We start from the raw sequence: 56986 nt of genomic DNA, 5'->3' as shown, positions 1-56986 counted from the left end.
TCGGCGATCGCGACGCTGTTCCTGTCGATGGTCAAGCCGGGCGACACGATCGTCCATTCGGGCCCGCTCTACGCCGCGACCGAAACGCTGATCGCGCGCATTCTTGGTCGCTTCGGCGTGCATTGGCTCGATTTTCCGGCGGGCGCGACGCGCGCGGAGATCGATGCGGTGATGAGCAAGGCGGCGACCGGCAATGTCGCGTTGATCTATCTCGAAAGCCCCGCCAACCCGACCAACGCGCTGGTCGATATTCAGGCAGTGGCTGCGAGCCGCGACGCGATCTTCAAGGGTGCAAAGCCGCCGATCGCGATCGACAATACCTTCCTCGGCCCGCTCTGGCTCAAGCCGCTCGAACATGGTGCCGACATCGTCGTCTATTCGCTGACCAAATATGCCGGCGGGCATAGCGATCTCGTCGCGGGCGGTGTGCTTGGCTCCAAGGAGCACATCAACACGATCCGGCTGATGCGCAACACGATCGGCACCATCTGCGATCCGAACACTGCCTGGATGCTGATGCGCAGTCTCGAAACGCTCGAATTGCGCATGAGCCGCGCGGGCGAAAATGCGGTCAAGGTGTGCGCCTTCCTGCGCGACCACCCCAAGGTGGAACGGGTCGGCTATCTCGGCTTCCTCGACAGCACGCCGGGGATGGAGCGCCAGGCGGATATTTATGCGCGGCATTGCACCGGCGCGGGATCGACCTTCTCGCTGATCCTGAAGGGCGGCGAGAAGGAGGCGTTCGCCTTCCTCGACGCGTTGAAAATCGCCAAGCTCGCGGTGTCGCTCGGCGGCACCGAAACACTCGCCTCGCATCCGGCGGCGATGACGCATCTGTCGGTGCCCGATGCGCGCAAGCAGGCGCTCGGCATTACCGACAATCTCGTGCGCATCTCGATCGGGGTCGAGGATGCCGACGATTTGATTGCCGATTTCGAACAGGCGCTGGCGGCGATTTGAGCGTGCCCGAGCGGTGAATAGCAGGCCGTGGGGAGCGTTCGCCGCTTGCCCACGGCGCGCAACCTCGCAATGGTATCGCGATGACCACATCCGACTTTATCGCAGGGCTGCCCAAGGCCGAACTCCACCTTCATATCGAGGGCAGCCTTGAGCCAGAACTGATGTTCGCGCTGGCGCAGCGCAATCAGGTCGCGATCCCGTTCGCCAGCGTGGAGGCTGTCCGCGCGGCGTATAATTTCTCGCGGCTGCAGGATTTTCTCGACATTTATTATGCCGGGGCCGACGTGTTGCGGACCGCGCAGGATTTTCACGATCTTGCGCTGGCCTATTTCGATCGCGCAGCCGCCGATGGCGTCGTCCATGCCGAAATCATGTTTGATCCGCAAACCCACACCGCGCGCGGCATTGCGTTCGATACGGTGATGACCGGGCTGCTCTCCGCCATCGCTGAAGCGGAAGCCCGGCACGGCATGACGGTGTTGCTTATTATGAGTTTCCTGCGGCATCTCGACGAGGCGGATGCGTTCGTCACGCTCGAACAGGCCGAGCCCTGGCGCGACCGGATTGCCGCGGTCGGGCTTGATTCCTCCGAGCTTGGCCACCCGCCGGAAAAGTTCGCGCGCGTCTTTGCCGCCGCGCGGGCGCGGGGATTCAAGCTGGTTGCCCATGCCGGGGAGGAAGGCCCGCCCGACTATGTGGTGCAGGCATTGGATGTGATTGGTGTCGATCGGCTCGATCATGGCAATCGCAGCCTGGAGGACCCATTGCTGGTCACCCGCCTCGCCCGCATGGGCATGACGCTGACGGTGTGCCCGCTGTCCAACCTCAAGCTGTGCGTGGTGGGCGATCTGGCCGAGCATCCGATCGACCGGATGCTGCGCGCCGGGCTGCGCGCGACGATCAACTCGGATGATCCCGCCTATTTCGGTGGGTACATCGCCGACAATTACCGCGCGGTGGCGTCCGCGCGCGGGCTTGATCGTGCCGATCTGGTCACGCTGGCGCGCAACAGTTTTCTGGGGTCGTTCCTGCCCGATACCGCCGTGGCCGAGCATCTGGCGCGGCTGGACGCCTATGTGGAGGCGGCAGCGTGACGATCTATACCCCCATCCCACAAGAGCGCTTCGTCGCCGATATTCATCTGTTGGCGGGGCGGTTGGGTGAGGATGCCGCATGGTCGCCAACCTTTCTGATCGGCATCGGGCGCGGCGGTCTGGTCCCGGCGGTGTTTCTCAGCCACGCGAGCGGCCTGCCGATGCTGTCGGTCGATTTCTCGGCGCAGGTCGAGGATTTCGCGCTCGACCCGATCGCGCGACTGGCCGAGCGCACGCGGAGCGGCGAACGCTTCCTGTTCCTCGACGACATCAACGACACTGGCCGCACGATCAAACGCTTGCGTGCCATGCTGGCGGAGGCGGGGGCGGTGCCGGGCAGCGTGCGCTTCGCGACGCTGCTCGACAATATCCGCTCGGGCGAGCGCGTTGAGTATCATGCGCGCGAGATTGATCGCGCGGTGACCAAGGACTGGTTCATCTTCCCGTGGGAAGCGGTTGCGCCCGAGCTCGCCATTCAGGCCGATGCGGCTGCTGTACCGGAACGGACGGCTTAACCGTCGCCGACGCGCTCGATATCGGCCCCAACCGCGCTGAGCTTTTCCTCAAGCCGTTCATAGCCGCGATCGAGGTGATAGACGCGGCTGACCTGCGTTTCCCCCTCGGCGACGAGCCCGGCGATAATCAAGCTCATCGAGGCGCGCAGATCGGTCGCCATCACCGGCGCGCCAACCAGTTTTGGCACGCCACGCACCACGGCGGTGCGGCCCTGCACGAGGATGTCCGCGCCCATCCGCGCCAGTTCCGGCACGTGCATGTAACGGTTTTCGAAGATCGTCTCGGTCAGCACGCTCGCGCCATCGGCCAGGCACAGCATCGCCATGAATTGCGCCTGCATGTCGGTCGCAAAACCCGGGAACGGCGCGGTCGACAGCGTCAGCGGCTTGATGCCGTTGGTCGCGGAAACCAGCAGATTCTCGCCGCGTTCCTCCAGCGTCACCCCCGCCGCGATCAACGCTTCGGTCGTCGCGCGCATATCGTCCATCTTGACGCCGACCAGCTCGACCGACCCGCCGGTGATGGCCGCAGCGCAGGCATAGCTGCCCGCTTCGATCCGGTCGGGCATCACGCGATAGGTCGCGCCGTGCAGCCGGTCGACGCCTTCGATCTCCAGCGTCTCGGTGCCGATGCCTGAAATCTTGGCGCCCATCGCCACCAGCAAATTGCACAGGTCGACGATTTCGGGTTCGCGCGCGGCATTCTCGATCCGGCTGCCGCCCTTGGCGAGGACCGCTGCCATCACCACATTCTCGGTCGCGCCGACCGACACGATCGGGAAGGTGTATTTGCCGCCCGACAGGCGCCCACCCGGCGCGACGGCCTTGACATAGCCTGCCGCCATTTCGAGCTGCGCGCCGATCGCTTCAAGCGCCTTCAAATGCAGGTCGATCGGGCGATTGCCGATCGCGCAGCCGCCCGGCAGCGATACCGTCGCCTCGCCCGCGCGCCCGATCAGGGGCCCCAGCACCAGGATCGACGCGCGCATTTTTCGCACGATGTCATAAGGGGCTTCGGTCGCGGTCAGCTTGCCGGCGCGGATCGTCATCACGCGACCGAAATCCTCGGGGCGCGCGCCCTCGATTCGCGTCGAACAGCCAAGCTGATTGAGCAAATGCCCAAAGCTGTCGACATCGGCCAGACGCGGCAAATTGCGCAGCGTCACCGGCTCCTCGGTCAGCAGCGCGCACGGCATCAGCGTGAGCGCGGCGTTCTTCGCGCCGGAAATGGGAAGGCGGCCAGACAGGCGATTACCGCCGCGAATGAGAATACGGTCCATGTACCTCGTTTATCGCCTCGCCCCGCCGGTGCAAGCACGATAGGCAAATTGCGACGAGGCGCACAGGAACGTCCGGCTAAATCAGGCCTTTTCCAGCATACATTGCAGCGGATGCTGGTTCTGCCGCGCGAAATCGATGACCTGGCTGACCTTGGTCTCGGCGACTTCGTAGCTGAAGATGCCGCACACGCCGACGCCCTTCTGGTGGACATGCAGCATCACGCGCGTCGCCGCTTCCATATCCATGCGGAAGAAGCGCTGGAGCACCAGCACGACGAACTCCATCGGCGTGTAATCGTCGTTCAACAGCAATACGCGGTACGGCGTCGGCTGTTTGGTCTTGGCGCGGGTGCGCGTTGCAACGCCCAGACCCGTGCCGTCGTCCGGCCCGTCGCCGGTGCCATCATCACGGCGTTCCGCCATCGAGATTGTGGTGCTGTCGATCATCTATTCGCTAAAATATGGCATCGCAGGGGGTGAGGGCAAGGGGGCAAACGAAAAGGGCGGCCCCATCCGGGACCGCCCTCTTCTGTCCGGACAAGGACAAAGATCGGCTTATGCGCTGATCTTGATCTTCTCGGCGGCCAGCGCAACGCGGTTCGAAATCGGCTGGGCGACCTCACCGGCGAGCTTCACCAGCGATTCGGTGTTCTTCGAGGTTTCGGCGACGATCGCGTCGAACGCGCTGCGGACATAGTCGCTCTGCAGCTTGAAGAAGTCCGACGGGGTCTTGGCGCCCGACAAACCCTTCAGCGCAGCCGAAGCGCCTTCGAAATGCTTGCGGCCATATTCCGCAGCATCCTGGCCCAGCGTCTCGATGCCCTTGGCGGCAATCTTCGAGGATTCGACGATCGCCTCGACATTGCCCTTCGAAAATTCGTTGAGCTCTTCGACCAGCTTGGTGCCCTTTTCGACCGCAGTCTTGGTGCGCTCGTTAACATCGGCGAACAGCGCCTTGGCCTGTTCCTGAACCTTGTCGGTAGCGGCTTTGATGGTGCTTTCCATAGTAACGACTTCCTTTTGCGTGGGGGTCGGCGCGGCGGCGGCGACGGGTTTGGGGGCTTCGACAGTAAGAACCGGGTCAGGCGTAAGCACAGGCTCTGCCACGGGCACCACCGGAGCAACCTCTTGCGGGGTTGCCACGACTGGTGCCGGTGTCACCACGTCGGCGGCGGGGGCCGCGACGACCGGTTCGGGCGCTTCCGTGACCGGAGCCGGAGGCGCTGCGGGAACCGATGGGGTTTTCACCGCCGCAGCGGTAGCCCGCGCCTTGGGCGGAGCGGGTTTTGCAGAAACAGCTTCAGGCGCGGCGACAGCCGACGGAACGACGATCTTCGCGGTCGGCTTTGCGGCCTTGGGTGCCGCGTCTGACTTGGGGCCCTTGCTTGCCATGATCGGATCTCTCCTACGCCAATGCTGCAATGCAATATAGCAGAGGCGAGACCAAATACAAGCAAATTGTTGCAGTGCAACATAAGTGAAACTACGGAGTTCCGCGTCCCTATTGGGCGCGTTAGCGCTGCCTCACATACCGACCCGGTGCATCCTCAATAGCCTTGAGCGCACCCTTGCCCGGTTGCCGCGCGCCCTTGGCCGGGACCGTTGCCGCATCCTGATCTTGCAGCCATGCCAACCAGTCGGGCCACCAGCTCCCCTTGGTCTCGCGCGCTCCGGCGATGAAGGCTTCGAGCGTCTCGACCGGTTCGGGGTTGAGCCAATATTGATATTTGTTCGCGCTCGGTGGATTGACCACGCCGGCAATATGCCCGGATCCTGCCAGCACGAAGCGCCGCTCGCCCGAAAACAGCCGCATCAGCGCCCACACGCTTTCGGCTGGGGCGATATGGTCCTCACGACCGGCCTGGATATAGCTTGGCGTCGTCACCAGCCCGAGATCGATCGGCGTACCGAGCGCGCTCAGCGCCCTGGCCTTGCTCAGCAAATTGTCGCGGTACAGGTCGATGAGATAGCGCATGTGCCACTGCGCGGGCAGGTTGGTGGTGTCGCCATTCCAGTGCAGCAGGTCGAACGGGGCATAGTCCTTGCCCAGCAGATAATTGTTGGTGACATAGTTCCAGATCAGGTCGCGCCCGCGCAACTGGTTGAACACCGCCGCCATGTAGCGCCCGTCGAGAAAGCCGTCGGGGGTGAGCGTCTTGAGCAACTCAAGCTGATCGTCGGCGACGAAATACAGCAGTTCGCCCGCTTTCTCGAAATCGACTTGCGCGGTGAAGAAGGTCGCGCTCTTGACCTTGTCGCCTTCCCCTCGCGCCGCCAGCACTGCCAGCGTCGCGGCGAGCGTCGTGCCCGCCACGCAATAGCCGATGGTGTGGACCGCGGGCACCTTCAGCACGCGCCGCACCGTGTCGATCGCATCGATTTGGGCGGCGATATAATCGTCCCACACCACATCCTTCATGCTGGCATCGGCCGATCGCCACGAAACCATGAAGACGGTGATGCCCTGTTCGACCGCCCAGCGGATGAAGCTTTTTTCGGGGGTAAGATCGAGGATGTAGAAACGGTTGATCCACGGCGGGAAGATCACCAGCGGCACCGCCAGCACGTTGGGGGTGGTCGGGGCATATTGGATCAGTTCATACAAATCGGTGCGGTGGATCACCTTGCCTGGCGTGGTCGCCAGGTTGCGCCCAAGTTCGAAGGCGGTCTGGTCGGTGTGCGTCACCTGCCCCTTGGCAAGATCGGCCAGCATGTTCTGCAGGCCCTTGAGCAGATTTTCGCCGCCGGTTTCAATCGTCTTTTCGAGCACCTCGGGGTTGGTGGCCGGGAAATTGGACGGGCTGATCGCATCGAGAAAGCCGCGCGTAGCAAAGCGCATCTGTTCGCGCTGTTTATCGTCCACGCCTTGCAGCGTTTCGACCTGAGCGAGCATTTGGTCGGAAAACAGGAAGTAGCTCTGGCGAATCCAGTCGAACAAAGGGTCGTCGCGCCAGCGCGGATCCTTGAAGCGCTTGTCCCGCGCCCGCTCTGGCGTTTCTTCTGCGGGTGGTGGCGCTTCACCGGGGACGAGCATCCGTTGCCAGAGGGTGAGGCTGTCGGTCCAGAAATCGCGCGCGCGCGCCAGCGTTTCCGGGTCGGTCAGGCCCGGAAACGCGGGTAAAGCCGATTCCGCCGCACCCAGGGTTGCGAGGCCCTGTTCCAGCAGCATTTGCTGCGCGCGACCAAGAACCCAGGTCCAGTGCTGCAGCTCGGCGAGGCTGGGCATGGCGGTGGCGGCGGTTTTGGTGGATTCGGCCATGACATCCTCTTTTTGGTGTACGCCACCCTACCCCGGCGACCCCCGTTGATGAAAGCGCGCATCGTCGGGCCGACGCAAAACCCCGGCATCCGGTTATATTGGTGTGCGGCGGGGTGACGGCACGACACATAATGGCGTAAGGAAGGGCTCCCTCCAGCCGGAATCCCTGCAATGTCCGACGAATTTTATCGCATCAAGCGTCTGCCGCCCTACGTCATCGCCGAAGTGAACGCGATGCGAGCGGAAGCGCGGGCGACCGGCGAGGACATCATCGATCTCGGCATGGGCAACCCCGATTTGCCACCCCCGCCGCATGTCATCGAGAAATTGATCGAAGTGGTGCGCAAACCCGATGCGCATGGCTATTCGCAGTCCAGGGGTATTCCGGGGCTACGCCGCGCACAGGCCAATTATTACGGTCGCCGCTTCGGTGTTGATGTCGATCCCGAGACCGAAGTCGTGGTGACGATGGGGTCCAAGGAGGGGTTGGCCAGCCTCGCCACCGCCATCACCGCGCCGGGTGACGTCGTGCTTGCGCCCAACCCGTCCTATCCGATCCATACCTTCGGCTTCATCATTGCCGGAGCGACGATCCGCGCGGTGCCGACGACGCCCGACAATGCCTATTTCGAATCGCTGGAACGCGCGATGGCCTTCACCGTCCCGCGTCCGTCGATCCTGGTCGTCAACTATCCGTCCAACCCTACGGCGGAAGCGGTCGATCTCGCTTTCTACGAACGGCTGGTCGCGTGGGCGAAGGAGAACAAGGTCTGGATCATCTCCGATTTGGCCTATTCCGAGCTTTATTTCGACGGCAAGCCAACCCCATCGATCCTGCAAGTACCCGGCGCGAAGGACATTGCGATCGAGTTCACCTCGCTCAGCAAGACCTATTCGATGGCGGGCTGGCGGATCGGCTTTGCGGTGGGCAACAAAACGCTGATCGCGGCGATGAGCCGGGTGAAGTCCTATCTCGATTATGGCGCTTTCACCCCGATTCAGGCGGCGGCGTGCGCCGCGCTCAACGGGCCGCAGGACATTGTCGAGACCAATCGCCAGCTTTACCACAAGCGCCGCGACGTGCTGGTCGAGAGTTTCGGTCGCGCCGGGTGGGATATTCCCGCTCCGCCAGCCTCGATGTTCGCCTGGGCACCGCTGCCGCCCGCGCTCGCCCACCTAGGCAGCCTTGAGTTCTCCAAACAATTACTGACTCACGCCAAGGTCGCGGTTGCGCCAGGGGTGGGATACGGTGAAAATGGGGAAGGCTTTGTGCGCATCGCGATGGTTGAAAACGAACAGAGGCTGCGGCAGGCGGCGCGCAACGTGAAAAAGTATCTGGTGTCGATGGGGGTCAACATTCCCAGCACGAAAGCCGACTGACCGCCGGCCCGGATGATTATCACACCGCTTTATTCGCTGGCCGGCGTGCTCGTCGGGCTGCTCGTCGGGCTGACCGGGGTTGGCGGGGGCTCGTTGATGACGCCGCTCTTGGTGCTTGCCTTCGGCTTCCACCCGGCCACCGCAGTCGGCACCGATCTGCTATACGCCTCTGCCACCAAGGCCGTAGGCACAACGGTGCATGGCTGGCGCGGGACGGTTGACTGGCGCGTGGTGGCGCGGCTCGCGGCGGGCAGCGTACCGGCAACCATCCTGACGATCATGGTGCTGCATTACGCATCGGAAAAGCAGGATACCGGGCACGCGATTTCGGCGATTCTCGGCGTCACGCTGGTGCTGTCGGCGGTGGCGACGATTTTCCGGATGCGGATTGTCGGCTCGCTGACGCACCTGTTCGGTACGATCGGGACGGCACGCCTCACCTGGCTGACGGTGCTGCTCGGCGCGGTGCTGGGGGTGTTGGTGTCGATCACTTCGGTCGGCGCGGGCGCGCTTGGGATGACCGCGCTGCTGATCCTCTATCCGACCTTGCCGATCAACAGATTGGTCGGCTCCGACATCGCCCATGCGGTGCCGCTGACGCTGCTCGGCGGCTTTGGGCATTGGTTGCTGGGGTCGGTCGACGGGACATTGCTGTTTTCGCTGCTACTTGGTTCTATTCCCGGAATCATCGTTGGCAGCCTGATCGCATCGCGCATATCCGATCGCGTGCTCAGCCCGATTCTCGCGGGGGTGCTCGCTATCGTCGGTTTTAGGTTGCTATTTTGATGTCGCGTCCCGGCTTTGCTTTTTCGACCCGTTTCAAAGTCCGTTATGCGGAAATCGACGGACAGAAGGTCGTCTTCAACTCGCGCTATCTCGAATATGCCGATGTCGCGGTCAGCGAATTCTGGGAATGGACCGGGATCGGTGCCGCGCTCGGTGAAGCGTGGGAACATACCGAATTCCACGTCCGCCGGACCGAGATCGATTATCTGAAGCCGTTCGTGTGGGGCGATACGATCGAGGCCTTCGTCCGTATTGCGCGCGTCGGCGGCTCCAGCCTCACGCAGCGTTTCGAATTGTGTCACGCGGTAACGGGCGAGCTACACACCGTGATCGACATGGTGATCGTCAACGTTCATTTGCCGACGGGCAAGCCGCTCGCCATTTCGGACGCGGTGCGTGCGTTTCTGGAAAAGATACCAGCGGCCTGAGGTTATAGCGCGATAATCGAGATTTGGCGGCCATAACCGGGTTCGCCACGATGCGTTGCGCGACGGAAGCTGAAGAAGCGCGCTTCGTCGGCATAGGTGTCGAGCCCGAGCATCGCCACGCGGGGCACGCCTGCCGCGGCGATACGGTGCGCGACATAGGCTTCCAGGTCGAACTGGAAATGGCCCGCGCGTCCTTCGGCGAAGAAGCGTTCATTGGCCGGGTCATCGGCTTCGGAGCGGCGCGCAAACCCCTCATCAACTTCGTAACTGGCGCGCGCGATGCACGGGCCAATCGCGGCGGCGATGCGGTCGCGTTGCGCGCCGAGCGCGACCATCGCCTGAATGGTGGCATCGGTGACGCCGCCAAGTGCGCCCTTCCATCCGGCGTGCGCTGCCCCGACCACCCCGGCCTGCACATCCGCCAGCAACACCGGCGCACAATCGGCGGTGACGATGCCGAGCGCAAGGCCGGGGCGATCGGTGACCAGTGCATCGGCATGAGGGCGCGCGGTGTCATCAAAGGGCGTGGTCACGGTCACGCAATCGGCGGAATGCACTTGATAGGGCGACAGCAACCGCGCGCCGGGCAGCACCGCCGCGATCGCGCGCGCGCGATTTTCAGCGACGGCGGCGGCATCGTCATCCGAACCGATGCCGATGTTCAGCCCGGCATGGATGCCGACCGAAACGCCGCCGATGCGCCCGAGAAAGCCATGCCGGGTCCCCGCCAGCATGGGCGCGCGGATCACCTCGACTGGTACGGGCGCGCTCACAGCACCAGCCGCATCAGATTGTCGTCATCGACCGTCGCGCCGACGCGGAAGGCGATCCGCCCGATGTCGTGGAAGCCGTATTTTTCATAAAAACGGTGCGCGCGGTGGTTGTCGACATAGACGCTCAGGATCACTTCGCGCGCGCCGTGGCTGCGCGCGTGGCCGAGCGACCACGCCATCAGCTCCTGCGCGACGCCGTGTCCGTGCCAAGCGCTGAGGACGTAGAATTGGTAAAGTTCGATCGCATCGGGCCGCCATTCGCCGGGGAAGGTGACCGGGCCCATCTTGACGAAGCCGATGATCTCGCCGTCGTTCAGCGCCAGCCGGATCGCGAAATCGGGGTCGGAGAGCTGGGCGGGCAAGCCATTCGGGCCGAACGCCTCATCGAGGAACGCGCTCAGGTCGGATGCTGGGTAGAGCATCCCGAAGGTCTCAGTGAACGATTGCCGCGCCATTGCCGCAAGGGCGGGGCCGTCGATGGTGCGCGCGTCACGGTACTGAATCATGCGAACCCCGCTGGGAGTGGCCAGTCGGGGGACGAAACCGCCAGAACCTGGAATAAGGAACCCATCGCCTGGGTCAGGCGCTGGTGATCGGCGGCGATGCCGTCGGCGCGGTCGGGCGCGGCGGCGGCGAGGGCGGCCGCGCGGGCGGCGATGCCGAGCGCGCCGAGAAACGCGCCTTGCCCAACCGGCCCCGCGACCCGCGCACCCTCAACCATCGCTGCGGCGGCGAGCGTGCCGAAATCGACATGCGCGGTTAGATCCTGTTCGCCGGGTGTGTCGAACGGGTTCGCATAAGCATGGCCGCGCACCGCCTGCAGCGTGTCGCCGATCGCGGGGCCGTGATAGCCGTAATCGACGATCAGCAGCGCGCCGCCTTGCGCGACGATGCGCTGGGCAAGGCCCCGCAGGATCGCCACGCTGGCGGGCGATGTCTCGATCACCGAACCCGCATCGGCATCGCGCAAGGCCTCGGGGATGACCGCGTCGGGCACTTGCTTGCCCGCAATCGGCAGGAACAGCGTGTCCTGACAGGCGATTAGCCGCTCGAACCAGCCGCCTGCACCCTTGACGAGTTGGCGGATCGGCAGCGCATCGAAAAATTCGTTGGCGATGACGATCAGCGGGCGATCGCTTGGCAGCGTATCGATCGCGTCGTGCCAGCTCGCATCGGGCAAGCGCCCGGCTTGTGCCGTGCGCAGCACCGGGCTGGTTTCGACCAGATGCACCGGCGGCGTGAAACCGGCCTTGCCCGCCGCGCGCAGCGCATCGACCGAGAGCGTACCGCGACCGGGCCCGAGTTCGACCCATGCCGCTTGCGGGCGCCCGGCGCGGTCCCACAGGTCGGCGCCCCACAGGCCGATCAATTCGCCGAACATCTGGCTGATTTCGGGCGCGGTGGTGAAATCGCCCGTGCTGCCAAGCGGATCGCGCGTCGCGTAATAATGCTGGTTGGCCGCCGCCATGAACTGCGCGAGCGAAATCGGCCCGGCCAGCGTGATCGCGCGGGCGAGGCGGTCGGCCAGACTTCCCTCCCCGCTTATGGGAGGGACAGCCAAATCTCCCCTCCCGCGTGCGGGAGGGGCTGGGGGAGGGGAATCCGTCAGCATATCGAAAGCGCCATGCCCTCCCCCGTCCCCTCCCGCAAGCGGGAGGGGAGAAGGTCATGCCACGCTCGCGTCGCCCGCAATTGGTACGACGCGGTGGCGACGCCCCTTGGCGGTGACGATCAGATAGAGCCCACCGAGTATCATCGGCAGCGTCAGTACCTGGCCCATGTGAATGGTGTGCGCGAAGAAACCGCCCCACCATTCGTTGAACTGCGCATCGGGTTCGCGGAAAAATTCGACGGTGAAGCGCGCCACGCCGTAGCCAAGCAGGAACAGCCCGACCAATTTACCCGGTTCATAGCGCGCCTTGGTCTTCCAGAAGGCGAACCACAGCACCGCGAACAAGGCGATGCCTTCCAGCCCGGCCTCGTACAATTGGCTCGGATGACGGGCGGGTTCGATCATGCCGCTTTGTACCGTGTCGCGGAACACGATTGCCCAGGGCACATCCGCCGGCTTGCCCCACAATTCGCCATTCACGAAATTGGCGATTCGTCCGAAGAACAGCCCGAACGGCACCGCGCAGGCGAGATAATCGTGCACGCGCAGCCAATCGAGCTTTTGCGAGCGCGCGAACAGGATGATGCCGATCGAAGTACCGATCATCCCGCCGTGGAACGACATGCCGCCATCCCACAGCTTGAACAGGCCCCATGAGGTCAGCAATTGCGGCGCGTAGAACAGTGCATAGCCCAGCCGCCCGCCGAGAATGATGCCGAGCGTTGCGTAGAACACCAGATCATCGGCGTGGCGCCGCGCCATCGGTGCGCCCGGCTGGCGCAGCAGCTTCAGCAGATACCACCAGCCGACCAGAATGCCGGTGATATAGGCGATCGAATACCATTTGATCTGGAAGAAACGCAGGTCGAGCGCCACCGGATCGAGATGGAGATCGGCGAAGTGGATATGGCCCTGCGCGGTCGAAGCGGCATTGGCGAGCACGGGCAGGGCGGCGGTCAGGATCAAGGCTTTTCCCCGAGGATTTGCGCCTCCATAATGGCGCAAGGCGATAAGACCAAGTGGAGAGCGAAATGCCGAGCAAACTGGACCTGCGAATGGATGCCGCGCTGGCGGGGCTCACCGGGCCCGGGGCTCCGTTTTCGCTGGGAACCGTAACGGCAGGTGGCGTCGAGCTGCCGCTCATTACCGGCGTGCCGCAAACCTTGCCACCCTATTTCGCGCATTATTGTGCGAATCACGCCGAGCTGCCGTTCCTGGTCGCGGGGCCCGAACGGCTGACCTTCGCCGAGGTTTATGCCATCGCACAGGGCGTAGCGCAGGGCCTGGTTGCGCAGCACCGGGTCGCGCCCGGTGACCGAATCGGCATTGCGATGCGCAATTCGCCGTCGTGGATCGCGCTGTACATGGGCATCGTGATGGCGGGCGGTGTCGCGACGCTGCTCAACGGCTGGTGGCAGTCCGAGGAACTGGCAACCGCAGTGGCCGAGGTCGAATGCCGCCTGGTCTTTGCCGATCCGCCGCGCGCCAAACGGCTGGCCGATATCGATGGGCTCAATGTCGCGGTGGTGACGATCGATGATCTGCAGCCGCTTGGCAACGCGCTTGCGGCGTTGGCTGGGCCGGCCGACGTCGCCCTGCCGACCATCGCGCCCGAAGACCCCGCCACGATCCTGTTCACATCGGGCTCCACGGGGCAGTCGAAGGGCGCGATCAGCAATCACCGGGCGGTGACGCAAGGCGTGTTCAACTATCTTGCGCAAGCGCTGGTGATGCTCGGCATCACGACCGCCGACGGCAATCCGCCGGTTGGCCAACCCGCGACCTTGCTCAACGTGCCGCTGTTCCATGTCACCGCCGAAGTGCCGGTGTTCCTGCAAAGCTTCGCAATGGGGCGTAAACTCGTGCTGATGCCGAAATGGGATGCCGAGGAAGCGATGCGGCTGATCCAGGCTGAAAAGATCAGCTATTTTGTCGGCGTGCCGCTGATGAGCTTCGAGATTCTAACGCATCCAAAGCGCGGCGATTATGATCTGTCGTCGGTGACGGACTTTGCAGCGGGCGGGGCACCGCGCCCGGTCGAGCATGTCCGCCGCATCGCCGACGAAATGGGCGGTCCCAAGCCGTTGCTCGGTTATGGCCTGACCGAGACCAACGGCGTTGGCTGCGGCAATTTTCGCGACAATTATCTGGCCAAGCCCAATTCGACCGGGCGTGCGTCGGCGCCGTTGGTCGATCTCGCGATCCTCGATGGTGCGGGCAAGCCGGTTGCGCAGGGGGAGCGCGGCGAGGTCGGTATTCGTTCGGTCTGCAATTTCACCGAATATTACGGGCGACCCGACGCCACCGCAGCAGCCTTCACCGCCGACCGCTATTTCCTGACCGGCGACATCGGCTATCTCGACGAGGACGGCTATCTGTTCATCGTCGATCGCAAGAAGGACATCATCATTCGCGGCGGCGAAAATATCTCGTGCCAGGAAGTTGAGGCGGCGATTTACGAACATCCGGCGGTGGCCGAGGCGGCAGTATTCGGTCTGGCCGATGAACGCTTTGGCGAAGTGCCGGGGGCGGTGGTGCTGCCACGCGAGGGCGAGACGCTGACGACCGAGGCGCTGTGCGAATTCCTGTTTGCGCATATCGCGGCGTTCAAGGTGCCGCAGCGCATCTGGATCGTCGATACGCCGCTGCCGCGACTGGGCACCGAGAAGATCGACAAGGTCTCGATCCGCGCGAAATATCGTGCGCTGGCGGCGGAAGCGGTCGCGGCATAGCCATACCGAACTGGCGGCGGCACGCTTGGCACGATAGAGCAAGGCGATGGCTTTCCCCGCACCCCCGAAGATCGATCGTCGCACGCTGTTGATCGGTGGTGGGGCGGGGGTTGGGCTGGTGGTGGCGTGGGGGCTGTGGCCGCAGCGCTATTCCGGCAATCTCACCGCCGACAAGGGCGAAAGCGTGTTCGGCGCGTGGCTCAAGATCGGCGATGACGGGCATGTCACCGTGGCGGTGCCGCAAGCCGAACATGGCCAGGGCGTCTATACCACGCTGCCGCAAATCATTGCTGATGAACTGGGCGCGGACTGGCGCACGGTTGCGGTGGAGGCGGCGCCGTTCAACCCGCTTTACGCCAATATGCTTGGCGCGCGCGCGCTGTTCGAGCAGCCGGGCGGCGGGATGGTCGAGGCGTGGCGCGATGCCCATGCCGGGCGAATGGGGCTGATGCTGACCGCCGGATCGACCTCGGTTCGCGCGTTCGAGGATCCGCTGCGCGCGGCGGGCGCGGCGGCGCGCGTGCTGTTGTGCAAGGCCGCAGCGCGGCGCTGGAAGGTCGAGTGGCAGGGTTGCACCACAGCCGAAGGTTTCGTCATCCACGGCAACAACCGGCTGCGCTTTGCCGAACTGGCGGCAGAGGCGGTGGGGGGCACGCTGCCCGATCCGCTGCCGCTGCGCGGGGATGGTGGCGACCGTTTGTCGGGCCAGTCGCTGCCCCGGCTCGATGGCCCGTCCAAGATCGATGGCTCCGCCAATTTCGCGGGCGATGTGCGCTTGCCCGACATGGTCTATGCCAGCATCCGTCAGGGGCCGGTGGGCGACAGCAGGCTGGTGCGGGTTGACCGGACGGCGGCGGAGCGCGTTCGCGGGGTGTTGCACGTCGTCACCAACGATCGCTGGGTCGCGGCGGTCGCCAATAATTGGTGGGCGGCGAACACCGCGCTCGATGCGCTCGCCCCACGCTTTGAGACCAAAAGCCGCCTGGTCAGCACCGCCAGCATCAACACGGCGCTGAAGGCCGCGCTCGACGGGCCCGGTGCGCGCATTGCGCGACAGGGCGATTTGTCGGCGGTGTTCAAGGGCGCGCGCGTGGTGACCGCCGATTATCATGTCGGCCTTGCCGCGCACGCCGCGATCGAGACGATGACCGCGACCGCGCACTATCGGGATGGGCGGCTGGAGCTGTGGTTGCCGACCCAGGCGCCGGGGTTGGCGCGCAGTGCGGCGGCGGCGGCGATTGGCCTGGCCGAGGATGCGGTGCTGGTGCATCCGATGCTGATCGGCGGCTCGTTCGGCGCGAATCTGGAAACGCAGTGCGCGGCGCAGGCGGCGGTGCTGGCGCACAGCCTCACGCGCCCGGTGCAACTGGTGTGGAGCCGGTCGGAGGATCTGCTGCACGACCGTTATCGTCCCCCGGCGATGGCGCGGATGGCGGCGCGGCTCGGTGGCAACGGGCAAATCCTCGGCTGGCTCGCCAAGATTGCTGCCCCCGCGACCGGGCGGGAACTGGCCGGGCGCTTGCTGGCGCACGATGCGGGGTTCCGCGCGGCGCAAGCCGTTGCTCCCTTCGGCGATGGCTATGCGGTGGCCGGGGCCACGCCCTTCTACCGGATTCCGGCTTATGCGATCGATCATCACCCGGCCGATATCGGCGTGCCGACCGGGCATTGGCGCTCGGGCGCGCATAGTTACACCAGTTTTTTCACCGAATGCTTTCTCGACGAACTGGCGCATGTCGCGGGGACCGAGCCGTTGTCGTTCCGTATCGGAATGCTGGGCGGGGATGCGCGGCTGGCGCGGTGCCTGTCGACGGCGGCTTCGCTCGGCGGTTGGGAGGGCGGCATCGCCGGTAGCGGGCAGGGCATTGCCTGTCACAGCTTTCGCGGCAGCCATATCGCGGTGCTGGTCGAGGCGCATGTCGGCGAGGGGCAGGCGGTCAGCGTCGATCGTATCGTCGCGGCGGTCGATTGCGGGCGGCAGATCAACCCCGACATCGTCCGCCAGCAGATTCAAGGCGGGCTACTGTTCGGCATGGCGGCGGCGACGGGCAGCGCGACCGGGTTCAAGGCCAATCTGGCCGAGGCGCGCGGCTTTGGCGATCTCGGCCTGCCACGGCTGGCCGACACGCCCGACATTACGGTCGAACTGATTTCGAGCGAGGCGGAACCGGGCGGGGTGAGCGAACTCGCCGTGCCGCCGGTCGCGCCCGCCATCGCCAACGCACTGCAAGCCGCGACGGGGTATCGCTTGCGCCGCCTGCCGCTCATTCCGGGAACCGTGTGATGTCTGTCCTCCTCCCCGCCGGACACCCGGTGATTCCCACGCCCAGAATTGGCGTGTTGCTCACCAATCTCGGCACGCCTGATGCGCCCGATGCGAAATCGGTGAAGCGCTACCTCGCCGAATTTCTGTCGGATCGGCGCGTGGTGGAAATTCCGCCCTTGCTGTGGCAGCCGATCCTGCGCGGTATCATCCTCAACACCCGGCCCAAAAAGTCCGCCCATGCCTATGCCCAGGTGTGGAGTGCAGATGGCTCCCCGTTGGCGGCAATCACCAAGGCGCAAAGCGCGGCGCTGCAAGGCGCCTTTGGGCCGAACGTGCTGGTCGATTGGGCAATGCGTTATGGCAATCCCGCGATCGGCGATCGTTTGCAGGCGATGAAGGATGCGGGATGCGAGCGCATTCTGGTTGCCCCGCTCTATCCGCAATATTGCGGGGCGACGACCGCGACCGCCAATGACAAGGCCTTTGCGGCCCTGGCCAAGATGCGCTGGCAACCCGCCGTGCGCACCCTGCCGCCTTATTATGACGATCCTGCCTATATCGAAGCACTGGCGCAATCGCTGACCGCCGGGCTCGCCGCGCTCGATTTCGAGCCGCAGGCGATTATCGCCAGCTTCCACGGGATGCCGCAGCGCACGCTGGAATTGGGCGATCCCTATCACTGCCATTGCCAGAAGACCGCGCGCGTGTTGGGCGAGCGCTTGGGCCGACCGTTGACGGTCGCGTTCCAGTCGCGCTTCGGGCGCGCAAAGTGGCTGGGCCCCGCGACCGACACCACGCTCGATGCGCTGCCCGCCCAGGGTATTACCAGGGTCGCGATTTTCGCGCCGGGTTTTTCCGCCGACTGCCTCGAAACGCTGGAGGAACTGGCGATTCGCGGGCGCGAAAGCTTCGAAGAAAAGGGCGGCACCCACTTCGCTTACCTTCCCTGCCTTAATGCGGGGGAAATCGGGATCGATATGTTGCGTGTTTTACTTGCGTGTCAACTTGAAGGGTGGACGCCGTCCGCGTAGCGTGGGCTGGGCGATAGATCCTAAGAGGAGAGTTTGATGACACGCGTCGCGATCGTAACCGGCGGCACTCGCGGGATTGGGGAGGCGATCAGCCTCGCGCTGAAGGATCAAGGCATGACGGTCGCTGCGACCTATGCCGGCAATGATGACCGCGCGCGCGAATTTACCGAACGCACCGGCATCGCTGCGTTCAAATGGGATGTGGCGGATTACGATGCCTGCCAGGAGGGCACGGCGAAGGTGGTCGAGGCGTTGGGGCCGGTTGACGTGCTGGTCAACAATGCCGGCATCACGCGCGACGGTACGATCCTGAAGCTCACTTATCAGGCGTGGAAAGAGGTGATCGACACCAATTTGGGCGGTTGCTTCAACATGGCCAAGGCGGTGTTCCCGGGGATGCGCGACCGTAAATGGGGGCGGATCGTCAATATCGGGTCGATCAACGGCCAGGCGGGCCAATATGGTCAGGTCAATTATGCCGCCGCGAAATCGGGCATTCACGGCTTTACCAAGGCGTTGGCGCAGGAAGGCGCGCGTGCGGGCGTAACGGTGAATGCGATCGCGCCGGGCTATATCGATACCGACATGGTCGCGGCGGTCCCGGCGGATGTGTTGGAGAAAATCGTTGCCAAGATCCCGGTCGGGCGACTGGGCCAGGCGAGCGAAATCGCACGCGGCGTCGCTTTCCTGTGTTCGGAGGAAGGCGGGTTCGTCACCGGCTCGACGCTCAGCATCAATGGTGGGCAACATATGTATTGAGTGCCGGGCGCGCGCCGCGCCCCGAAAATGAAAGGAGGCCGGTTTCCGCAGGGAAACCGGCCTCCGCCCTCTGTTACGCAACACAGCGGGGCGTTCTTAAGGGCGTGGGCGCGTGTTCAGCGGCAATAGCCCGGCTGGCCGTCCTTCTGGATCGCGCGACCGGCGAGCGCACCGCCGCCTGCACCCAAAACGGTGCCGAGTGTGCGATCCCCACGACCGGCAATCACGTTGCCGAGCAACCCGCCCGCGATCGCACCGATGATCGTGCCACGGTCGCTGTTGCAGCGGTTGCGCGCGCGGCTGTAATAGCGGCGATCCTGATAATAGCCATCGTTGCGATCGTCACGATAATCGCGGCGGTCGTCCTGATAGGTGCGATGGTCGCGATATCCGTCGTCGCGATTATAGCCGTCGCGATAGGCTTGGTCGTACGCATAAGCCTGCCCGCCATCATAGCGTTGGGCAGCGGCAGGGGTGGCGGCCAGACCGGAAGCGGTCATGACCATTGCCGTGGCGGCAAGCGTCAGTTTCTCGAACATGGTGCATCTCCCGGTTGGTGTTCCGATAGTGGGGTTATGCTCGAGTCGGGCTGAGGTGAGCCTGAATGGGCTTGTTAGCCGCGGTTCATCGACGCAGCGGCGCGCAAATCGCTGTTGCGCGGCGATGCCGCCTCCCGCAGGGGCTTCGGATGCGCATTTTCTGGTCGGTTTTGCTTCTCTTGCTGCTCGTGCCGGACGCGGTGGTCCCCGGGCGGCGGATTGTGCTGGGAGCGGACCCGTTCTTTCACGCCGATCGTGTTGATCTCGATCCCGCGCGACCAACCTTAACGCGCGTGGGGGATCTGGTGTGGCTGGGCGGGGTGCAATTGCGCAGCCATGATCCGCAATTTGGCGGCTTCTCCTCGCTGAGCATAGCGGGGGATCGCTTTACGCTGCTGAGCGACAGCGGCGATATCGTCCGATTCGCGATGGGGGCGGACTGGCGGGTGCGGAATCCGAGTTTCGCGGAATTGCCCGCCGGGCCCGGCATCGGCTGGTTCAAGCGTGACCGTGACAGCGAATCGATGAGCATCGATCGCAAGACGGGGGAGGTCTGGGTTGGGTTCGAAAGCTACAACCAGTTTTGGCGGTATGATTCGCGGTTTCTGCGCGCGGTTGGCCATGTCGCGCCCCCGGCAATGGCGCGCTGGCCGGCAAATCAGGGGCCAGAGGCGATGACCGTGCTGCCCGGCGGGGGAATGGTCACGATCGCCGAGGCCGATCCCTGGCCCAAGGCACGCGGGCGCGCGGGCATCGTCTTTTATGGGGATCCGGTGCGGCGGCCACGCTGGGGCTTTCGCTTCAACTACATCCCGCCACGAGGGTACGATCCAAGCGACATGACCGTGCTGCCCGACGGGCGCTGGCTGATCCTCAACCGACGATTCGCCTGGGCGCGCTTTTCGAATGTGTTGACGGTGGTCGATCCGGCGCAGGTCAAGCCGGGGGCGAGCGTGCGCGGGCGCGACATCGCAACGCTGGCCGCACCGTTGATCCACGACAATTTCGAGGGCGTGACCACGACTCGCGAAGGCGCTGCAACGATCATCTGGCTCGTCTCGGACGATAACCAGTTGTCGGTACAGCGCAGCCTGTTGCTGAAGTTCAGGCTCGATCCGGTCGCGCCGAAGCGCAACCGGAACTGAGGGGTTTTACGCGGCAGCCTGCGGTGCGGCGGTCAGCTTCTTGGCGACATCGCGCTTCAGGCGACGCGCGCGCAGCGACAGCTTGTCGTCAGTCGTCTTGACCAGCCAGTTGTCGAGGCCGCCGACATGCTCGACCGAACGCAGGCCGTGTGCCGAGACACGCAGCTTCACGCTGGTGCCGAGCGCGTCGGAGATGAGCGTGACGTTCTGCAGGTTCGGCAAGAACGTGCGCTTGGTCTTGTTGTTCGCGTGGGAAACGTTGTTACCCACCATCCGGCCCTTGCCGGTCAGTTCGCAGATGCGCGACATCGTGAATTCCTGAATGTCCGTGAGCCCATGAAGAGGCTCGTGAAGGCGGGGCGCATACCGAACGTAAGCGCGGCGGTCAACCGTCCGGGTCGATTCGATATGGTGATGCAACCATAAGCGTCGACGCCGGTTTGGTTACGGTAACGATTCGATGTTGCAGAACACGGGAGAAGATCCATGCGCTTTCTTTTAGCTTTAGTCGGCCTTGCCGCGCTTGCCGTCGTCGCGCTTGTCTCGCTCGGAATGCTCAAGATCGACACCAAGGCGGGCACGCTGCCGACGCTCAGCGTGAATGGCGGCAAGGCACCGGAAGTGAGTGCCAACATGGCGACCGTCGAACTCGGCACCGAAAACAAGACGATTGAAGTGCCGACGGTCGGCACCACGACCAGGACGATTGCGGTGCCGACGCTGAAGGTCAACAAGCCGGTCAGCGCCGATGGCAACGCCGTTACGACGCAATAATCGGTCGGGCGCTGCCACGATTTGCCGATTCGGCAGCAAGTGGGGCATGGCAGTGCAATGTTTCCGCTCCCCCTCCCGATGCGTGCCGCGCTTGCCGCCGCTGCCGATGCGGCGGCGGCGGGGGAGGTTCCGGTCGGCGCGGTGGTGGTGCTCGACGGGCGCATCATCGCGACCGCCGCGAACGCACCCCGCGCGCTGCATGACCCGACCGCCCATGCCGAAATGCTGGCGATTCGCGCGGCGGCGGCGGCAATCGGATCGGATCGATTGAGTGATTGTGATGTGTGGGTAACGCTGGAACCGTGCGCGATGTGTGCCGGCGCGATCGCCCATGCGCGAATCGCGCGGCTTTATTATGGGGCGAGCGACCCGAAGGGCGGGGCGGTCGAATATGGGCCACGCCTATTTTCGCAGCCGACGATTCACCATCGACCCGAGATATTTCCAGGGATCGGTGATGGTGAAGCGAGCGCGCTGTTGCGGGATTTTTTCGGCGCGCTCCGCTGATTTTGCTCGCCCATCCCAAATAACCGCGAGGCGATCGCCCTCGCGCGGTTGTGAAATGGCGCGATTCGCGCAAAGGAGGGGGTGCGCCATGCCACCGCTCCCCCCCTTTCCCTGGATCGACGTCGCGATCATCTTCGCGCTGATCGTGTTGAACGGCGTCTTCGCGATGTCAGAACTGGCGATCGTCTCGTCGCGCAAGGCGCGGCTGGAGGCGATGGCGCGTACCGGACATCGCGGCGCGCGCACCGCGCTGACGCTGGCGGCGGACCCGGGCAAGATCCTGTCGACGACGCAAATCGGCATCACGCTGATCGGCATTCTGGCGGGTGCCTATTCGGGCGCGAGTCTCGGCGGCCCGGTCGCGGCGCGGCTGCATTTTCTGGGGCTGAGCGCGGCGACGACCGAGAGCGTCGGCTTCGCGATCGTCATTGGCATTACGACCTATGCTTCGCTGGTGATCGGCGAGTTGGTGCCCAAGCAAATCGCGTTGCGCGCGCCCGAGCCGCTGGCGGCGGCGATGGCGGGGCCGGTGCTGGCGCTCGCCTGGGGTACCGCGCCCGTTGTGTGGCTGCTCGATTCGTCGTCGGGGCTGTTGTTCCGCCTGATGGGCCTGAAGCGCGAGACCGAGGAGCATGTCACCGCCGAGGAATTGCACCTGATCGTCGCCGAGGCGAGCAAATCGGGCGTGATCGAGGAGCATGAGCGTTCGATCATCTCGGGCGTGGTGCGGCTGGCGGACCGCCCGGTGCGCGAGGTGATGACGCCGCGCACCGATATCGAATGGATCGACGCGACGCTCGACGATGCCGGGATTCGCGCGGCGCTGGTGGGTGCCTCGCACAGTCGTTTACCGGTGACCGAAGGCTCGGTCGATACCGTGATCGGCGTGGTGCAGGCGCGCGACATCGCGGTCGCTTTGTTCAAGGGTGAACCGCTCGATCTGCGCGCGCTGATGCGGCAGGCGCCGGTGGTGCTCGACCAGATCGACGCGATGGATGCGCTCGACGCGCTGCGCCAGGCCGAAGTGCCGATGGCGCTGATTCACGACGAATATGGCCATTTCGAAGGCATCGTGACGCCGGCGGACCTGCTTGCCGCGATCGCCGGGGAGTTCGCCTCGGATACCGACCCGGATGAGGCCCCCTCGGTGGTGACGCGCGATGATGGCTCGCTGCTCGTCGCCGGGCAAATGGCGGTCGATACGCTGGCCGAACGGCTCGGCATCGATTTGCCCGAGGACCGCGATTACGCGACCGTCGCAGGGCTCGCGCTCGCGGTGTTCCGCCATTTGCCGGGCGAGGGTGAAAGCTTCGTCGAGCAAGGCTGGAAGTTCGAGGTGGTCGATCTCGACGGCCGCCGCATCGACAAAGTGCTGGTCAGCCGCGCGCGGAATGCGGGGTATCGCCGGGGATAGCGCTTTCCGCGCGGCAAAGGCTGCGCGAGCAGGCTTGCGGTTTGCGAATGGCGAGTAGCGGGTGGTTAGGAGCCCGGCAGCTATTGACCGGCACTCGGCCTTAGCAGACGTTCGCAAGATGCTTCTCACTGTCGCTACGAACGCAAGGAGGTTTTTAATTCCCCACTGGCTGCGCTGGCATGAAGCATGGGGTCCGCCCGCGCCAACCGTACCGTCTCAGTGGACCTGCGTCCGATCCAGCCTGATGCTCATGAGGGCTTTCGATCGCTGCGGAATCCGAGCGACGATACAAAGCGGTCAGGCTCCGAAGGCATCACAGGAGCTTCCCGGCAACGATTGCGGAGTCTTCACTGCCAATGGGTGGGAGGGCCATGCTTGGGTCGAAGCGAACGGCTTCGTGATCGATATAACTGCCGACCAGTTCGGACACGCGCCCATAATCGTCACACCAGCGGGCGACCCCACATACCGACCTGCGTTGGATGCGACGCACCGGCTCACTCCGACCAAATCAGGGATCGCGGCGATCGATCTAATTTGGCCCTTGTGGTGTAGCTACGCGGACCAGCAACGTCCGCTGTTAGGAAGCGAGTGAGCCACGCTGGAAGGCGGCAATCGGGCGATTGTGCCCGATCCCATTGGCGCGGGCTGCTTGACCAAGGCGTGCCACCGTTCGACGATACCCCCAGCAGGTGACGGTGTCAGCGCCCGGCCGATCGACGCGCGGTTACCCGCCCAACTTCCCGAACGCGGCCTCATAAGCCGCACGGTCGCCCGCGCTCAGCAGCTTGGCTTGCTCGATCCAGCGGTCGCGTTCCATCCGTCCCTTGAAGGCGCCGAGCTTGGCGTCGAGTTCGGCGGCGGCTTGCGGGGTGAGCGCTGCGATTTGGGCGACGCTGGTGATGCCGTGCTCGCCGAGCGTGGTGGCCAATTTGGGGCCTAACCCTTTGATCGTGGTGAGATCGTTGGCAACCGGCAGCGCTTCCGGTGCGGCGACGGGGGCGGGCGCGGGTATTGCAGGCGCGGGCGCGGGTGCATTGCCCGTCGGGCTTTCGTCCATGCCCTGCACCGTCGCGGGTGTGGTCGCGCCGTGTTCCTCGGCGACCGTGAAATCTTCCTCCATTTGCTGCTCGGCCTCGGCGCGGCGGCGGCGCAGGACCGTGCCCCACCAGATCGCCAGAATCGCCGCAAGCGCGAGCGCCGCCATCAGCACGACGTGCGTGACCGTAATCGGCCCGACGATGTCGATCGCTTGGTTGGGGCTTTGCGGGCCGCTGGACATAGGGGTCTCCTGCGTTTTCGTAAGGTTAGCGCAACCGGTTAGCCCGCGTCGCGTGCAATTTCGCGCCAGCCGATGTCGCGCCGGTGAAAGCCGGTCGGGAAGGCGATCGCATCGACCGCGCGATAGGCCGCCGCCTGCGCTGCGGCAATGTCGGCACCGAGCGCGGTAACCGCCAGTACGCGCCCGCCGCTTGCCACGATCTGCCCGTCCTGCAGCCGCGTACCCGCCTGGAACACCGTCGCGCCGGTCGCTTCGGCGTCAGCAATGCCGTCGATCCCCCCGCCGCTCGCGGGCGTGCCGGGATAGCCATTGGCGGCGAGCACCACCGTCAGCGCGGTCTGCTCGCGCCATTGCACGGGCGCGCGCTGCCCGAGCGTGCCATTGGCCACCGCCAGCAGCAGCTCCAGCAAATCCTCGTCGAGCCGCGCCATCAGCACCTGGCATTCGGGGTCGCCGAAGCGGGCATTATATTCGATCAGCTTGGGGCCATCGGCGGTCAGCATCAGCCCGGCATAGAGTACGCCGGAGAAGGGTGTGCCCGCTTCCGCCAGCGTGGCCACGGTCGGACGGACGATCTCGTCGATCGCGCGCTGTTCCAGCTCAGGCGTGAGAACGCGCGCCGGGCTGTACGCGCCCATGCCGCCGGTATTGGGGCCGGTATCGCCTTCGCCGACGCGCTTGTGGTCCTGTGCCGAACCGAAGGCGAGAATGTCGGTGCCGTCGGTCAGCACGAACAGGCTGGCTTCCTCGCCCTCCAGAAACTCCTCGATCACCGCTTCCCCGCCGCGCGCGCCGAACAGATCGGCCAGCGCGGCTTCCGCTTCCTCGCGCGTGGTCGCCACGGTCACGCCCTTGCCCGCCGCCAGGCCATCGGCCTTGACCACCACCGGCACGCCGAAGCGATCGAGCGCAAAGCGCGCTTCGGCGCGACTTGTCGCATGGACATAGCCTGCGGTCGGGATGCGCGCGCGGTCGCACAGCGCCTTGGTAAAGGCTTTTGATCCCTCCAGTTGCGCGGCAGCCTTGTTCGGCCCGAACACCAGGGTCCCGGCGGCGCGCAGGCTGTCGCCCAGGCCATCGACCAGCGACGCTTCGGGGCCGATCACCACCAGATCGACCGCATTTTCCTGCGCAAAGGCGATGACGGCGCCGTGGTCGGTCACGTCCAGCCCTGCAATTTCGGCATGTGCTGCAATGCCCGGATTGCCGGGTGCGGCGAACAGTGTACCGAGGCGCGGTGATTGCGCGAGCTTCCATGCCAGCGCATGTTCGCGACCACCCGAGCCGATCAACAGGACATTCAATGGCGGACCCTTTTCTAGAGATTGCCCGGCAAGAGGGCGTCGGCTCGCTCGTAGCCGAGCCGGTGGCGGGGGACAACGCCGCGCCGATGAGCGTGGGCGAACTGGCCGGCAAGCTCAAGCGGGTGGTTGAAAGCGAGTTCGGCCATGTCCGCCTGCGCGGCGAGATTTCGGGCTATAAGCGCGTCGCTTCGGGCCACGCCTATTTGAGCCTCAAGGACGATAGCGCCGTGATCGACGGTGTGATCTGGAAGGGCAATGTCGCGCAATTGGGCTTCACTCCGCAGGATGGGGCGGAGGTGATCGCCACCGGCAAGATCACCACCTATCCCGGCCGTTCCAAATATCAGATCGTGATCGATCGCATGGAGCTGGCGGGCGAGGGCGCATTGATGGCGCTGCTCGAAAAATTGAAGGCCAAGCTGGCGGGCGAGGGGCTGTTTGCGGCGTCCGCCAAGAAGCGCCTGCCGTTCCTGCCCGCGCGCATTGGCGTGGTCACTTCGCCGACCGGTGCGGTGATCCGCGACATTCTCCACCGGCTCGAGGATCGCTGCCCGACGCATGTGCTGGTGTGGCCGGTCAAGGTGCAGGGGGCGGGATCGGCCGAGGAAGTCGCCGCCGCCGTGCGCGGCTTTGATGCGATGCCGCCGGAGACTCGCCCAGACCTCGTCATCGTCGCGCGCGGCGGCGGTTCGATCGAGGATCTGTGGTCGTTCAATGAAGAGGTCGTCGTGCGTGCGATTGCGGCGTGCAGCATCCCGATCATTTCGGCGGTGGGGCATGAGACCGACACCACGCTTGCCGACTTCGCCGCCGATCTGCGCGCGCCCACGCCCACGGCTGCCGCCGAGATGGCGGTGCCGGTGCTGGCCGATTTGCGCCTGACGCTGGCGGGCTATGGCACCCGCACCGAGAAATGCGCGCGGCGCTATGCCGATCGCGGGCGCGAACGGCTCGATGCGCTGGTGCGGGTGTTGCCGCGTCGCGACGCGCTGCTTGGGCCACAGCGGCAGAAGGCGGACGATCTTGGCGCGCGGCTCGATCGCGGGCTGGAGCGGCGGGTGGTGGTGGCGCGCGGGCAGCTTGATCGTTCGGCGGGGGCGCTGCGCCTCGCGACGCTCGACCGGCAATTGGAGCGCGCGCGGGATCGGCTGGCGGCGACGTGGCGGCTGGTCGAATCGCTCGGGCCCAATGCCATTCTCGATCGCGGCTATGCCTTTGTCTCGGCGCGGCCTTCCGGTGCCGTGGTCGGCTCCGCCGGTGCGGCGCGCGCGGCGGGTACGGTCACGCTCCACTTTCGCGACGGCGAAGTTGACGCCAAGGTTGAGCGCGCGGGCACCAAAGCCTATGGTGTGCCCAAGCCGGAGCAGCCGACGCTGTTTTGATCCACCCATGCTATTGAAAAGCGCGCGCTTATGCTGATGTCCAACACCGATCGCCCTGCGCGGCTGCATTTCATGGCCAATGGTTTTCGTGTGCTCGCCCCCGGCGATCATGTTTTGTGCGCGGTGTCGGGGGCGCGGATCGCGCTCGACGATGTGCGCTATTGGAGTGTCGCGCGGCAGGAGGCCTATGCCAGCGCGGAAATCGCGACCGAGGCGATGGCATCGGAATGACGCGGCGCGGGCGGCTGGCGCGAACGGTTTGGGGAGCGATCGGGTCGGTGGCCCTGGTCGCCTTGGGCAGTTGTACCACCGCGCCCGAGCGCCCGACCGTGCAGCCGGTCAGCGCCCCCCCGGTCGCGCGCCGCGCCACGCCGCAGCCGCAGCGCGAGCCGCAGCGGATCAGCTTTAGCTATTCGGGCAGCTTGATCCAGGGCGGGCTGGTGATCGGCATCGCGCCGTCCAATACCAGTTTGTTGTCCTTCAACGGCGAAACCATCCCGGTCACGCCCGATGGACGTTTCCTGATCGCCTTTGACCGGGATGCCAAGCCGACGGCGAACCTGATCGCGACGCTCGATGACGGGCGCGTGGTGCGCGATACGCTCGGCATCGCGCCGCGCGGGTGGGACATTTCGCGGCTCAATTCCTTGCCCAAGATCCCCTTGCCGCAGCCCGAGTTCGATCGGTTGCGCCCCGCCGAGCTGGCGCAGATCAACGCGGCGCGGCGCGTTTCGTCGGATTCGCAAGGGTGGCGGCAGACCTTTCTGTGGCCGACCATCGGGCGGATTTCGACATTGTTCGGGTCGCAGCGGATCTACAAGAATGGCGAGGCGGGCTCCTATCATTCGGGCGTGGACGTGGCGAAGCCGACCGGCTCGGTTATCCTCGCGCCAGCCGATGGCGTGGTGATTTTGGCGAGCGACCATCCCTTCACACTGGAGGGCAATTTGCTGATGATCGATCACGGCATGGGGCTCAACACCGCTTTCCTGCATTTGTCGCGCATCGACGTGCGCGTGGGCGAGCGCGTCCGCCGTGGCCAGCCGGTTGCACTGTCAGGCATGACCGGACGCGCGACCGGCCCGCATTTGCATTGGAGCATGAAATGGCACGATGCGAAGATCGACCCGTTGCTGGTGGCGGGACCGATTCCGCGAACTGAGTGATTCGCTGCACGTCACGGCTTTGGTGGGACGAAGGGCCCTCCGTCAGAAAATTTGGCGCGGTGGCGGGATTGAGCCGAGTCGACCCATTGGCCATTTGTCGCCAATCAAGGACATGTATCAAAAACGTCACACACGCCACAATATTGCAGTTTTAATAGATTAGGCCGTTGCGGTTTCACCTCCAGGCATCATACCCATACCGCACCGTCCGACATCGATCGGGCACCGATAAAATTTGGTCGAAAAGGCCGAAATGGGGGTTTCCATGAAGACAAAGACACGGTCAATTTTACTTGGCTCCACCCTCTTCGCCAGTGCAGCTTTGGTGTCGACGCCCTCCTTTGCGCAAGTGGCACCCACCACGCCGCCAACCGATGCTGCGGCGCAACCAGCTCCGGCGGACACGACCGGCGCAGACATCGTCGTTACCGGCTCGCTGATCCGGAGCGCCAATTTGACGGCGTCCAGCCCGGTCGCGATCATTACTCGTGATGATATCGCGTTGCGGCAGAGCAATACGGCTGAAGAGTTGCTGCGCGATTTGCCGGGTGCGGTGCCGAGCATCGGTTCGGCGGTCAACAACGGCAATGGCGGCGCATCCTATGCCGACCTTCGCGGCCTCGGCAACTTCCGCAACGTGGTGTTGCTCGACGGTATTCGCGTCGCTCCGTCGAGTGTTGTCGGTCGCGTCGATCTCAATAACGTCCCGCTTGCGCTTGTTGAGCGTGTGGACACGCTGACCGGCGGTGCTGCCACCACTTACGGTGCCGACGCCGTCTCGGGCGTTATCAACTTCGTTACCCGCAAGGATTTTTCGGGGGTTGAGGTTTCGGCATCGAACCAGATTACCGAGAAAGGCGATGGCCATTATTTCCGCGGCGATGTAACGGTAGGCCACAATTTCTCGGATGGCCGTGGCAACGTCGTGTTGTCGGGTGGCTATCAGAAGTCGGACCCCATTTATCAGGGCGCTCGCCGGATTTCGCAAAACAACTATACCTCGACGACCGGCGCACAGGGTGGCTCGGGCACTACGGTGCCAGGGCGTTTCACGCTGGGATCGAGCTTTAACACGATCCAGCCGAGCAACGGCCAATTGCGGCCCTATAGCAGGTCGCAAGATGGGTTTAACTTCAACCCGTACAACATTTTCCAGACACCGTTCGAGCGTTACAACGTTTATGGCGCGGGCCATTATGACGTTTCCGACAAGATCGAAGTCTATGGTCGCGGCCTGTGGTCGCAGAATACAGTAGACACCATCATCGCGCCGTCGGGTGTGTTTGGTCAATTGCTGACTATTCCAGTCAGCAATCCGTATTTGCCGGCCGCCGCGCGTGCGCAATTCTGCGCCAATAACGATTTCGACCCCAACACTGCGGGCATTCAGACGCTCACCACGGCGCAGTGCGACGCAGCGGCAACGGCGACCAATCCCAACGATCCCAATTTCCGGAGCTTCACCACCACGGTTGGTCGGCGTACGACCGAAGTCGGGCCGCGCCTGTCGTCGTTCAAGACGAAGTTTTTCGATTTCCACGGCGGAGCCAAGTTCACCATTTCGCCGTCCCTCACGCTTGATGTGTCGGGCAGCTACGGTGAGTCGACCAACACGCAGACCCAGTCCAACTATGTGTTGATTTCGCGTTTGCGTAGCGCCGTTTATGCAACGAATACATCGACCTGCCTTGGCGCGTCGCCGGTTGTACCAAACCCGAATCCGGCGCTTCAGCCGCTTGCTGCGGCCGGTGCCCCGATCACGGCGGGTTCGGGCTGCGTGCCCGTCAACATCTTTGGCGCAGACGGGTCGATTTCGCCCAATCAGATTCCGTATTTGACGGCATCAGCGTTCACGTCGCAGGAAACGTCGCTTGCGCAGGCTCGCGCTTTGCTCAGCGGAGATGTTGGTATCAACACGCCGTGGGCGACGAAGTCGATTGGCTTCGCCGTCGGCGCCGAATATCGTAAATACACTGCGCGGCAGATCGCCGATGCTCTTTCCCAGACGGCTGGTGAACTCGGTGGCGCAGGCGGCGCGGTCCCGAACTATCGCGGCGCCTATGACGTCAAGGAAGTTTATGGCGAAGCGATCATTCCGCTCGTCGAGGACAAGCCTTTCGTCCGGAGCCTGACGCTTGAAACCGGCGCACGCTACTCGGCGTATTCGGTAGATGCGGCAGGTAGCCCGAAGTACGACACCTTTACTTACAAGGTAAATGGTACGTGGGAGCCTACCGGCGGTGTCAAGCTCCGCGGTGGTTTCCAACAGGCAGTTCGCGCTCCGAACATCGCGGAGTTGTTCTCTCCGTTAAACACCGGGTTGACCAACCTTGCCACCGATCCGTGCCGCGGCTCCAACCCGGCTACGCAATTGGGCAACGCGGCCTACAATGCCAATCTGGTGGCAGTGTGTCTCGCGCAGGGGGCCCCGGCGGCTTCGATCGGTTCGATCGCCAACCCAACCGCAGCGCAGGCGAACGCGACAACCGCTGGCGGCACGTATCTCCGTCCTGAAACATCCTACAGCTACAATATCGGCTTGGTGTTGAGCCCGTCTTACGTGCCTGGGTTGTCGATCACGGTCGATTATTACAATATCCGGGTTAAGAACGCGATTTCGCAGCCCGGACCGGGTGATCTTATCGCAGGGTGCTTCGGCGATAACAGCGGGAGCGCCGCGAACGTCAACAAGGCGGCTTGCGCGCTCTTTGGTCGCAATCCTGTTACCGGTGCGCTCGATGGCGATCCGGCAACGACCAGGGGTTTGATCTTCCCATCGTCCAACTCGGGCCGAATCGTGACCGATGGTATCGATCTTGGTGTAAACTATCGCCGCAATCTCGGTTTTGCGAAGCTTGCGCTGAGCTTCCTCGGCAACTGGACGCATCGCTCGCAATTCCAGGCGATTGTACCGGGCTCGATCATTCCGCCGGGTTACCCTGGCGCCGGTGGTAATTTCCCGGCGGTTGCCAATCGTGAGTGCATTGGGCTGTACGGCCAGAATTGCGGATCACCTGGTTCGGCTGGTCCGTCGTCTTCGCCGGGGTCGCTGCAGCCTGAATTTAGCTGGAGCCAGCGCTCCACGCTGACCTTCGGCCCCGCCGACTTCTCGGTTCTGTGGCGCCACATCAGCCCGTTGAACGTCGAGCCGGGCGTGACGACGTTCTCAGGGACGATTGGAACGGGCGCACTCGCTGGTGAAGTCGTCCATTTCGGACATATCAACGCGTATGACTATTTCGACTTCGCTACACGATTGAGCGTTGCGAAGAGCTTCCAGCTTACCGTTACGGTGACGAACCTGTTCAATCGTCAACCGCCGATCGTTGGCGGGACTGTTGGCTCGACCTCGTTCAACAGCGGCAATACCTACCCATCGACTTACGATGCGGTTGGCCGCCGCTTCTCGGTCGGCGCCACCGTCAAGTTCTGACGCTTTTGGAAGTACTTTAACGCGAGGGGCGGGTCGAATGGCCCGCCCCTTTTGTTTGGTCGTGCGTGGCGACCCAGATCGACGTCTAGGCGCCGGTGCCGAAGCGTTCGATCCAGGGTGACAATATCGGCAAAACCGGCGCCAACGGATCAGCATAGCGCCGCCATTGCCCGCCGCCATTGTACAGGCCCTTGCGAACCTGCGTTTCGCTCGCAGTGCGTACCCCGCGGTTTTGCGCGGTGCTGGCGAAGGCGGCGAAATCCTCGGTCCACGGAAGCCCGATAAATTCGGCGAGCGCCCGCACCGTCGGTTCAAAATCGCCGACCAACCGATCATACCGCACTTCGTGGTACGCAATTGGCAGCGTCTCGCACGCAAGGTCGATCAGCCGCATCAGCGCGTCATAATGGCGCGCGGTTTCCTCTAACTCGCTAAAGGCCCAGGCACCGGCTCCGGGCGTGAAGTTTACGCGGAAACAGCTCAATACAACGTCGCGCGGGTCACGGCGCATGATGACGAACCGCGCCTGCGGGAACAGCCGCGCAAGAATCGGCAGTTTGATGCCATTGAACGGGTTCATGTCGACCAGCACTTTGCCGTTTACCGCACCGCCAAGGGTCGCAACGCGTGTCCAATAGGCGGCGCGAAGGCGGTCAAGCAACGCCGGATCCAGCGCGTCGAGTGGCGGCATGGTTCCATCATTTGCCAGCAGTGCAGCATCACTTTCGACCAGCGTATCGCGTTCTTCGAGCGCGACGACATTCGGTGCGCTCGCCAGGACATTCTCGATCAACGTGGTTCCTGAGCGCGGATAGCCAAGCAGGAAGACGTGTGTCGCCGCAGCTCCGGGCACCGCCTCTGCTACGGGCAGCGCGGCGACCGTCCCGGTCGCGGCAACCTGTTCCCGGATCGCCTCGATAAAGGCGCGATGCGATGGACGACCGGGTTCCGGGGCGAGAACCGCACGATGCGCCTCGCGAAAGGAGGCTTGCGCCGCGCTATAGCAATCAAAGGCTTCGGCGGGGCGGTCCAGCCGGTCCAGCGCGTCGCCGAGCAAGGTCAGCGAGCGGGTACGATCATCAAGCGAGAGCCGCGTCTCCAGCAACGGGCGTAACAGCGCCTCCGCCCGCGCGCCATCGCGCGCCTCGACCGCGAGCAACGCCAGCGCGAACACCGCCGACGGTTCCTTCGGATTGAGTGCGAGGGCCGCGTTCGCATAGTGCCGGGCGGTTGCCGCGTCGCCGCGCCGCGCGGCTGCATCGCTCAACTTGCCGAGCGCCGGGGAAAGGGTTGGATCGAGCGTGAGCGCGCGCTGATAGCTGGCGGCGGCAGCGATGTCGTTGCGCTGCGCGTCGAGCACATATCCCCGCTCGAGCCAGGCCGCCGCGTGGCGTGGCTCGGCGGCGACGACGTCATCGAGGATGGCCAACGCTTCGTCCAGAAAGCCTTGCTTGCGCAGCACGGCACCAATCGAGCCAAGAATGGCCACGTCGCCGGGGCTGAGCGTCAACGCTCGTCGGAGCAGGGTGTGCGCCCCGCCAAAATCGCCCGCCTCTTCTTTTAGCCAGGCGCAAAGATTGAGAACCAGCGGATCGGCGCGCCCCGCTGCAAGTTCGCTTTCCGCCAGCTTCGCTGCCCGTTCGATATTGCCCGCTGCAAGCGCCTGTTCAAGCCCGGCGCGCGCACCAGCCGACACGGGGGCACCCGGAGTGCGTCGCCGTTTGATGACCCGGTTTGACATTGTTTCGGCGCGGTCCTTATCATCGATACGGCGCGGTGCCGTAATTTGTGAGGTCGTGATGCTGATCCTTCTCTTGATGTCACTCGCGAGCGTAGATTCCCAGCCCACGCCAGCCGCGACGCGTGCGAAACCGGACGCAAATTCGGCCGAAAAAGTCATTTGTCGGCGGTTTGCGGTTACAGGATCGCTGGTGGGAACCTACAAAGCCTGCAAGACGCAGCGCGAATGGGACCAGGAGCGGGACAATATCCGCGCGTCCGGACCCGGCTCCGAATCCTGCCGTAACGCGGCCAACGGGGGTCCATGCTGAGCGGTTAGCGCAGCAATGGTGCGGGGCTGTCCATCGCGATGCCCGCATTTGCCGCGACGATTTCGGCCCAGCGCGCCACTTTGTCGATTTCGTCGGCGTGGAGCGCGTCACCACGCTCCAATTCCGTAACCCGATCGCGCGAATCGAACGCGGCGCCGGTTTTGGAATGTGTCCGAAAGGCGGGACCCGCCGCAATTTCGGCGAGTCCGGCGGCGCCGAGCGGTCGCCCGGTGAGTTTGGCGAACGCTGCGAGCGCGGCCGCAGGGTCGGCCATCAACGTCGCGCTGTCGAGAGTGCGGATGCGTGCCGCGCCGAACTGAGCGACAAGCCGTGCGAACAGTTGCTGGTGCGCGAGCCACCCGACCGCCGCCACTTGCAAGTCGGTCTGGCCGAGATAGTCGCGCGGAGCGAATCCCAGATCGACCAGATTGTCGTCGAGCATTCCGGTCAACAGCGTGCGCACCCATAGCCGCCCGTCCAGGCCCTTGCGCGCGATCGATCCGAGATAGGTGCGCAACGGTGCATAAAGCAGCACAGCACAGGCATCGCCGCGCAACGCGAGGATCGCAGGCGCAAGGGCGTTCACCGCAGTCGATGGTTTTACGCACACCATTTCCCCGGGCCCGAACGGGCGAGACAGCAGGGTCAGGGCGTCGTTCAGAACGGCCGCCATATCGGGCCCCTGCCCGCCGCGTCGTCGCCAGCCAATGATGTCGTTCAGAATCACCGGTTCCTTCAGCCCCATCGACCAACCCGGGCGATCGAGCGCGCGCGCGAGGAGAGTCGAGCAGCAAAAGGCGGCGTGAAACAGGAAATGGACCGGCGCGGTCGGCGGTGCCGCGGCGATCGCATCGGCGCGGCGCACGACAAGCGGGGAGAGCCCGGCTGGCAGATATTCGTCGGTCAAAAAGGTCGCGCGGCGGTGCTCGGTGCGCGGTACGGGGAGCAAATGTACCGCATCGTGTCCGGGATCGTAGCGATGTGCGAGCCAGGCCGCATCGCGCGCGGCGGCTTCGATCGATAGTGGCGGCCTGGGCGGGCCGCCCGACAAGGGGGACGACGTCATCATGCCTGTTTGTTCAGGCGGGCCCGCGTTGTCTAGTCGGTTAGACGCCGATATGCAGGTCCGATGGACGATGCGCACATTCAGCGGATGCTTCAAACGGCGGTTCAGGAACGGCGCGCGGGTCGAATCGAAGCCGCGGTCGGATTGTTTCGCGATGTGCTGGCCAAGGCTGGCGAACATCCGATGGCGCTGAATGCGCTGGGGCTGCACGCCTTGACGCTGAACAGGTTCGAGGAAGCGATCGCTTTGTTCGATCGCGCGATCAAGGCTGATCCCGCCGCACCGGAACTCTGGATGAACCTTGCCCGGGCGCGCCGCGAGCAGGGGGACGATGGTGGCGAAGAGGCGGCGCTCAATGGCGCTCTGGCGATCGACCAGCGCCATTTCATGGCGTTGGTGCGGATGGCGGAGTTGCTCGAACGACGTGGGGACGAGACCGGCGCTGCGGACCATTGGAGCGGCGTATTGGCGATGGCACCGTCGATCGACGAACGGAGCCCCGCGCTCGAAGCGATGTTCGACCATGCGCGCAGCTATGTCCTTAGCCAGCGCGAGGCGTTCGGCAGTACGATCGATCGCGGTCTCGCCGACGCTCGCGATGCCATCGCGGCGGCGGATCGTCGTCGGGTTGACGCTTGTATCGATCATGCGCTGGGGCGGCGCGCGATTTACGCCAACACTTGCGCGGGGATGCATTTCCCCTTCCTTCCGGCGGAGGAATTTTTCCTGCGGGAACACTTTCCGTGGCTCGCCGAAATCGAGGCGAAAACGGATGTGATCCGCGCCGAACTGGAAGCGATCCTGGCCGGGGATGCGGCGGCGGTGCGCCCCTATGTCGCGATGCCGCCGGGGACACCGCAGAACAAATGGTCCGTGCTTGACCATTCGCTTGCCTGGGGGGCGCTGCATTTGTGGAAGGATGGGCGGCGTGACGATGCCGCCTGCGCGCGCGCGCCGCAGACGGCGGCGGCGGTGGAAGCGCTGCCGCTATCCGATTTGCCGCAACGGACGCCGACGGTGTTTTTTTCGCTGTTGCAGCCGGGTGCGCATTTGCCGGCGCATACCGGCGTCAGCAACGTTCGCGCGATCATCCATTTGCCGCTGATCGTCCCGCCGGGGTGCAGCTTCCGCGTCGGTGGCGAGACGCGCGAGTGGCGAGTGGGCGAGGCCTGGGCGTTTGACGATACGATCGATCATGAAGCGTGGAACCGATCGGACCAGTTGCGCGCCATCCTGATTTTCGACGTTTGGAACCCGTATATTACCCCGACCGAGCGCGACCTTTTGCGGCGCTTTTACGCAGTCGCTGCGGGCACGGACGGCGCGATGTCGCCCGCGCTTGGCGTCAGCGATTGAGCGCTGCCGCCACCAGCGCGGCATCGGGGCTGGGGTGCTTGGCATGGCGCGCGACCCAATCCTCGGCAATGGCGAGTTCGGGGGCGATCGCCGCTGCAACTTCGGCTGCCCGCGCCAGCCGCGCGGCATTGTCGAACGCGACGCTGGGGTTTTTGGAATAGGTCGAAAAGAGCGGTCCTGCGACAATTGCCTCGAACGCATTCGGCGCAATCGGTATGCCGAGATGGGCGGCGGCGTTTTTTAACACGGGTACGGGGTCGTTGAACAAGAACTCGGCATTCAGCGCGCGCGCGTTCGGCATTGCGGCCAGTGTCGCCGTGAAGGCTTCGACCTGGGCCAGCCACAAGGCGGCGGCGCGTTCGGCATCGCCAAGCGCCGACCAGTCGCCGACATAAGGGGCCAATTGCGTGGTGACATTGCGCACCCAGCCGCGATGGTTTTCGTTGCGCAGGATGGCCAGCAGATAGGCGCGCAGCGGCAGGTAGAGCAGCACCGCGCGCGCTGCCCCATCCGCCGCAGCCAAATGCGGCAACAGGAAATTGACCGGTACATTGGCCTTGACCAGCGTCGGCGCATCGGCGCGGTAGCGCTTGCCGAGCATCGCGAGCACCAGCGGAAGCCGCGCCGGCAGGCCGTGGATTGCGGTTTGCCGCAAGGTCAGCGGTTCGCGCAGCACGAGGCTGGCGTTCGGATCATCGAGCGCGCGGGCGAGCAAGGTCGATCCACAATGCGCCATGTGGAAAATCCACGACGTCGGCTGCGCTGGTGAACCGCGCGCCGCCAATTCGGAAATCGGCAGGGCCATGCTCTGCTCGGCCGCCGGCGAAATGCGATGATCGAGAAAGATCGATCGGTGATAGGCCGCGCGGTCCATCGGCACGAACACCGCCTTTTCGCCGTCGAACGACTGCAAATAGTGATCGGGCGAGGCGAAGAGATCATCGAAGGTCAAAGGCACGTTTGGGCTATAGCGTGTCGTGCCGTTGGCGGCTATCCCCGCTGCATCATGCCCGACATCCATTTGCCCGCTCTTTATCAGCCGCATGTCGTGATCGAAGCGACTGGTGAAACGTCGATCCTGGACCTCGACAAGGCGCAGATCATCGACCTGTACAAAACGCATGGCGCGGTGCTGTTCAGCGGGTTCGGCGTGGATGCTGCGGGTTTTGGGGCGTTCGCGAAGCAGTTTTGCGCGACCTCGGTGGTGAATGAAAGTCCGGGGCGACAGCCGATCGACGCTGCGGCGAATGTGTTCACGGTCGATGGGGGCAACGCCGCGTTTTCCTTGCATCCGGAATTGTCGCGTGAGCCGTGGAAGCCCGACGTTGCCTTTTTCGGGTGTCTGGTCGCGCCCCGCACGGGCGGGCGGACGACGATTTGCGATGGCGTCGCCCTGGTTCGCGAAATGCCCGATGTGGTGCGTCGCGGGCTTGCGCAGCGGCGTTTGTTGTACATCAAACCAACCTGGCCGTCCCTGCTCGAGTATTGGCTGGGCACGCCCGAACCGAGCGATGCGCAACTGGCCTCTCCGCCGCCCGAATGTCCCTATTTTTTCCGGCGCTATCCCGATAGCGGCATCTTGCGGGTGTTCAGTCGCCCCGCGCTCCACAAACCGATGTTCATCGACCAGCCCGCTTTTGGCAATTTTCTGCTGTTCGCGCGCTTTAACCACGGTCGGCCCGATCATCCGGTGCTGGATGACGGATATGAAGTGCCCGAGGCGTGGCTACAGGCGATCCGGATGACCGGGGAGCAGCTCAGCGCGGAAATCGAGTGGAATGTCGGCGATCTGTTGATGGTCGACAATACGCGTTTCATGCACGGTCGCACGGCGATCACCGATACGGCGGAGCGCGTTATTTTGACCTATTTCGGCTATCTCGATTTCGCGATCCCCGACCCGGAAGAGCCCGTGAACGCGATCTGGCGGCGCGTGGATTTCGAACCTCCGCTGCGCCCGGACCATCCGCGGTTCAAGGATGCTGGCTGAGGCTTGAACAGCAGCGGCGTAGCGCGGCGAAAAGGGGCGGCGGATCGTTCGATCCGTCGCCCCTGTTCCTATCACTCGACGGTCAACTCCAGCTTCCCGTCGCCTTCCTCAACCCGCACCGTCGCGCCGTCCTTCACGCTGCCACGCAGGATCAGGTCGGCGAGCGGGTCCTGCAGATAGCGCTGCACCGCGCGTTTCAGCGGTCGCGCGCCATAGACCGGGTCATACCCCACGCGGCCCAGCCACGCTCGCGCGGCATCGGTCAAGTCGAGCGTCACCTTGCGTTCGCCCAAGAGCGTCGCGATGCGCTGCACCTGGATATCGACGATCGGCGCCATCTCCGCTTGCCCGAGCCGGTGGAACAGCACGATCTCGTCGAGCCGGTTGAGGAATTCGGGGCGGAAATGCCCGCGCACGATCTCCATCACTTGCGGCTCGACGCTCGCGACATCCTCGCCTTCGCCCAAGGTCGTCAGCACCTGGCTGCCGAGGTTGGAGGTCAGCACGATGATCGTGTTGGTGAAGTCGACCGTGCGGCCCTGGCCATCGGTCAGCCGCCCGTCGTCGAGCACCTGCAGCAGGATGTTGAACACATCACCATGCGCTTTCTCGACCTCGTCGAACAACACCACCTGATAGGGCCGCCGCCGCACCGCCTCGGTCAGCACGCCGCCTTCCTCATAACCGACATAGCCGGGAGGCGCGCCGATCAGCCGCGCGACCGCATGCTTTTCCATGAACTCGCTCATGTCGATGCGCACCATCGCGGTCGGGTCATCGAACAGGAATTCGGCGAGCGCCTTGGTCAGCTCGGTCTTGCCGACGCCGGTTGGCCCGAGGAACAGGAACGAACCGAGCGGGCGGTTGGGGTCCTGCAACCCCGCGCGCGCGCGCCGCACGGCGGTGGAGACCGCGCGGATCGCATTTTGCTGGCCGATCACGCGCTTGCCGATCGTCGCTTCCATCTGGAGCAATTTGTCGCGCTCACCCTCCAGCATCCGCTCGACCGGAATGCCGGTCCAGCGTGCGACGACCCCGGCAATGTCTTCGGCGGTGACTTCCTCGCGCAGCATGGCGCCCTTGGTCGCGCCCGCTGCCGCGTCCAATTGCCGTTGCAGTTCGGGGATGCGCCCGTAGGACAGCTCACCCGCCTTGGCGAGATCGCCGCTGCGCTGCGCCTGGTCGAGTTCGAGCCGGGCGGCGTCGAGTTGCTCCTTCAACCGGGCTTCGGCGGAGATCTTGTCCTTCTCGGCCTGCCAGCGCGTGGTCAGCTCGCTCGATTGCTGTTCGAGATTAGCGAGTTCGCCGTCGAGCTTCACCAGCCGGTCGTGTGACGCTTCGTCGCTTTCGCGCTTCAACGCCTCGCGCTCGATCTTGAGCTGGATGATCCGCCGGTCGAGGATTTCGATTTCCTCGGGCTTGCTCTCCACCTCCATGCGGATGCGGCTGGCGGCCTCGTCCATCAGATCGATCGCCTTGTCGGGCAGGAAGCGGTCGGTGATGTAGCGGTTGGACAGCGTCGCCGCTGCGACGATCGCCGCATCGGTGATGCGCACGCCGTGGTGCAGCTCATACTTCTCCTTGAGCCCGCGCAGGATCGAGATCGTGTCGGGCACGGTCGGCTCGCCCACGAACACCGGCTGGAAGCGGCGCTGGAGGGCTGCGTCCTTCTCGACATATTTGCGATATTCATCGAGCGTGGTCGCGCCGACGCAGTGCAGTTCGCCGCGCGCGAGTGCGGGCTTCAGCAGATTGCCCGCATCCATCGCGCCCTCGGATTTGCCCGCGCCGATCAACTGGTGCATCTCATCGATGAACAGGACGATGTCGCCCTCGGCGGCCTTCACCTCGTCGAGCACGCCCTTGAGCCGCTCCTCAAACTCACCACGATATTTGGCACCCGCGATCAGCGAGCCCATGTCGAGCGACATCAGACGGCGGTCTTTCAGCGTATCGGGCACGTCGCCATTGGCGATGCGCAGCGCGAGGCCCTCGGCGATGGCGGTCTTGCCGACACCGGGTTCGCCGATCAGCACCGGATTGTTCTTGGTGCGGCGTGCGAGAATCTGGATCGTGCGGCGGATTTCCTCGTCGCGGCCGATCACCGGGTCTAGCTTGCCGTCGCGTGCCGCCTGCGTCAGGTCGCGCGCGAATTTCTTGAGCGCATCAAACTTGTCCTCAGCGCCGGCGCTGTCGGCGACGCGCCCGTTGCGGACCTGCTCGATTGCGGCGTTGAGCGCCTCTGGGGTGACACCCGCAGTCTTGAGCGCCTTGCCCGCAGTGCTGTTGAGCGACAGCGCAAGCGCGACGAGCAACCGTTCGACGGTAACAAAGGAATCGCCCGATTTGGTGGCGATTTGTTCGGCCTGGTCGAGCACGCGCACCGCATCATTGTCGAGCCCCGGGGTCGCTTGCGCGCCGCTGCCCGACACAGCGGGGATTTTGGACAGTGCGAGGTCGGTTTCGGTCGCCGCGCGCTTGGCGTCACCGCCACTTGCCGCGATCAGGCCAGATGCCATGCCCTGCTCATCCTCAAGCAATGCCTTGAGGATATGTTCGGGGGCGATGCGCTGATGGCTCATGCGGATCGCCACGGTTTGCGCCGATTGCAGGAAGCCTTTGGCGCGATCAGTGAATTTCTCGATGTTCATATGGAAGTATCCCTCCTTCTTCCCGTCCGATGTAGTGTTGCACTTATGCAACACAAGGGCCGCTGGCATCTGTTTCGCGTGCGCATTGTGTAGCGAAAAATCGTGTCATCGACTTGACACGGAATTTACGTATTTCCGCAACGCAGCATGGCTAGGCCGCCCCCGACAGGGCGCGGGGAGTAGCGCCTTCAAAAAACAATCATTTTGGGGATCGCTCATGCGCCGTTTCACGTTGTATTTGCTCGCTGGTGCTGCCGTCGCATGGCCGCTCGCCGCCTCCGCCCGCGACGTGACCGCCGCTCCGGCACCCGATGCGCCGCCACCCGCCGCCGCGCCCGCGCCTGACGAATCCGATACCGCCAAAGACATCGTCGTTTATGGTCGCGGCAGCAGCCGCCAGTTGACCGAAATCGGCGCGACCAAGCTGCAGGAGTTCGTACCGGGTTCCAGCCCGCTCAAGGCGCTGCAAGAACTGCCGGGTGTCAATTTCAACTCGGCGGACGGTCTGGGCGGTTATGAATATGGCGTGCGGATCAGCATTCGCGGGTTCAATCAGGGGCAACTTGGCTACACGCTCGACGGTATTCCGCTGGGCGACCTTGCTTATGGCAATTACAACGGCCTGACGGTCAGCCGGGCGATCATCAACGAAAATCTGGGCACCATCCGGGTGTCGCAGGGCGCGGGGTCGCTCGGCACGCCGTCGACCAACAATCTTGGCGGCACGATCGAGTTTTCGTCGAACCAGCCGGCGGACAAGCTTGGCGCCATCGGTGCGCTCTCGGGCGGTTCGAACAGCTTCTTTCGCGGTTATGCGCGGATCGATACCGGCGAATTGTTCGGCATCGGCACCAAGGCGGCGATCACTTATGTCCATCAGGATGCCGATAAATATAAGGGTTCGGGCATCCGCCGCACCAACCAGTTCAATTTCAAGGTGGTGCAACCGCTCGGCGCGGCCACGCTGACCGCCTTCGTCAACATTTCCGATCGCCGCGAACAGGACGACCAGGATCTGTCGTTTGATCTGATCGCCCGGCGCGGGTTGAACAGCGATTACTTCGCGCCCGATTTCCGCAGCGCGGTGCTTGCCGCGCAGATTGGCGCTAATCGGGGTGAAACCGGTCAGCCGGTCACCAACGCGGCGGCGGGTACATCCTATGCGGTGTTGCCCTATGCCAATGTAACCACGGTCGATGACCTTTATTATGCCGGTTCGGGCTTGCGCCAGGATCAGTTGACCGGCGCGACGCTGACGGTTCCCGTTGGCCAGGTGTTCGATTTTACCGCCACTGGTTATTACCACCACAACCGGGGGCAGGGCGATTTCTACACGCCGTATCTCGCCACGCCGGGCGGTGCACCGCTGTCGTTGCGGACGACCGAATACAGTATCTATCGCAAGGGCGGCATCGCCAATTTCAACCTGAATCTGGGCACGCACAAGATCAATGGCGGCGTCTGGTATGAGCGCAACGATTTTGGCCAGGCACGCCGCTTCTACGGGCTGGCCAACAACGTCAACGCGCCGTCGCTGTCGCCAACGGTCTTTCTTGCAGCCGACACCGCCTTCTTCACGCAGTGGCAGTATCAGTTCGCCACCGACACGGTGCAGACGCACATTCAGGACAGTTGGCAGATCACCAGCGACCTGAACGTCAACGCCGGTTTCAAGTCGGTGTTCGTAAAGGACAATGTCAACACCGTGATCGCGGCCTTTGCCAGCCAGCGGATCAATGGCGGCTTCCGCTCCGACAATGCTTTCCTGCCGCAGGCGGGTGTCCTGTATAAGGGCATCGATCATCTCGAACTGTTCGGAAACTTCGCCAAGAATTTCCGTCCCTTCGGCGCCGCAATCACCGCCTTGTCGCCGTTCGCCGCGCAGTCCCAGGCGGCGATCGACCTGACGCGTGCAGGGGGTATCAAGCCGGAAACATCGTACACGTATGAACTGGGCAGCCGCTTCCAGTTCCCGCGCCTGTCGGGCGTTGTGTCGGCTTATTACATCGATTTCCGTGATCGTCTGGGCGTGTTGCCGCAGGGCGCGCAGATCCAGGGCATTCCCGGCGTGGTCGCCAATCTGGGTGGCGTGCGCAGCGTGGGTGTGGAAGTCGCGGCGACGTACAAGCTGCTCGACAATGTTCGTTTGACCGGCACCTATTCGTACAATGACTCGCGCTTCCGTTCGGACGTGCCCGGTGCCAACGGCACCGTGCTGGTGGCCACGCGCGACAAGATCGTGCCCGATGCGCCGCAGCACCTGCTGAAGGGCGATATCAACATCTCGCAAGGCGGGTTCTATGGCACGCTGACCGGGATATTCCAGAGCAAGCGCTATGTGACGCTGGAAAACGATCGGTCGGTGCCGGATCGTTTCCTGGCCGATTTGTCGGCGGGATACAGCTTTTCGGGCAATCGCCTGCTCAACGCGCTGTCGCTGGAACTGAATGTGACCAATCTGTTCGACAAGAAGTATATTGCCGTCATCAACTCGGGCGGCACGGTGGCGCGCGGCGACAATCAGACGCTGCTGAGCGGTGCGCCGCGTCAGGTCTATGTAACGCTCAAGGCGCGGCTCTAACGTGCGCTCTCCTGCGTAAGCAGGAACCCAGGGTTGCAAGCGGTCCGCTCGTAACCCTGGGCCCCCGCTGTCGTGGGAAAGCGGCAAGCGGGGCAACAAACAATCCCCTCGTCTCGGCCTGATCGTCCCGCTACACCTTGCCGCAAACAATAAGAGGGCAGGGTGGATGCGGGGATTGCGGCGGGTGCTGGCCGGGTTTGGCGTGCTGGTGTTGGTGGCGGGTGTCGGGCTTGCCATGTGGGAGCCGCTGGTCGCGATCCGCGTCACGCCGCCACCCGCCCACCATTATGACAGCGTCATCGCCCGCGACACGTTCGGCGTGCCCCATATCTTCGGCAAGACCGATCCCGATGTCGCATATGGCGTGGCCTATGCCCATGCCGAGGATGATTTCGCGACGCTGCAGGAAGCGATCGCGATGGCGCGCGGGCGGTTGGGCGCGCTCCAGGGCGCGGACGGGGCCAAGGTCGACTATACCTTGCACTTGCTCGGCGCGCGCGAAACCGCGCAGCGCGATTATCTGAAACAGCCAGCCGATGTGCGTGCGCTGCTCGATGCCTATGCCAGCGGGCTCAACGCTTATGCGCGGCGGCATCCGGGTGAAATCCGCCTCGCGCGGCTGTTCCCGGCCAATGGCGAGGATATTGCGACGGGCTTCGTACTGCGCACGCCGTTCTTCTTCGGGCTCGATCAGACGCTCGGCGCATTGGCGGGCGATACGCCGCTGCCGCGCGAAAGTGCCGGGGCGGTGCCCGATAGCCCTGACCCTGCGGCTTTGCCCGCGACGGGCGAGGCAATGCCCAATGGCTCGAACGCCTTTGTCGTTGGCCCGAAACGTTCGGCGGATGGCTTCACGCGCGTGATCGCCAATTCGCATCAGCCGTGGACCGGCCCGGTCGCATGGTATGAACTGAGCGTGCAATCGGGCACGGGCTGGCATTTCTCGGGCGCGACCTTTCCCGGCGTGCCGTTCCCGGTGCTCGGGCATAACGAACATCTCGGCTGGACCAACACCGTCAACCGCCCCGATTTGACCGATGTGTACAAATTGGTGCTCGATGCCGCTGGCACGCACTATCGCTTCGACGGGGCGTGGCGCCCGTTGCACGCGCAGCGCGTGTGGCTGAAGGTGCGCTTCGGCCCGTTCGTGCTGCCGGTCCCCAAAATGGCGTATCGCGCGGTGCAGGGGCCGGTGATCGTCAACAAAAGCGGGGCCTATGCGATCCGTTATGCCGGTGCCGACCAGCTCCGCATGATCGAGGAATATTACCGCCTCACCCGCGCGCGCGATTTTGCCGAATGGCAGAAGGCGCTGGCGATCCAGGGCGTGCCCGCGACCAATTTTCTGTACGGCGACGCGCACGGTAATATCGCCTATTTCTACAATGCCAGCTTTCCCAACCGGAAGCCCGGCTTCGATTATCGCCACGTCCTGCCCGGCGACACCTCGCGCGATCTTGCCTGGGGCACGGTGCCGTTCGCGCAAGTGCCGCGCAATGTGAACCCAGCCTCAGGCTTTCTGGTCAACGCCAACAACACTCCGTTCCAGGCGGCGGGGGCGGGGTCGGAACTCAAACCCGGCGATTATTCGCCGCTGCTCGGCATCGAAACCGACACCACCAATCGCGGCACCCGCGCGGTCGAGCTGATGGGCGCGCATCCCTCGATCAGCGCGGAGGATTTGCGGCGCATCAAATACGATACCGGCATCAGTCGGCTGAGCTGGGCGGCGCGCTGGTATGGCGACATCGCCCGCGTCGATGCGCGGGGCGATGCGCAACTGGCGCAGGCACAGGCGTTGCTCAAGCGCTGGAACTGGGATTTCGACGGCCATCATGCCGGGCAGGCGCTGGCGGCGATCCTGCTGCGCACGGGGATGCGATGGCATTACCCGCGCCGCGCCGAGCTTGATCCGCGCGATGCGCTGGTAAAGGCGGCGGGGTATCTGCAGCGGCATTTCGGCACGCTCGATCCGCCGCTCGGCACGCTGCTGCGACTGCGGCATGGCGCGGTCGATTTGCCGCTCGACGGTGCGCCCGATGTGTTGCGCGCGGCCTCGACCTGGGACGAAGCCGAGGACGGGCGGCTGGCGGTGAAGCACGGCGACAGCTTCATCATGTTCATGACATGGGACAAGGCCGGGCGCGTCAGTTCGGAGTCGGTGCAGCCCTATGGCGCGGCGACCACACGGCCGGATTCGCCGCATTATACCGATCAGGCGCCGCTGTTCGTCGCGCACAAGACCAAACCGGTGCTGTTCTGGGCGGACGCGCTGCGGCACCATGTCGAGCGTGTATATCGACCGTGACGGATTGTAACGGCACCCGCCACTGCTATACTTAATCAGTACAGTCGTTTACCAAATATATCTCCAGGGGAAACATCGATGACCGTAAAGCTGTTCGCGCTGTGTGGCGTGGCCCTTTCAACGCTTGCGATGCCCGCCATCGCGCAGACCGTGCCCGCGCCTGCGCCGGTGGCGGCCTTGGTCAAGCAGGTCGATATTCCCTATAGCGAGTTCCGCCTCGCCAACGGTTTGCGCGTGATCGTCAACACCGATCACAAGGCCCCCGTTGTGGCGATCAGCGTGTGGTACAATGTCGGCTCGAAGTTCGAACCCCGGGGCAAGACCGGCTTTGCGCATTTGTTCGAGCATCTGATGTTCAACGGCTCCGAAAATGCGCCCAAGGATTATTTCACCTATACCAAGGCGATTGGCGCGACCGCGCTCAACGGCACGACCTATTTCGATCGCACCAATTATTTCGAAACGGTGCCGGTCGCAGCACTCGATCGCGCGCTGTTCCTCGAGAGCGACCGCATGGGCTATCTGCTCGGCGCGCTGACCCCGGCAGTGGTCGATGAACAACGCGGCGTTGTGCAGAATGAAAAGCGGCAGGGCGATAATCAACCCTTTGGTCTGGTGAAGTACAAGCAGACCGAGACGCTGTTCCCCGCCACGCACCCTTATGGCCACACTACCATCGGATCGATGACCGATCTCGATTCGGCGAGCGTCGAGGACGTGAAGAACTGGTTCCGTGGCCATTACGGCCCCAATAATGCGGTGCTGGTGCTTTCGGGCGATATCGATGCCGCCAAGGCAAAGGTGCTGGTCGAGAAGTATTTCGGCGCGATCCCCAAGGGGCCCGAGAGCGTCGTCCCCGCCGCCGCCGTGCCAAGCCTAGCCGCACCCAAGGTCGAGACGATCAAGGACCGCGTTGCCACCACCCGTATCTATCGCATGTGGGCGGTGCCGGGCATCAACAACCCGGAATCGGTCTCGCTCGACGTGACCGCCGGGGTGCTCGGTGGCCTCGCCAGCAGCCGCCTCGACAATGCGCTGGTGCGCAAGGAAAAACTCGCCGTGCGCGTCTCGGCGAACAATGAGAGTTTCGCGCAGGTCGGCATGTTCGTGGTCAGCGCAGACGTGCGCCCCGGCATCGACCCCGCGCTCGTCGCCAAGCGGCTCGACGAGATCATCGCCGATGTCATCGCCAACGGCCCGACCGCCGATGAAGTACAGCGCGTTGCGACACGCGACGCGGCGGCGCGCATCGCCGGGCTCGAATCGACCGGTGGTTTCGGCGGCAAGGCGGTCGCGCTCGCCGAGGGCGCGTTGTACCAGAACGACCCCGGCTTCTATAAAAAGCAACTCGCCGAACTCGCCGCGCAGACACCCGCGCAAGTCAGGGCGGCAAGCGCCAAATGGCTGACGCGTCCGGTCTATGCGTTGACGGTCGTGCCCGGCGCGCGCGATGCCTATGTCGAGGCGACCCCGCCCGCCAAGGTCGCTGCCGCGCCCGAGCAACCCGTCCAGGGCACGCGTGGCGCGCTGCCGCCGGTTGGCACGTTGGCGAACCTGGATTTCCCCAAGGTTGCGCATACCAAGCTCAAGAACGGCATCGAACTCGTCTATGCCTATCGCAACGCCGTGCCGATTACGCAGGCGTCGATCAGCTTTGATGCAGGCGTCGCCGCCGACGTGCCGGGCAAGCTCGGCACGCAGGCGCTGACGCTCGACATGCTCGACGAGGGCACGCTCACGCGCGATTCGATCGCAATTGCCGAGGCGAAGGAACGGCTGGGCGCAAACATCACCAGCGGGTCTGGGTCCGACCGCACGGTCGTGGGGATGTTCACGCCGAGCGCCAACCTTGCCGCCTCGACCGAATTGCTGGCCGATATCGTGCGGCATCCCAAATTCGACCCGGCCGAAGTGGCGCGGCTCAAGAACCAGCAGCTTTCGCGAATCGCGGCGGAGTTGACCAACCCGCAAGGCCTTGCGCAGCGCGTGCTGCCCAAGCTCGCTTATGGTGCCGCGTCGCCTTATGCGAAGGGGATTGGCAGCGGCGATGGCAAGGCGGTGGCGGCGCTGACGCGTGATGATCTGATCGCGTTCCAGCAAGCTTGGCTGCGCCCCGACAAGGCCAAAATCTTCGTCGTCAGCGATCGTCCGCTGGCCGAGGTGAAGGCGGCATTCGATGCGCGCTTTGGCGACTGGACACCAACCGGCCCCGCCGGGATCAAGGATTTCAACGTCAAGACCGAGCCGTCGGCATCCAAAATCGTGCTGATCGACCGGCCCGATTCGCCGCAATCCTTCATCATCGCGGCGATTCCCACGACGCTGGTCGGCACTGACGATCTGCTGCCGGTGATTACTGCGAACGACTCGCTCGGCGGTGATTTCCTGTCGCGCGTCAATCTTGATCTGCGCGAGGCGCGGCATTGGTCATATGGCGTCAACGGGTCGTTCCGCCGCGCCCAACACGACACGCCCTATCTGCTCGGCACGGGCGTACAGGCCGACAAGACCGGCGAATCGATCAAGTCGCTCCAGGCCGATTTTACCGACTTCCTGACGACCAAGGGCATCACCAAGGAAGAGTTCGATCGTACCATTACCGATGCGATCAGCTCGCTGCCGGGCAATTTCGAGACATCGGGTGCGGTGCTCGGCGCGTTGCAACAAAACGACCTGTATCGCCGTCCCGACGATTATTACGCGACGCTGCCGCAAAAATATCGCGCGATGACCATAGCCGAACTTGACGCTGCGGCACGCAAGGCAATCGACCCGGCCAAGACCATCTGGATCGTCGTCGGCGACGCGTCGAAGGTCCGTGCCCAGCTTGACAGCCTTGGGTTGCCGGTTGAGGTGGTGAGCGCGGCATCTGTGGCGGATGTACGCTGAAGATTCTTGTCAGGAGAGAGACAATGGCTGCAATCGACGGAACCTGGGATACCATCGTCAAGTCGCCGCTGGGCGACCAGAAGGCCGTGCTGACGGTCAAGACCGACGGCGCGAGCTGGACGGGCTCGCAAGTCGGTGCGCAGGGCAGCGCTGAAATCACCGACGGCATTGTCGATGGCGAGACGATCAAGTGGACGATGTCGATCGTCGTGCCGATGCCGATGACGCTGACCTGCGAAGCGACCGCTTCGGGTGACACGCTCACCGGTTCGGTCGGTGCAGGCGCGTTCGGCAGCTTCCCGATGACGGGCACGCGCGCGGCCTGAGCCGTTCGATTACGGATACGAAAGCGGCTCGCGTTCCGGATGGAGCGCGGGCCGTTTTTTATGGGGCGTTTAGCGCCCCAGCCGCGTCACATGCCCCATCTTGCGGCCGGGTCGCGTTTCCTTGCCATACAGGTGCAGGTGCGCGCCGGGCTCGGCAAGGATCTCTGCCCAGCGGTCGGCGTCATGGCCGATCAGATTTTCCATCGCCACGGTGGGCGCGGTGAGGCCGGTGTCCCCCAGCGGCAGCCCGCAAATCGCGCGGATATGGTTCTCGAATTGCGAACAGACCGCGCCTTCGATCGTCCAATGCCCCGAATTGTGGACGCGCGGGGCCATTTCGTTGAACACCGGGCCATCGATCCCCGCGAAGAACTCGCACGCCAGCACCCCGACATAACCGAGCTGGTCGGCGATCCGCCCGGCGAGCGCGGCGGCTTCGCCCCATTGTGCCGCAACCTCTGTCGGGGCGGGCAGGGTGGATCGCGCCAGCACGCCGTCCTTGTGCTCGTTCCACGGCGGTGGATAGCTGACCATTTGTCCATCGCCGCGCCGCACCAGCAGGATCGAAAATTCATGGGCAAAGGTGACGAAGCCTTCGAGAATGGCGGGGCGTCGACCGATCGCTTCCCACGCCGCCGCGATGTCGGCGGGCGAGGTGATGCGCATCTGGCCCTTGCCGTCATAGCCCATGCGCAGTGTTTTCAGGATCGCGGGCGTGCCGATCGCGGCCACCGCCGCCTGCAGCTCGGCGAGCGTCTCGACCTTGGCCCAGGGCGCGGTGCGCCCGCCAATGTCGCGGACAAAGGCTTTTTCGACCGCGCGATCCTGCGCGATGCCAAGTGCTGCGGGGGCGGGGTGGACGGGCACCTTGCCCGCCAGATACTCGACCGGATCGAGCGCGATATTCTCGAACTCATAGGTGACGACATCGGCGGCGGCGGCAAATTCATCGAGCACGATGCGGCTGTGATAATCGGCGCGGGTGAAGCTGGACGCGGTCTGCGCCGCCACCGCTTCCTCATCGGGGGCGAGGATGTGCGTGTGATAGCCAAGCTGTGCCGCCGCCACCGCGAGCATCCGCCCGAGCTGGCCGCCGCCGAGAATGCCGATCGTCGAGCCGGGGGGAAGGGGGGTCATGCTGGTCCGTCCGCTTGGTGAAGAGAAAATCGACTGCGTTTTCTCCCCTCCCTGAAAGGGAGGGGCGGGGGTGGGTTGGCCGATGGCGAACGTCACGCCCGACTACGGGCCGACCCACCCCCAGCCCAGTGTTGGGTCGGTCATGCCCCCGGCATGACCTGAACAGCGCGGGGCGCTGTTCACCCAACACTCTTCCAGGGAGGGGAGACAACCTTGATCTCACGCCGGATCGGTCGCCACGCTCTCGGTCTGCCGCGCGCGCCAGGTCTGCAGCCGTTCGCTCAAGGCGGCGTCGGACAGCGCCAGGATCGCCACCGCCAGCAGCGCCGCGTTCTTGGCCCCGGCCTTGCCGATCGCGAGCGTCCCCACCGGAATGCCCGCTGGCATCTGGACGATCGAATAAAGGCTGTCGACGCCCTTCAGCGTCTTGCTTTCCACCGGCACGCCCAGCACCGGCAGATGCGTCAGCGCCGCCGCCATGCCCGGTAGATGCGCCGCACCGCCCGCGCCCGCGATAATCACCTTGAGGCCGCGCGCAGCCGCGCTTCCGGCATAATCATACAGACGTTGCGGGGTGCGGTGCGCCGACACCACCTTGCTTTCATACGCCACCCCCAATTCGGCGAGCAGCTCGGCGGCATGGTGCATCGTCTCCCAATCGGAGGTGCTTCCCATGATGATGCCGACGACAGGGCGCGCAGCGGGGGTTTCGGGCGTGGCCATCCCCTCGGACTAGCGGCCCGCGCTGGGCAGGGCAACTCTCGCAGACGGTCCGTCGCGGAACTTGTTCGTCTCGGCGGGGGTTGGGGGCGTGTGAATCAGCCCCCAAGGAGAAATTCAATGAACCGCAAGACTCAAGCGTCGATCGCCGCCCTTGCCGCGGTGCTCGCTTTCTCCGCGCCTGCCTTTGCCGCAGGCAAGCACGAACGCGCCAAGGCCGCCATTGCCGAAGCGCGCGCCAAGATCGATGCGTCGGCCAAGGTCGGTGCTACCGCAGAAACCCCGCGGCTTCAGGCTGAAGCGCAGGCCGCCTTGCGCACCGCGCAGGAAGACCTCGCCAACGGCAAGAAGGATGACGCGATCGCCGCCGCGCATCACGCAAGTCAGCTCGCCGACACTGCGTTGGGTGAAGCGCAGCGCGCACGCACGCAGAATGCCCGCGCCGTGACCGAAAATGCGCGCGATGCCGCCGCCGATGCGCAAGCGCAGGCCGCCGCCGCCAATGCCCGCGCCAACGCCGCCGAACAGGCTGCAGCCTCCGCATCGGCCGATGCCGCCGCCGCGCGCGCCACGCCCGTGGTGATCGCCGCCCCCGCCCCCGCGCCAACGATGACGGTCACCACCGAAACCATCAAGACCGCGACCCCGGCCCCCATTGCGAAGCACAAGGTGGTGCGCAAGACCGTGCGCCACACCACCAAGCGCCCCGCGCCGCGCGTGACCGAGAAGACCACCACCACCGTCACCACCGGGCAGTAAGCCGGCGGCCCGCCGCTACCGCTCGTTCAGATAATAACGATCGGTGGCGGCAAGGCTGTCGTCCAATTGATAAACGATCGGCTGCCCGGTCGGGATTTCCAGCGTGGTGATCTCGTCATCGGGAATGCCCGACAGATGCTTCACCAACGCGCGCAGCGAATTGCCATGCGCCGAAATCAGCACGCGCTGCCCGGCGCGCAAAGCCGGCGCAATCCGCCCCTCCCAATAGGGCAGCACGCGCGCGATCGTGTCCTTCAGGCTTTCGGTTGCGGGCACGTCGATCCCGGCATAGCGACGGTCCTGCGACAGGTCATACGCGCTGCCCGGCGCCATTGGCGGCGGCGGTACGTCGAAGCTGCGGCGCCAGATATGCACTTGCGCATCGCCATATTCGGCGGCGGTCTCAGCCTTGTTGAGCCCGGTCAGCCCGCCATAGTGGCGCTCGTTCAGCCGCCAGTCCTTCTCGACCGGCAGCCACAGCCGCTGCATTTCCTCCAGCGCCAGGTTGAGCGTCTTGATCGCGCGCGTCTGCAGCGAGGTGAAGCAGGTGTCGAAATCGAGCCCCTTCTCCGCCATCAACCGCCCCGCCGCGCGCGCTTCCTCGGCTCCCTTGGCGGTCACATCGACATCCCACCAGCCGGTGAAGCGGTTCTCGAGGTTCCAGTCGGACTGGCCGTGGCGGATCAGGACGAGGCTAGGCATAAGGCGCGGTCTCCTTCCCCGGCATCAGGCCGGGCGCAATGCCCGCCGGGTATCCGCTCAAGGCGGCGCGATCAACAGGCGGGTTGGGGGGAGGGGGCTCAGCGGCGTTTCGTTTCCCGGCCCCCGGCGCTTCTCCGGCGAAGGGTGGAGCCCCGTCGCGCTGTCGGCTATCGCCTCATGTGTTGACATTGCTGATCGTGATCTCTCTCATCGATACTGTTATCAGCCGACTGGTCCGGGCACTCCGCGCATTCGATACCTTGAATCGTCGAGCACTGAATCAGCCTTGGCGTCGCATGAACTCAGCGAAGAGAGGGACGCTGAAATCAAGATATCCATGATCCGTGCTGTAGATCATGCCCTTGGTGATGATGCTGGATCGTGCGGGCCCCAAAGATTTCTGGGTTCGTTTCATCATATGTGCGATGTCTGCCATTGCATAGGGGCCATCCCCTAGTTCAGCCATCGCCTTTACGAATTGAACCTCTGCCTTGGTTAGGCGATCGATTCGTACCTTGAAGAATCCATCGTCTAGTAGCGTCAGCGTTTCTGCATAGGACTGTTCTGCATCGTCTAAAGTAATTTTCGGGCCTTCCGCATTGTTCCAAACAACTGATGCCCATTCCTGTAAAAAGAATGGATAGCCCTTTGTGCGATCGACAATAAGACGGAGAGCGTCGTCTGTGATGAAAGCGTCCTCCTCTATTATTGGTTTTTCGATCGCTTGGCTGGCTGATGCCGAATCTAAAGGACCTACTGGTGGGTATTGAAAGAGGCGTTCGGAGTACGACTTCGCTTCTCCTGCCAAACGGGCAATTTGTGGAAGGCCAGCACCAACCAGAATGACCGGCAGGCCCTCCTGGGACATTCGGTGCAATGAGACAATTAAAGCCGATAGATCGCCTTCGGATAGGTATTGTACTTCGTCAATCAGAAGAATCCAGCCGCGCCCGGCGGCTTGAGCTGCTTTTCCAATTAAAGTAAATAGGTCCGGTAAATCATACTGTAGATCGCCTGTGTCAGCCAGCCCGGGCTCCGGTTCGATGCCCATCTCCACGCCGGCTATCTCAATCTTAAAAATTGCTGCGAAATTTCGAAGCCCTCTTAAGCCACGTGTAGCGATCTGCTTTGCGGCTTCCACACCGGAAAGCGATCTCATGACTTTCTTCATTTCAGGGTAGATGAGCCGAGCGAGGCTTTCGTCTTCCGGAGATTCGACCCTCGAAACCAGGAGTCCGTCTTGCCCGGCATTGCGACCAATTTCGTTGAGAAGGACAGTTTTCCCGACCCCACGCAACCCGAGCAACATTATTGACCGCGCACTTCGTCCCTTAATCGCCCTCCCGCACGATATTTTCGCTAGCTCAAGGATGGCGTCTCGGCCTGCAAGTTCCGGCGGTCGGCTACCGGCTCCAGGTGCAAACGGGTTGCGGTACGGGTCCATTTCACCTCGCAGGAATTTTTCAATCTAACAAAACCTAGGGCAGTCTAGGGAAATTTGCTAGTTTTTGCTAGATATAACTAGTCGTGTGGTCTGAGCATTCAAGCGAGGGCGTAATATAACCCAGCGCATCCGGCTGCGCGACCGCCACTGACTCGCAGGCAAGGGCAAGGGCGAGTTTACCGCCTAAGGGAACCCGCCAGAGAAGCTCAACCGCCAAGCCCCCCTCAAATCCCGTCAATCATCCCCGCCAGCACCTCCAAACACGCATGGGCCAGCGCCTTCGACCTGGCACCCGACCAGCCGAACTCGGCATCGGCATTGGCGTCGTGGTCCTTGAACGGCATTTCCAGCGTCATCGACACCGCGCCAAAGCGCTCGGCCAATTGGTTGGTCGACATCGACAGGTTGGCGCGCCCGGGTGCGGCCTTTTCATAACCGCGCTCGGTCTGAAAATCGGGCGTGTGCGCCGCCAGCCGCGTGCCGAACGCATAGAATTTCGCGCCCAGCGCGTCACTCCAGGAGGGGATGCCCTCAAAGCCTGCCAGGAAATTGGCGGGGATCGCTTCGTCGCCATGCACGTCCATCGCAAAGGCAACGCCGGTCTCGTCCATTGCATTGCGGACGCAGAGCACTTCTGGGCTGCGTTCAGGCGTCGGCGTGTCCCATTCGCGGTTGAGGTTCACGCCCGCCGCATTGGTGCGCAAATGGCCGCGGAAGCTGCCATCGGGGTTCATATTGGGCACGCAGTGGAAGGTCGCCTTCTCCCGCAACGCCTGCGCGGTCGGGTTGGCCGGGTCGGTCAGCCATTCCAGCGCGCCTTCCATCCACCATTCGGCCATGCTCTCGCCGGGGTGCTGGCGGGCATAGAGCCACACATGCTTGGGGCCGGTGCCAAGCTCCAGGCAATCGATCGCGCGCCCGTCGAGCGACTGGCCAAGCTCGCGGTGGGTGACGCCGTCCGCAAGCGCAATCCGCGCGACCAGTGCATCATGCTGTTCCAGCGTATAGGGCTGAAAGTAAGCGAACCACACCAATTCGCTGCTGCCGGTCCATTCGAACTCCAGCACGCCTCCCACATAGCGCGTCGGGATCATCCGCCAATTCTGGCGGTCGGTGCTAGCGCGCACCTTGTAGCCGGGCCAGCCGAAGGGATAGGCCGATTGCCCGGCATTCAGGATGCGCAGGGTGAGCGTGCGCCCCTTGGCTCCTGCCACGCGGAAATGGAACCATTGGAAAAAATCGGACAGGTGGTCCTGCGCGATGGTGAGGTTGACCTGGTCGCCATCGATGGCGGCGACCAGGATGTTTCCGCTGTCGAAGGCGGCGTTGACGGTGATGCTCATTTCACCGTGATAGTGCGCCCGGATTCACCGGGGAAGCCCAGGAACAGCGCGCGCGCCAATTTCGTCGCGACCGGGCCGGTCTGCGCATCGGGGGCCTCGCCATCCGCGGTGTTCTGGGCATGGCCTTCCCAGATCACCGTGCCGTCGCTGCGGCGACGGATCTGCACGGCAAGATCGGTCAGCACGATGGTGCGGTAGCGCTGTTTGCCGATCGGGAAGGAAATCGACCCGCCGAGGCCAACGCCGCCGCCATAGCCGCCACCGCCGCCGCCGAGACCGATGCTCACCCCGCTACCGCCGCCATTGCGGGGTGGGGCGGGGCGGGTGGTGCGCGTGAAGCTGACGACGGCGGCATATTGCGGCGCGGCACCGCTCGCCGGCACGGTGAAGCCGTGGGTCAGGGCTTCGGTTTCCACCGCTGCGGCATAGGTTTTGTACTCAAGGCTGTCCTGATCGCGACCGGGCACCGCCTCGACCGTCAGCGTGCCTGTTTCCAGCGGCGCGCCGAGGTGGAACCGCGTCACTTCGACCGGGCCGCTCTTGCCGGTCGTCGTGCAGCCCGCCAGCGCGCCCGCCGCGACGATTGTCGCCGCGAATGCCAAACCCATAGTCCGCTTCATGCCAGTTTTCCTCGTACGCGCTTGTTGCAGGGGGTAACGCTTCGACCCGGTCCCCGTGTTCCGTTGTATCGAGGTTCCGGCGCGGTGTCCCGCATCTGTCTTGCGCGCTCTATACTTGACTTGGGTGCGCCCCGACCATATGCGCAGCCGCTCTTTTCCACATTCCAGAATTTGCAAAGCGAATCGATCATGAAGATCCGCAATTCCCTGAAGTCGCTCAAGGGCCGTCACCGCGATAACCGCGTGATCCGTCGTCGTGGGCGGACCTATGTCATCAACAAGACCAACCGTCGCTTCAAGGCACGCCAGGGCTGATCGTCCACCGTGGGTTCGGGCACGCGCGCCGTCATCTTCGATGTCGGCAATGTGCTGTTCCAATGGGATCGCCACGCGATCTATGAGCGCCTGATCGAGGACGATCGGGCGCTTCATACGTTCGTGGATGAGGTCGTCTCGCTCGACTGGCACGCCCAGCACGATCTCGGCATATCCTTCGCCGAGACGTCGGCGGAGCTGCGCGCGCGCTTTCCCGAACACGCCGCGCTGATCGACCTTTATGGTCCGCGCTTCAACGATTCGCTGCAGAATGAAGTGCCCGGTGTCGCGGCGATTCTCGAATCGCTGAGTGTAGCGGGCGTCCCGCTGTTCGCGATCACCAATTTCCACGATGGTTTTTTCGCGGCGTTCCGCGCGTCGCGCCCCGATGTGTTCGATCGCTTCCGCGACATCGTCGTGTCGGGCGAGGAAAAGCTCATCAAGCCCGACCCGGCGATCTACCACCTCGCGCTTGATCGCTTCGGCGTCGCGGCGGAGGACGCGGTGTTCATCGACGACAGCCTCGCCAATGTCGCGGCTGCCAAGGCGCTTGGCATTACCGGCTTGCTGTTCACCGATGCCGCGACCTTGCGCGCCGATCTCGTGAAGCTCGGCCTACCGGGCTGATTGCACGGCAACACGCGGTTCGCGTGTAACCTTGGCCCCCCGCCTTCGCGGGGGACCGGCCCAACGTTAAATATAGTCCTTCAGCTCATCACCGATGATCCGCACGACGTGCAGCACATTGGTCGATCCCGGCGTCTTGAACGGCACGCCCGCGATGATGATGACACGGTCGCCCGCCACCGCCAGCCCGTGCCGCAGCGCCATGCGCTTGGCCTTGGCCACCATTTCCTCGAACGATTCGACGTCCTTGGTGTGGACGGCATAGGCCCCCCAGAGCAGC

50 protein-coding genes (2 of these 50 only partly in view) are annotated in these 56986 nt (G+C 64.1%); 27 read left to right on the top strand and 23 right to left on the bottom strand.

Annotated features, from left to right (window positions below):
* The 3 genes from WC704_RS04650 to WC704_RS04640 form a co-directional block, all read left to right on the top strand.
* Positions 1–960, top strand: the 3' portion of a protein-coding gene (locus tag WC704_RS04650; RefSeq protein WP_372888826.1) for a cystathionine gamma-synthase family protein. The gene continues 378 nt to the left of window position 1, outside the view; only the last 960 of its 1338 coding nucleotides appear in the window; its start codon lies off the left edge, out of view; the stop codon is at positions 958–960.
* Between the two features lie 80 nt (positions 961–1040).
* Complete coding sequence (locus WC704_RS04645; protein WP_372888825.1) at positions 1041–2054, top strand: adenosine deaminase; 1014 nt, start codon at positions 1041–1043, stop codon at positions 2052–2054.
* A complete protein-coding gene (locus tag WC704_RS04640; protein WP_372888824.1) occupies positions 2051–2569 on the top strand; it encodes a phosphoribosyltransferase in 519 nt (172 codons plus the stop codon). Before WC704_RS04645 ends, WC704_RS04640 begins: the two co-directional genes overlap by 4 nt.
* Here WC704_RS04640 and murA read toward each other — a convergent pair.
* The 4 genes from murA to WC704_RS04620 form a co-directional block, all read right to left on the bottom strand.
* A complete protein-coding gene (gene murA / locus WC704_RS04635) occupies positions 2566–3849 on the bottom strand; it encodes a UDP-N-acetylglucosamine 1-carboxyvinyltransferase (RefSeq protein WP_372888823.1) in 1284 nt (427 codons plus the stop codon). The two genes, WC704_RS04640 and murA, sit on opposite strands and share 4 nt — an antisense overlap.
* 81 nt (positions 3850–3930) lie before the next feature.
* Complete coding sequence (clpS, locus tag WC704_RS04630; RefSeq protein ID WP_029622891.1) at positions 3931–4272, bottom strand: ATP-dependent Clp protease adapter ClpS; 342 nt, start codon at positions 4270–4272, stop codon at positions 3931–3933.
* 132 nt (positions 4273–4404) lie between these two features.
* A complete protein-coding gene (locus WC704_RS04625; RefSeq protein ID WP_372888822.1) occupies positions 4405–5241 on the bottom strand; it encodes a phasin family protein in 837 nt (278 codons plus the stop codon).
* A 121-nt stretch (positions 5242–5362) separates the two neighbouring features.
* Positions 5363–7108, bottom strand: coding sequence for a PHA/PHB synthase family protein (locus WC704_RS04620; protein ID WP_372888821.1), 1746 nt, complete (start codon positions 7106–7108; stop codon positions 5363–5365).
* 171 nt (positions 7109–7279) lie between these two features.
* Here WC704_RS04620 and WC704_RS04615 point away from each other — a divergent pair, with 171 nt between their 5' ends.
* The 3 genes from WC704_RS04615 to WC704_RS04605 are packed head-to-tail and all read left to right on the top strand — an operon-like array spanning position 7280 to position 9702.
* Complete coding sequence (locus WC704_RS04615; RefSeq protein WP_372888820.1) at positions 7280–8488, top strand: LL-diaminopimelate aminotransferase; 1209 nt, start codon at positions 7280–7282, stop codon at positions 8486–8488.
* Positions 8489–8500: 12 nt separating this feature from the next.
* Complete coding sequence (locus WC704_RS04610; protein WP_372888819.1) at positions 8501–9274, top strand: sulfite exporter TauE/SafE family protein; 774 nt, start codon at positions 8501–8503, stop codon at positions 9272–9274.
* A complete protein-coding gene (locus WC704_RS04605; RefSeq protein WP_372888818.1) occupies positions 9274–9702 on the top strand; it encodes an acyl-CoA thioesterase in 429 nt (142 codons plus the stop codon). Before WC704_RS04610 ends, WC704_RS04605 begins: the two co-directional genes overlap by 1 nt.
* Positions 9703–9704: 2 nt before the next feature.
* Here the strand turns inward: WC704_RS04605 and pgeF are convergent, their stop codons facing one another.
* The 4 genes from pgeF to lgt are packed head-to-tail and all read right to left on the bottom strand — an operon-like array spanning position 9705 to position 13053.
* A complete protein-coding gene (pgeF, locus tag WC704_RS04600) occupies positions 9705–10436 on the bottom strand; it encodes a peptidoglycan editing factor PgeF (RefSeq protein ID WP_372889096.1) in 732 nt (243 codons plus the stop codon).
* Positions 10437–10471: 35 nt separating this feature from the next.
* Entirely contained in the window at positions 10472–10981 is a 510-nt protein-coding gene (locus WC704_RS04595) for an N-acetyltransferase family protein (protein WP_372888817.1), read from the bottom strand.
* Positions 10978–12087, bottom strand: a complete 1110-nt coding sequence (locus tag WC704_RS04590) for a class I SAM-dependent methyltransferase (protein ID WP_372888816.1) — start codon at positions 12085–12087, stop codon at positions 10978–10980. Before WC704_RS04590 ends, WC704_RS04595 begins: the two co-directional genes overlap by 4 nt.
* A gap of 54 nt (positions 12088–12141) precedes the next feature.
* Positions 12142–13053, bottom strand: a complete 912-nt coding sequence (lgt, locus tag WC704_RS04585) for a prolipoprotein diacylglyceryl transferase (RefSeq protein ID WP_372888815.1) — start codon at positions 13051–13053, stop codon at positions 12142–12144.
* A gap of 65 nt (positions 13054–13118) precedes the next feature.
* On the opposite strand from lgt, the gene WC704_RS04580 reads away from it, so the two are divergent.
* From WC704_RS04580 to phbB, 4 genes are read left to right on the top strand one after another with little or no spacing between them, the layout of a single operon-like run.
* Positions 13119–14819, top strand: a complete 1701-nt coding sequence (locus tag WC704_RS04580) for a class I adenylate-forming enzyme family protein (protein ID WP_372888814.1) — start codon at positions 13119–13121, stop codon at positions 14817–14819.
* Positions 14820–14865: 46 nt separating this feature from the next.
* Positions 14866–17103, top strand: a complete 2238-nt coding sequence (locus tag WC704_RS04575; protein ID WP_372888813.1) for a molybdopterin cofactor-binding domain-containing protein — start codon at positions 14866–14868, stop codon at positions 17101–17103.
* Positions 17103–18116, top strand: coding sequence for a ferrochelatase (gene hemH / locus WC704_RS04570; protein WP_372888812.1), 1014 nt, complete (start codon positions 17103–17105; stop codon positions 18114–18116). Before WC704_RS04575 ends, hemH begins: the two co-directional genes overlap by 1 nt.
* Positions 18117–18152: 36 nt before the next feature.
* Entirely contained in the window at positions 18153–18875 is a 723-nt protein-coding gene (gene phbB / locus WC704_RS04565; RefSeq protein ID WP_372888811.1) for an acetoacetyl-CoA reductase, read from the top strand.
* Between the two features lie 116 nt (positions 18876–18991).
* On the opposite strand, the gene WC704_RS04560 is transcribed toward phbB, so the two are convergent.
* Positions 18992–19414, bottom strand: coding sequence for a glycine zipper 2TM domain-containing protein (locus tag WC704_RS04560; protein WP_372888810.1), 423 nt, complete (start codon positions 19412–19414; stop codon positions 18992–18994).
* 149 nt (positions 19415–19563) lie between these two features.
* On the opposite strand from WC704_RS04560, the gene WC704_RS04555 reads away from it, so the two are divergent.
* A complete protein-coding gene (locus WC704_RS04555) occupies positions 19564–20559 on the top strand; it encodes an esterase-like activity of phytase family protein (RefSeq protein WP_372888809.1) in 996 nt (331 codons plus the stop codon).
* Positions 20560–20565: 6 nt separating this feature from the next.
* Here WC704_RS04555 and rpmB read toward each other — a convergent pair whose 3' ends face one another.
* Positions 20566–20868: a 50S ribosomal protein L28 gene (gene rpmB / locus WC704_RS04550; protein WP_010406662.1), complete on the bottom strand. Its 303-nt coding sequence runs from the start codon at positions 20866–20868 to the stop codon at positions 20566–20568.
* Between the two features lie 177 nt (positions 20869–21045).
* Here rpmB and WC704_RS04545 point away from each other — a divergent pair, with 177 nt between their 5' ends.
* From WC704_RS04545 to WC704_RS04535, 3 genes are all read left to right on the top strand, one after another.
* Positions 21046–21333, top strand: a complete 288-nt coding sequence (locus WC704_RS04545; protein WP_372888808.1) for a hypothetical protein — start codon at positions 21046–21048, stop codon at positions 21331–21333.
* 78 nt (positions 21334–21411) lie between these two features.
* Positions 21412–21840 (top strand): nucleoside deaminase, encoded by a 429-nt coding sequence (locus WC704_RS04540; RefSeq protein ID WP_372889095.1) that lies wholly within the window; start codon positions 21412–21414, stop codon positions 21838–21840.
* Positions 21841–21928: 88 nt separating this feature from the next.
* Positions 21929–23254: a hemolysin family protein gene (locus WC704_RS04535; protein WP_372888807.1), complete on the top strand. Its 1326-nt coding sequence runs from the start codon at positions 21929–21931 to the stop codon at positions 23252–23254.
* 727 nt (positions 23255–23981) lie between these two features.
* Here WC704_RS04535 and WC704_RS04530 read toward each other — a convergent pair.
* Both WC704_RS04530 and purD read right to left on the bottom strand, forming a co-directional pair.
* Positions 23982–24536: a helix-hairpin-helix domain-containing protein gene (locus WC704_RS04530; RefSeq protein WP_372888806.1), complete on the bottom strand. Its 555-nt coding sequence runs from the start codon at positions 24534–24536 to the stop codon at positions 23982–23984.
* Between the two features lie 38 nt (positions 24537–24574).
* Positions 24575–25840 (bottom strand): phosphoribosylamine--glycine ligase, encoded by a 1266-nt coding sequence (purD, locus tag WC704_RS04525; protein ID WP_372888805.1) that lies wholly within the window; start codon positions 25838–25840, stop codon positions 24575–24577.
* Here purD and xseA point away from each other — a divergent pair.
* The 4 genes from xseA (at position 25840) to WC704_RS04505 (ending at position 31821) form a co-directional block, all read left to right on the top strand.
* A complete protein-coding gene (gene xseA / locus WC704_RS04520; protein ID WP_372888804.1) occupies positions 25840–27222 on the top strand; it encodes an exodeoxyribonuclease VII large subunit in 1383 nt (460 codons plus the stop codon). The two genes, purD and xseA, sit on opposite strands and share 1 nt — an antisense overlap.
* Before the next feature lie 30 nt (positions 27223–27252).
* Complete coding sequence (locus tag WC704_RS04515; protein ID WP_372888803.1) at positions 27253–27453, top strand: DUF2093 domain-containing protein; 201 nt, start codon at positions 27253–27255, stop codon at positions 27451–27453.
* On the top strand, positions 27450–28388 hold the full coding sequence (locus tag WC704_RS04510) for a M23 family metallopeptidase (RefSeq protein WP_372888802.1): 939 nt from the start codon (positions 27450–27452) through the stop codon (positions 28386–28388). The genes WC704_RS04515 and WC704_RS04510 overlap by 4 nt, the downstream gene beginning before the upstream one ends.
* Before the next feature lie 265 nt (positions 28389–28653).
* Positions 28654–31821, top strand: coding sequence for a TonB-dependent receptor domain-containing protein (locus WC704_RS04505; protein ID WP_372888801.1), 3168 nt, complete (start codon positions 28654–28656; stop codon positions 31819–31821).
* Between the two features lie 85 nt (positions 31822–31906).
* On the opposite strand, the gene WC704_RS04500 is transcribed toward WC704_RS04505, so the two are convergent.
* Positions 31907–33562: a sulfotransferase gene (locus tag WC704_RS04500; protein WP_372888800.1), complete on the bottom strand. Its 1656-nt coding sequence runs from the start codon at positions 33560–33562 to the stop codon at positions 31907–31909.
* A 314-nt stretch (positions 33563–33876) separates the two neighbouring features.
* Positions 33877–34941: a hypothetical protein gene (locus WC704_RS04495; RefSeq protein ID WP_372888799.1), complete on the bottom strand. Its 1065-nt coding sequence runs from the start codon at positions 34939–34941 to the stop codon at positions 33877–33879.
* Positions 34942–35001: 60 nt separating this feature from the next.
* Here WC704_RS04495 and WC704_RS04490 point away from each other — a divergent pair, with 60 nt between their 5' ends.
* A complete protein-coding gene (locus WC704_RS04490) occupies positions 35002–36294 on the top strand; it encodes an aspartyl/asparaginyl beta-hydroxylase domain-containing protein (RefSeq protein WP_372888798.1) in 1293 nt (430 codons plus the stop codon).
* On the opposite strand, the gene WC704_RS04485 is transcribed toward WC704_RS04490, so the two are convergent.
* Positions 36284–37315, bottom strand: a complete 1032-nt coding sequence (locus tag WC704_RS04485) for a hypothetical protein (protein ID WP_372888797.1) — start codon at positions 37313–37315, stop codon at positions 36284–36286. The genes WC704_RS04490 and WC704_RS04485 overlap by 11 nt on opposite strands.
* Here WC704_RS04485 and WC704_RS04480 point away from each other — a divergent pair.
* A complete protein-coding gene (locus tag WC704_RS04480; RefSeq protein WP_372888796.1) occupies positions 37301–38284 on the top strand; it encodes a TauD/TfdA family dioxygenase in 984 nt (327 codons plus the stop codon). The genes WC704_RS04485 and WC704_RS04480 overlap by 15 nt on opposite strands.
* Before the next feature lie 71 nt (positions 38285–38355).
* On the opposite strand, the gene clpB is transcribed toward WC704_RS04480, so the two are convergent.
* Positions 38356–40935: an ATP-dependent chaperone ClpB gene (clpB, locus tag WC704_RS04475; protein ID WP_372888795.1), complete on the bottom strand. Its 2580-nt coding sequence runs from the start codon at positions 40933–40935 to the stop codon at positions 38356–38358.
* 217 nt (positions 40936–41152) lie between these two features.
* On the opposite strand from clpB, the gene WC704_RS04470 reads away from it, so the two are divergent.
* From WC704_RS04470 to WC704_RS04455, 4 genes are all read left to right on the top strand, one after another.
* Positions 41153–43516, top strand: a complete 2364-nt coding sequence (locus WC704_RS04470; protein ID WP_372888794.1) for a TonB-dependent receptor domain-containing protein — start codon at positions 41153–41155, stop codon at positions 43514–43516.
* 166 nt (positions 43517–43682) lie between these two features.
* A complete protein-coding gene (locus WC704_RS04465) occupies positions 43683–45824 on the top strand; it encodes a penicillin acylase family protein (protein ID WP_372888793.1) in 2142 nt (713 codons plus the stop codon).
* Positions 45825–45902: 78 nt separating this feature from the next.
* Positions 45903–48713 (top strand): M16 family metallopeptidase, encoded by a 2811-nt coding sequence (locus WC704_RS04460; RefSeq protein ID WP_372888792.1) that lies wholly within the window; start codon positions 45903–45905, stop codon positions 48711–48713.
* 23 nt (positions 48714–48736) lie between these two features.
* Positions 48737–49039: a hypothetical protein gene (locus tag WC704_RS04455; RefSeq protein WP_372888791.1), complete on the top strand. Its 303-nt coding sequence runs from the start codon at positions 48737–48739 to the stop codon at positions 49037–49039.
* A 69-nt stretch (positions 49040–49108) separates the two neighbouring features.
* Here WC704_RS04455 and WC704_RS04450 read toward each other — a convergent pair whose 3' ends face one another.
* On the bottom strand, positions 49109–50176 hold the full coding sequence (locus WC704_RS04450) for a 5-(carboxyamino)imidazole ribonucleotide synthase (protein WP_372888790.1): 1068 nt from the start codon (positions 50174–50176) through the stop codon (positions 49109–49111).
* Positions 50177–50395: 219 nt separating this feature from the next.
* The gene (gene purE, locus WC704_RS04445) at positions 50396–50899 is read right to left on the bottom strand and encodes a 5-(carboxyamino)imidazole ribonucleotide mutase (RefSeq protein WP_372888789.1); all 504 of its coding nucleotides are present in this window, start codon (positions 50897–50899) and stop codon (positions 50396–50398) included.
* Positions 50900–51016: 117 nt separating this feature from the next.
* Here purE and WC704_RS04440 point away from each other — a divergent pair, with 117 nt between their 5' ends.
* On the top strand, positions 51017–51655 hold the full coding sequence (locus tag WC704_RS04440) for a hypothetical protein (RefSeq protein WP_372888788.1): 639 nt from the start codon (positions 51017–51019) through the stop codon (positions 51653–51655).
* Positions 51656–51670: 15 nt separating this feature from the next.
* Here WC704_RS04440 and gpmA read toward each other — a convergent pair whose 3' ends face one another.
* The 4 genes from gpmA to WC704_RS04420 form a co-directional block, all read right to left on the bottom strand.
* Positions 51671–52357 carry a 2,3-diphosphoglycerate-dependent phosphoglycerate mutase gene (gene gpmA / locus WC704_RS04435; RefSeq protein WP_372888787.1) on the bottom strand — a complete coding sequence of 229 codons (687 nt, stop codon included), beginning with the start codon at positions 52355–52357 and terminating at the stop codon, positions 51671–51673.
* A 280-nt stretch (positions 52358–52637) separates the two neighbouring features.
* Positions 52638–53801 carry an AAA family ATPase gene (locus tag WC704_RS04430; RefSeq protein ID WP_372888786.1) on the bottom strand — a complete coding sequence of 388 codons (1164 nt, stop codon included), beginning with the start codon at positions 53799–53801 and terminating at the stop codon, positions 52638–52640.
* 224 nt (positions 53802–54025) lie between these two features.
* Entirely contained in the window at positions 54026–55144 is a 1119-nt protein-coding gene (locus WC704_RS04425; RefSeq protein WP_372888785.1) for a M14-type cytosolic carboxypeptidase, read from the bottom strand.
* Positions 55141–55764: a DUF4136 domain-containing protein gene (locus WC704_RS04420; protein ID WP_372888784.1), complete on the bottom strand. Its 624-nt coding sequence runs from the start codon at positions 55762–55764 to the stop codon at positions 55141–55143. Before WC704_RS04420 ends, WC704_RS04425 begins: the two co-directional genes overlap by 4 nt.
* A gap of 189 nt (positions 55765–55953) precedes the next feature.
* Here WC704_RS04420 and ykgO point away from each other — a divergent pair, with 189 nt between their 5' ends.
* On the top strand, positions 55954–56079 hold the full coding sequence (gene ykgO, locus WC704_RS04415; protein ID WP_004210176.1) for a type B 50S ribosomal protein L36: 126 nt from the start codon (positions 55954–55956) through the stop codon (positions 56077–56079).
* A 9-nt stretch (positions 56080–56088) separates the two neighbouring features.
* A complete protein-coding gene (locus WC704_RS04410; protein ID WP_372888783.1) occupies positions 56089–56706 on the top strand; it encodes an HAD family hydrolase in 618 nt (205 codons plus the stop codon).
* Between the two features lie 66 nt (positions 56707–56772).
* Here WC704_RS04410 and pyk read toward each other — a convergent pair whose 3' ends face one another.
* Positions 56773–56986: the final stretch of a pyruvate kinase gene (gene pyk / locus WC704_RS04405; RefSeq protein WP_372888782.1), read on the bottom strand. Its footprint extends 1241 nt past the window's final position; the window shows 214 of its 1455 coding nt (coding positions 1242–1455); its start codon lies beyond the right edge, outside the window; it ends in the stop codon at positions 56773–56775.

The sequence above is a fragment of the Sphingomonas sp. genome (assembly GCF_041661885.1).
GTDB lineage: Bacteria > Pseudomonadota > Alphaproteobacteria > Sphingomonadales > Sphingomonadaceae > Sphingomonas.
The sequence above is the reverse complement of the archived record's forward strand: the minus strand, read 5'-3'. Positions and strand labels throughout refer to the sequence as shown.

Coding starts and splice junctions, on each gene's coding strand:
- WC704_RS04645 (WP_372888825.1), top strand. CDS start 1,041: ATGACCACATCCGACTTTATCGCAGGGCTGCCCAAGGCCGAACTCCAC.
- murA (WP_372888823.1), bottom strand. CDS start 3,849: ATGGACCGTATTCTCATTCGCGGCGGTAATCGCCTGTCTGGCCGCCTT.
- clpS (WP_029622891.1), bottom strand. CDS start 4,272: ATGGCGGAACGCCGTGATGATGGCACCGGCGACGGGCCGGACGACGGC.
- WC704_RS04625 (WP_372888822.1), bottom strand. CDS start 5,241: ATGGCAAGCAAGGGCCCCAAGTCAGACGCGGCACCCAAGGCCGCAAAG.
- WC704_RS04620 (WP_372888821.1), bottom strand. CDS start 7,108: ATGGCCGAATCCACCAAAACCGCCGCCACCGCCATGCCCAGCCTCGCC.
- WC704_RS04615 (WP_372888820.1), top strand. CDS start 7,280: ATGTCCGACGAATTTTATCGCATCAAGCGTCTGCCGCCCTACGTCATC.
- WC704_RS04610 (WP_372888819.1), top strand. CDS start 8,501: ATGATTATCACACCGCTTTATTCGCTGGCCGGCGTGCTCGTCGGGCTG.
- WC704_RS04605 (WP_372888818.1), top strand. CDS start 9,274: ATGTCGCGTCCCGGCTTTGCTTTTTCGACCCGTTTCAAAGTCCGTTAT.
- pgeF (WP_372889096.1), bottom strand. CDS start 10,436: ATGCTGGCGGGGACCCGGCATGGCTTTCTCGGGCGCATCGGCGGCGTT.
- WC704_RS04595 (WP_372888817.1), bottom strand. CDS start 10,981: ATGATTCAGTACCGTGACGCGCGCACCATCGACGGCCCCGCCCTTGCG.
- WC704_RS04590 (WP_372888816.1), bottom strand. CDS start 12,087: ATGCTGACGGATTCCCCTCCCCCAGCCCCTCCCGCACGCGGGAGGGGA.
- WC704_RS04580 (WP_372888814.1), top strand. CDS start 13,119: ATGCCGAGCAAACTGGACCTGCGAATGGATGCCGCGCTGGCGGGGCTC.
- WC704_RS04575 (WP_372888813.1), top strand. CDS start 14,866: ATGGCTTTCCCCGCACCCCCGAAGATCGATCGTCGCACGCTGTTGATC.
- hemH (WP_372888812.1), top strand. CDS start 17,103: ATGTCTGTCCTCCTCCCCGCCGGACACCCGGTGATTCCCACGCCCAGA.
- phbB (WP_372888811.1), top strand. CDS start 18,153: ATGACACGCGTCGCGATCGTAACCGGCGGCACTCGCGGGATTGGGGAG.
- WC704_RS04560 (WP_372888810.1), bottom strand. CDS start 19,414: ATGTTCGAGAAACTGACGCTTGCCGCCACGGCAATGGTCATGACCGCT.
- WC704_RS04555 (WP_372888809.1), top strand. CDS start 19,564: ATGCGCATTTTCTGGTCGGTTTTGCTTCTCTTGCTGCTCGTGCCGGAC.
- rpmB (WP_010406662.1), bottom strand. CDS start 20,868: ATGTCGCGCATCTGCGAACTGACCGGCAAGGGCCGGATGGTGGGTAAC.
- WC704_RS04545 (WP_372888808.1), top strand. CDS start 21,046: ATGCGCTTTCTTTTAGCTTTAGTCGGCCTTGCCGCGCTTGCCGTCGTC.
- WC704_RS04540 (WP_372889095.1), top strand. CDS start 21,412: ATGCGTGCCGCGCTTGCCGCCGCTGCCGATGCGGCGGCGGCGGGGGAG.
- WC704_RS04535 (WP_372888807.1), top strand. CDS start 21,929: ATGCCACCGCTCCCCCCCTTTCCCTGGATCGACGTCGCGATCATCTTC.
- WC704_RS04530 (WP_372888806.1), bottom strand. CDS start 24,536: ATGTCCAGCGGCCCGCAAAGCCCCAACCAAGCGATCGACATCGTCGGG.
- xseA (WP_372888804.1), top strand. CDS start 25,840: ATGGCGGACCCTTTTCTAGAGATTGCCCGGCAAGAGGGCGTCGGCTCG.
- WC704_RS04515 (WP_372888803.1), top strand. CDS start 27,253: ATGCTGATGTCCAACACCGATCGCCCTGCGCGGCTGCATTTCATGGCC.
- WC704_RS04510 (WP_372888802.1), top strand. CDS start 27,450: ATGACGCGGCGCGGGCGGCTGGCGCGAACGGTTTGGGGAGCGATCGGG.
- WC704_RS04505 (WP_372888801.1), top strand. CDS start 28,654: ATGAAGACAAAGACACGGTCAATTTTACTTGGCTCCACCCTCTTCGCC.
- WC704_RS04500 (WP_372888800.1), bottom strand. CDS start 33,562: ATGTCAAACCGGGTCATCAAACGGCGACGCACTCCGGGTGCCCCCGTG.
- WC704_RS04495 (WP_372888799.1), bottom strand. CDS start 34,941: ATGATGACGTCGTCCCCCTTGTCGGGCGGCCCGCCCAGGCCGCCACTA.
- WC704_RS04490 (WP_372888798.1), top strand. CDS start 35,002: ATGGACGATGCGCACATTCAGCGGATGCTTCAAACGGCGGTTCAGGAA.
- WC704_RS04480 (WP_372888796.1), top strand. CDS start 37,301: ATGCCCGACATCCATTTGCCCGCTCTTTATCAGCCGCATGTCGTGATC.
- WC704_RS04485 (WP_372888797.1), bottom strand. CDS start 37,315: ATGGATGTCGGGCATGATGCAGCGGGGATAGCCGCCAACGGCACGACA.
- clpB (WP_372888795.1), bottom strand. CDS start 40,935: ATGAACATCGAGAAATTCACTGATCGCGCCAAAGGCTTCCTGCAATCG.
- WC704_RS04470 (WP_372888794.1), top strand. CDS start 41,153: ATGCGCCGTTTCACGTTGTATTTGCTCGCTGGTGCTGCCGTCGCATGG.
- WC704_RS04465 (WP_372888793.1), top strand. CDS start 43,683: ATGCGGGGATTGCGGCGGGTGCTGGCCGGGTTTGGCGTGCTGGTGTTG.
- WC704_RS04460 (WP_372888792.1), top strand. CDS start 45,903: ATGACCGTAAAGCTGTTCGCGCTGTGTGGCGTGGCCCTTTCAACGCTT.
- WC704_RS04455 (WP_372888791.1), top strand. CDS start 48,737: ATGGCTGCAATCGACGGAACCTGGGATACCATCGTCAAGTCGCCGCTG.
- WC704_RS04450 (WP_372888790.1), bottom strand. CDS start 50,176: ATGACCCCCCTTCCCCCCGGCTCGACGATCGGCATTCTCGGCGGCGGC.
- purE (WP_372888789.1), bottom strand. CDS start 50,899: ATGGCCACGCCCGAAACCCCCGCTGCGCGCCCTGTCGTCGGCATCATC.
- WC704_RS04440 (WP_372888788.1), top strand. CDS start 51,017: ATGAACCGCAAGACTCAAGCGTCGATCGCCGCCCTTGCCGCGGTGCTC.
- gpmA (WP_372888787.1), bottom strand. CDS start 52,357: ATGCCTAGCCTCGTCCTGATCCGCCACGGCCAGTCCGACTGGAACCTC.
- WC704_RS04430 (WP_372888786.1), bottom strand. CDS start 53,801: ATGGACCCGTACCGCAACCCGTTTGCACCTGGAGCCGGTAGCCGACCG.
- WC704_RS04425 (WP_372888785.1), bottom strand. CDS start 55,144: ATGAGCATCACCGTCAACGCCGCCTTCGACAGCGGAAACATCCTGGTC.
- WC704_RS04420 (WP_372888784.1), bottom strand. CDS start 55,764: ATGAAGCGGACTATGGGTTTGGCATTCGCGGCGACAATCGTCGCGGCG.
- ykgO (WP_004210176.1), top strand. CDS start 55,954: ATGAAGATCCGCAATTCCCTGAAGTCGCTCAAGGGCCGTCACCGCGAT.